At 64.8% G+C, this 55,651-nt stretch carries 59 protein-coding genes (2 of these 59 only partly in view); 39 read left to right on the forward strand and 20 right to left on the reverse strand.

What is annotated here, in order from left to right; translation table 11 throughout:
- The 5 genes from L8V00_RS01520 to L8V00_RS01540 form a co-directional block, all read left to right on the forward strand.
- Window positions 1–314, forward strand: the 3' portion of a protein-coding gene (locus L8V00_RS01520; protein ID WP_269944018.1) for an ATP-binding cassette domain-containing protein. The gene continues 472 nt to the left of window position 1, outside the view; 314 of the gene's 786 nt are visible here — the last part of the coding sequence; its start codon lies beyond the left edge, outside the window; its stop codon occupies window positions 312–314.
- A 49-nt stretch (window positions 315–363) separates the two neighbouring features.
- Window positions 364–1,206 carry a J domain-containing protein gene (locus L8V00_RS01525; RefSeq protein ID WP_269944019.1) on the forward strand — a complete coding sequence of 281 codons (843 nt, stop codon included), beginning with the start codon at window positions 364–366 and terminating at the stop codon, window positions 1,204–1,206.
- A gap of 14 nt (window positions 1,207–1,220) precedes the next feature.
- A complete protein-coding gene (locus L8V00_RS01530) occupies window positions 1,221–1,883 on the forward strand; it encodes a hypothetical protein (protein ID WP_035004397.1) in 663 nt (220 codons plus the stop codon).
- A 92-nt stretch (window positions 1,884–1,975) separates the two neighbouring features.
- Window positions 1,976–2,908 (forward strand): hypothetical protein, encoded by a 933-nt coding sequence (locus L8V00_RS01535; RefSeq protein WP_269944020.1) that lies wholly within the window; start codon window positions 1,976–1,978, stop codon window positions 2,906–2,908.
- A 94-nt stretch (window positions 2,909–3,002) separates the two neighbouring features.
- Window positions 3,003–3,638: a hypothetical protein gene (locus tag L8V00_RS01540; protein WP_035004395.1), complete on the forward strand. Its 636-nt coding sequence runs from the start codon at window positions 3,003–3,005 to the stop codon at window positions 3,636–3,638.
- A 3-nt stretch (window positions 3,639–3,641) separates the two neighbouring features.
- Here the strand turns inward: L8V00_RS01540 and L8V00_RS01545 are convergent, their stop codons facing one another.
- From L8V00_RS01545 to L8V00_RS01560, 4 genes are read right to left on the reverse strand one after another with little or no spacing between them, the layout of a single operon-like run.
- On the reverse strand, window positions 3,642–4,904 hold the full coding sequence (locus L8V00_RS01545) for a hypothetical protein (protein WP_269944021.1): 1,263 nt from the start codon (window positions 4,902–4,904) through the stop codon (window positions 3,642–3,644).
- A 39-nt stretch (window positions 4,905–4,943) separates the two neighbouring features.
- Window positions 4,944–5,114, reverse strand: coding sequence for a hypothetical protein (locus tag L8V00_RS01550; RefSeq protein WP_005291698.1), 171 nt, complete (start codon window positions 5,112–5,114; stop codon window positions 4,944–4,946).
- Between the two features lie 33 nt (window positions 5,115–5,147).
- Window positions 5,148–6,068 (reverse strand): C40 family peptidase, encoded by a 921-nt coding sequence (locus tag L8V00_RS01555; RefSeq protein WP_269944022.1) that lies wholly within the window; start codon window positions 6,066–6,068, stop codon window positions 5,148–5,150.
- Window position 6,069: 1 nt separating this feature from the next.
- Window positions 6,070–6,312 (reverse strand): hypothetical protein, encoded by a 243-nt coding sequence (locus L8V00_RS01560; protein WP_269944023.1) that lies wholly within the window; start codon window positions 6,310–6,312, stop codon window positions 6,070–6,072.
- Between the two features lie 158 nt (window positions 6,313–6,470).
- Between L8V00_RS01560 and upp the strand changes: the two genes are divergently transcribed.
- Window positions 6,471–7,109, forward strand: coding sequence for a uracil phosphoribosyltransferase (gene upp / locus L8V00_RS01565; RefSeq protein WP_070487854.1), 639 nt, complete (start codon window positions 6,471–6,473; stop codon window positions 7,107–7,109).
- Here the strand turns inward: upp and L8V00_RS01570 are convergent.
- Window positions 7,080–8,615 carry a phospho-sugar mutase gene (locus L8V00_RS01570; protein WP_269944024.1) on the reverse strand — a complete coding sequence of 512 codons (1,536 nt, stop codon included), beginning with the start codon at window positions 8,613–8,615 and terminating at the stop codon, window positions 7,080–7,082. The two genes, upp and L8V00_RS01570, sit on opposite strands and share 30 nt — an antisense overlap.
- On the reverse strand, window positions 8,612–9,424 hold the full coding sequence (locus L8V00_RS01575) for a purine-nucleoside phosphorylase (protein ID WP_269944025.1): 813 nt from the start codon (window positions 9,422–9,424) through the stop codon (window positions 8,612–8,614). The genes L8V00_RS01570 and L8V00_RS01575 overlap by 4 nt, the downstream gene beginning before the upstream one ends.
- 57 nt (window positions 9,425–9,481) lie before the next feature.
- Between L8V00_RS01575 and L8V00_RS01580 the strand changes: the two genes are divergently transcribed.
- Window positions 9,482–10,714: an amidohydrolase gene (locus tag L8V00_RS01580; RefSeq protein ID WP_034984844.1), complete on the forward strand. Its 1,233-nt coding sequence runs from the start codon at window positions 9,482–9,484 to the stop codon at window positions 10,712–10,714.
- Here L8V00_RS01580 and L8V00_RS01585 read toward each other — a convergent pair.
- From L8V00_RS01585 to L8V00_RS01605, 5 genes are read right to left on the reverse strand one after another with little or no spacing between them, the layout of a single operon-like run.
- Window positions 10,695–11,276 (reverse strand): DUF1707 SHOCT-like domain-containing protein, encoded by a 582-nt coding sequence (locus tag L8V00_RS01585; protein WP_269944026.1) that lies wholly within the window; start codon window positions 11,274–11,276, stop codon window positions 10,695–10,697. The genes L8V00_RS01580 and L8V00_RS01585 overlap by 20 nt on opposite strands.
- 24 nt (window positions 11,277–11,300) lie before the next feature.
- A complete protein-coding gene (glpK, locus tag L8V00_RS01590; protein ID WP_274707034.1) occupies window positions 11,301–12,851 on the reverse strand; it encodes a glycerol kinase GlpK in 1,551 nt (516 codons plus the stop codon).
- A 36-nt stretch (window positions 12,852–12,887) separates the two neighbouring features.
- The gene (locus L8V00_RS01595) at window positions 12,888–13,475 is read right to left on the reverse strand and encodes a hypothetical protein (protein ID WP_269944028.1); all 588 of its coding nucleotides are present in this window, start codon (window positions 13,473–13,475) and stop codon (window positions 12,888–12,890) included.
- A 22-nt stretch (window positions 13,476–13,497) separates the two neighbouring features.
- Window positions 13,498–15,291: an acetyl/propionyl/methylcrotonyl-CoA carboxylase subunit alpha gene (locus L8V00_RS01600; protein ID WP_269944029.1), complete on the reverse strand. Its 1,794-nt coding sequence runs from the start codon at window positions 15,289–15,291 to the stop codon at window positions 13,498–13,500.
- Between the two features lie 56 nt (window positions 15,292–15,347).
- The gene (locus tag L8V00_RS01605) at window positions 15,348–16,214 is read right to left on the reverse strand and encodes a sulfurtransferase (RefSeq protein WP_035004384.1); all 867 of its coding nucleotides are present in this window, start codon (window positions 16,212–16,214) and stop codon (window positions 15,348–15,350) included.
- A gap of 152 nt (window positions 16,215–16,366) precedes the next feature.
- On the opposite strand from L8V00_RS01605, the gene L8V00_RS01610 reads away from it, so the two are divergent.
- From L8V00_RS01610 to L8V00_RS01620, 3 genes are all read left to right on the forward strand, one after another.
- Window positions 16,367–17,431 (forward strand): Cj0069 family protein, encoded by a 1,065-nt coding sequence (locus L8V00_RS01610; RefSeq protein ID WP_269944030.1) that lies wholly within the window; start codon window positions 16,367–16,369, stop codon window positions 17,429–17,431.
- A 123-nt stretch (window positions 17,432–17,554) separates the two neighbouring features.
- Complete coding sequence (gene prpD / locus L8V00_RS01615; protein ID WP_049049807.1) at window positions 17,555–19,051, forward strand: 2-methylcitrate dehydratase PrpD; 1,497 nt, start codon at window positions 17,555–17,557, stop codon at window positions 19,049–19,051.
- 19 nt (window positions 19,052–19,070) lie between these two features.
- On the forward strand, window positions 19,071–20,303 hold the full coding sequence (locus L8V00_RS01620; RefSeq protein WP_070487845.1) for a bifunctional 2-methylcitrate synthase/citrate synthase: 1,233 nt from the start codon (window positions 19,071–19,073) through the stop codon (window positions 20,301–20,303).
- Here L8V00_RS01620 and L8V00_RS01625 read toward each other — a convergent pair.
- Genes L8V00_RS01625 through L8V00_RS01635 form a run of 3 tightly spaced genes read right to left on the reverse strand, consistent with a single transcriptional unit; the run spans window position 20,300 to window position 22,457 of the window.
- Entirely contained in the window at window positions 20,300–20,884 is a 585-nt protein-coding gene (locus L8V00_RS01625; protein WP_269944031.1) for a Maf family protein, read from the reverse strand. The two genes, L8V00_RS01620 and L8V00_RS01625, sit on opposite strands and share 4 nt — an antisense overlap.
- Window positions 20,885–20,887: 3 nt before the next feature.
- Window positions 20,888–21,082, reverse strand: a complete 195-nt coding sequence (locus L8V00_RS01630) for an acyl-CoA carboxylase subunit epsilon (protein WP_034984823.1) — start codon at window positions 21,080–21,082, stop codon at window positions 20,888–20,890.
- A 10-nt stretch (window positions 21,083–21,092) separates the two neighbouring features.
- Complete coding sequence (locus L8V00_RS01635; protein WP_269944032.1) at window positions 21,093–22,457, reverse strand: acyl-CoA carboxylase subunit beta; 1,365 nt, start codon at window positions 22,455–22,457, stop codon at window positions 21,093–21,095.
- An 85-nt stretch (window positions 22,458–22,542) separates the two neighbouring features.
- Here L8V00_RS01635 and L8V00_RS01640 point away from each other — a divergent pair, with 85 nt between their 5' ends.
- The 4 genes from L8V00_RS01640 to purE are packed head-to-tail and all read left to right on the forward strand — an operon-like array spanning window position 22,543 to window position 25,642.
- Complete coding sequence (locus tag L8V00_RS01640; RefSeq protein ID WP_269944033.1) at window positions 22,543–23,385, forward strand: biotin--[acetyl-CoA-carboxylase] ligase; 843 nt, start codon at window positions 22,543–22,545, stop codon at window positions 23,383–23,385.
- Window positions 23,382–23,885, forward strand: a complete 504-nt coding sequence (locus L8V00_RS01645; RefSeq protein WP_049049813.1) for a hypothetical protein — start codon at window positions 23,382–23,384, stop codon at window positions 23,883–23,885. Before L8V00_RS01640 ends, L8V00_RS01645 begins: the two co-directional genes overlap by 4 nt.
- A 5-nt stretch (window positions 23,886–23,890) precedes the next feature.
- Entirely contained in the window at window positions 23,891–25,126 is a 1,236-nt protein-coding gene (locus L8V00_RS01650; protein WP_269944034.1) for a 5-(carboxyamino)imidazole ribonucleotide synthase, read from the forward strand.
- Between the two features lie 3 nt (window positions 25,127–25,129).
- Complete coding sequence (gene purE, locus L8V00_RS01655) at window positions 25,130–25,642, forward strand: 5-(carboxyamino)imidazole ribonucleotide mutase (RefSeq protein WP_011274033.1); 513 nt, start codon at window positions 25,130–25,132, stop codon at window positions 25,640–25,642.
- Window positions 25,643–25,676: 34 nt separating this feature from the next.
- Here the strand turns inward: purE and L8V00_RS01660 are convergent, their stop codons facing one another.
- On the reverse strand, window positions 25,677–26,129 hold the full coding sequence (locus L8V00_RS01660) for a hypothetical protein (RefSeq protein WP_269944035.1): 453 nt from the start codon (window positions 26,127–26,129) through the stop codon (window positions 25,677–25,679).
- Between the two features lie 41 nt (window positions 26,130–26,170).
- Between L8V00_RS01660 and L8V00_RS01665 the strand changes: the two genes are divergently transcribed.
- The 8 genes from L8V00_RS01665 to L8V00_RS01700 all read left to right on the forward strand — a co-directional run bounded on the left by L8V00_RS01665 (window position 26,171) and on the right by L8V00_RS01700 (window position 33,643).
- Complete coding sequence (locus tag L8V00_RS01665; protein WP_269944036.1) at window positions 26,171–26,953, forward strand: SDR family oxidoreductase; 783 nt, start codon at window positions 26,171–26,173, stop codon at window positions 26,951–26,953.
- 15 nt (window positions 26,954–26,968) lie between these two features.
- Entirely contained in the window at window positions 26,969–28,180 is a 1,212-nt protein-coding gene (locus L8V00_RS01670) for a sensor histidine kinase (protein WP_269944037.1), read from the forward strand.
- Window positions 28,181–28,864 carry a response regulator gene (locus L8V00_RS01675; protein WP_035004353.1) on the forward strand — a complete coding sequence of 228 codons (684 nt, stop codon included), beginning with the start codon at window positions 28,181–28,183 and terminating at the stop codon, window positions 28,862–28,864.
- A gap of 167 nt (window positions 28,865–29,031) precedes the next feature.
- Window positions 29,032–30,192, forward strand: a complete 1,161-nt coding sequence (locus tag L8V00_RS01680) for an HNH endonuclease signature motif containing protein (protein WP_269944038.1) — start codon at window positions 29,032–29,034, stop codon at window positions 30,190–30,192.
- 59 nt (window positions 30,193–30,251) lie between these two features.
- Window positions 30,252–31,187: an ABC transporter ATP-binding protein gene (locus L8V00_RS01685; protein WP_269944039.1), complete on the forward strand. Its 936-nt coding sequence runs from the start codon at window positions 30,252–30,254 to the stop codon at window positions 31,185–31,187.
- A 28-nt stretch (window positions 31,188–31,215) separates the two neighbouring features.
- Window positions 31,216–31,956, forward strand: coding sequence for an ABC transporter permease (locus L8V00_RS01690; RefSeq protein ID WP_269944040.1), 741 nt, complete (start codon window positions 31,216–31,218; stop codon window positions 31,954–31,956).
- A gap of 20 nt (window positions 31,957–31,976) precedes the next feature.
- On the forward strand, window positions 31,977–32,909 hold the full coding sequence (locus L8V00_RS01695) for an ATP-binding cassette domain-containing protein (protein ID WP_269944041.1): 933 nt from the start codon (window positions 31,977–31,979) through the stop codon (window positions 32,907–32,909).
- The gene (locus L8V00_RS01700; protein ID WP_269944042.1) at window positions 32,909–33,643 is read left to right on the forward strand and encodes an ABC transporter permease; all 735 of its coding nucleotides are present in this window, start codon (window positions 32,909–32,911) and stop codon (window positions 33,641–33,643) included. Before L8V00_RS01695 ends, L8V00_RS01700 begins: the two co-directional genes overlap by 1 nt.
- Here the strand turns inward: L8V00_RS01700 and L8V00_RS01705 are convergent.
- Together L8V00_RS01705 and L8V00_RS01710 are read right to left on the reverse strand one after the other, a co-directional pair.
- Window positions 33,636–34,217 (reverse strand): TIGR03089 family protein, encoded by a 582-nt coding sequence (locus L8V00_RS01705; protein ID WP_049049821.1) that lies wholly within the window; start codon window positions 34,215–34,217, stop codon window positions 33,636–33,638. The two genes, L8V00_RS01700 and L8V00_RS01705, sit on opposite strands and share 8 nt — an antisense overlap.
- A complete protein-coding gene (locus L8V00_RS01710) occupies window positions 34,217–35,884 on the reverse strand; it encodes an LCP family protein (RefSeq protein WP_269944043.1) in 1,668 nt (555 codons plus the stop codon). The genes L8V00_RS01705 and L8V00_RS01710 overlap by 1 nt, the downstream gene beginning before the upstream one ends.
- Window positions 35,885–35,931: 47 nt before the next feature.
- On the opposite strand from L8V00_RS01710, the gene L8V00_RS01715 reads away from it, so the two are divergent.
- The 4 genes from L8V00_RS01715 (at window position 35,932) to L8V00_RS01730 (ending at window position 39,467) form a co-directional block, all read left to right on the forward strand.
- The gene (locus tag L8V00_RS01715) at window positions 35,932–36,756 is read left to right on the forward strand and encodes an SDR family oxidoreductase (RefSeq protein WP_070487827.1); all 825 of its coding nucleotides are present in this window, start codon (window positions 35,932–35,934) and stop codon (window positions 36,754–36,756) included.
- Window positions 36,757–36,767: 11 nt separating this feature from the next.
- Window positions 36,768–37,637 (forward strand): glycosyltransferase family 2 protein, encoded by an 870-nt coding sequence (locus L8V00_RS01720; protein WP_269944044.1) that lies wholly within the window; start codon window positions 36,768–36,770, stop codon window positions 37,635–37,637.
- Between the two features lie 75 nt (window positions 37,638–37,712).
- On the forward strand, window positions 37,713–38,795 hold the full coding sequence (manB, locus tag L8V00_RS01725; protein ID WP_035004335.1) for a mannose-1-phosphate guanylyltransferase: 1,083 nt from the start codon (window positions 37,713–37,715) through the stop codon (window positions 38,793–38,795).
- Between the two features lie 306 nt (window positions 38,796–39,101).
- On the forward strand, window positions 39,102–39,467 hold the full coding sequence (locus tag L8V00_RS01730; RefSeq protein ID WP_034971252.1) for a WhiB family transcriptional regulator: 366 nt from the start codon (window positions 39,102–39,104) through the stop codon (window positions 39,465–39,467).
- Here L8V00_RS01730 and L8V00_RS01735 read toward each other — a convergent pair whose 3' ends face one another.
- Complete coding sequence (locus tag L8V00_RS01735) at window positions 39,468–39,920, reverse strand: metallopeptidase family protein (protein WP_035004332.1); 453 nt, start codon at window positions 39,918–39,920, stop codon at window positions 39,468–39,470.
- Between the two features lie 82 nt (window positions 39,921–40,002).
- Here L8V00_RS01735 and L8V00_RS01740 point away from each other — a divergent pair, with 82 nt between their 5' ends.
- The 3 genes from L8V00_RS01740 to manA are packed head-to-tail and all read left to right on the forward strand — an operon-like array spanning window position 40,003 to window position 42,899.
- Entirely contained in the window at window positions 40,003–40,416 is a 414-nt protein-coding gene (locus tag L8V00_RS01740) for a DUF3499 domain-containing protein (protein ID WP_237746278.1), read from the forward strand.
- 14 nt (window positions 40,417–40,430) lie between these two features.
- The gene (locus tag L8V00_RS01745) at window positions 40,431–41,807 is read left to right on the forward strand and encodes a phosphomannomutase/phosphoglucomutase (protein ID WP_269944045.1); all 1,377 of its coding nucleotides are present in this window, start codon (window positions 40,431–40,433) and stop codon (window positions 41,805–41,807) included.
- A 9-nt stretch (window positions 41,808–41,816) separates the two neighbouring features.
- The gene (gene manA / locus L8V00_RS01750; protein ID WP_269944046.1) at window positions 41,817–42,899 is read left to right on the forward strand and encodes a mannose-6-phosphate isomerase, class I; all 1,083 of its coding nucleotides are present in this window, start codon (window positions 41,817–41,819) and stop codon (window positions 42,897–42,899) included.
- Here the strand turns inward: manA and L8V00_RS01755 are convergent.
- On the reverse strand, window positions 42,877–43,662 hold the full coding sequence (locus L8V00_RS01755) for a hypothetical protein (RefSeq protein ID WP_269944047.1): 786 nt from the start codon (window positions 43,660–43,662) through the stop codon (window positions 42,877–42,879). The two genes, manA and L8V00_RS01755, sit on opposite strands and share 23 nt — an antisense overlap.
- Before the next feature lie 140 nt (window positions 43,663–43,802).
- On the opposite strand from L8V00_RS01755, the gene L8V00_RS01760 reads away from it, so the two are divergent.
- The 9 genes from L8V00_RS01760 to secA all read left to right on the forward strand — a co-directional run bounded on the left by L8V00_RS01760 (window position 43,803) and on the right by secA (window position 54,838).
- Complete coding sequence (locus L8V00_RS01760) at window positions 43,803–44,183, forward strand: DUF4259 domain-containing protein (RefSeq protein WP_269944075.1); 381 nt, start codon at window positions 43,803–43,805, stop codon at window positions 44,181–44,183.
- Between the two features lie 68 nt (window positions 44,184–44,251).
- On the forward strand, window positions 44,252–45,691 hold the full coding sequence (ahcY, locus tag L8V00_RS01765; RefSeq protein WP_035004320.1) for an adenosylhomocysteinase: 1,440 nt from the start codon (window positions 44,252–44,254) through the stop codon (window positions 45,689–45,691).
- A gap of 2 nt (window positions 45,692–45,693) precedes the next feature.
- Entirely contained in the window at window positions 45,694–46,344 is a 651-nt protein-coding gene (locus tag L8V00_RS01770) for a dTMP kinase (RefSeq protein ID WP_269944048.1), read from the forward strand.
- Window positions 46,345–46,349: 5 nt separating this feature from the next.
- Window positions 46,350–47,027: an MtrAB system response regulator MtrA gene (mtrA, locus tag L8V00_RS01775; RefSeq protein WP_155271074.1), complete on the forward strand. Its 678-nt coding sequence runs from the start codon at window positions 46,350–46,352 to the stop codon at window positions 47,025–47,027.
- 99 nt (window positions 47,028–47,126) lie between these two features.
- The gene (mtrB, locus tag L8V00_RS01780) at window positions 47,127–48,782 is read left to right on the forward strand and encodes an MtrAB system histidine kinase MtrB (RefSeq protein ID WP_420840016.1); all 1,656 of its coding nucleotides are present in this window, start codon (window positions 47,127–47,129) and stop codon (window positions 48,780–48,782) included.
- Complete coding sequence (lpqB, locus tag L8V00_RS01785) at window positions 48,775–50,517, forward strand: MtrAB system accessory lipoprotein LpqB (RefSeq protein ID WP_269944049.1); 1,743 nt, start codon at window positions 48,775–48,777, stop codon at window positions 50,515–50,517. Before mtrB ends, lpqB begins: the two co-directional genes overlap by 8 nt.
- A gap of 11 nt (window positions 50,518–50,528) precedes the next feature.
- The gene (locus L8V00_RS01790; RefSeq protein WP_269944050.1) at window positions 50,529–51,206 is read left to right on the forward strand and encodes a ComF family protein; all 678 of its coding nucleotides are present in this window, start codon (window positions 50,529–50,531) and stop codon (window positions 51,204–51,206) included.
- Window positions 51,207–51,336: 130 nt separating this feature from the next.
- Window positions 51,337–52,041, forward strand: coding sequence for a ribosome hibernation-promoting factor, HPF/YfiA family (hpf, locus tag L8V00_RS01795; protein ID WP_034984735.1), 705 nt, complete (start codon window positions 51,337–51,339; stop codon window positions 52,039–52,041).
- 193 nt (window positions 52,042–52,234) lie between these two features.
- Window positions 52,235–54,838 carry a preprotein translocase subunit SecA gene (secA, locus tag L8V00_RS01800; RefSeq protein WP_269944051.1) on the forward strand — a complete coding sequence of 868 codons (2,604 nt, stop codon included), beginning with the start codon at window positions 52,235–52,237 and terminating at the stop codon, window positions 54,836–54,838.
- A 3-nt stretch (window positions 54,839–54,841) separates the two neighbouring features.
- Here secA and L8V00_RS01805 read toward each other — a convergent pair whose 3' ends face one another.
- Window positions 54,842–55,342 (reverse strand): Rv3235 family protein, encoded by a 501-nt coding sequence (locus tag L8V00_RS01805; protein WP_035004308.1) that lies wholly within the window; start codon window positions 55,340–55,342, stop codon window positions 54,842–54,844.
- Between the two features lie 135 nt (window positions 55,343–55,477).
- Between L8V00_RS01805 and L8V00_RS01810 the strand changes: the two genes are divergently transcribed.
- Window positions 55,478–55,651, forward strand: the 5' end (the start) of a protein-coding gene (locus L8V00_RS01810; RefSeq protein ID WP_035004304.1) for an HAD family hydrolase. It continues 237 nt past the right edge of the window; 174 of the gene's 411 nt are visible here — the first part of the coding sequence; the start codon lies at window positions 55,478–55,480; the stop codon falls past the right edge of the window.

The raw sequence follows: 55,651 nt of genomic DNA on the forward strand, positions 1-55,651 counted from the left end.
CCATTGCTCGGGCTGTGTACTTCGGTGCGCGAGTGATCATTCTGGACGAGCCAACCGCAGCGCTGGGCGTCAAGCAATCCGGCATGGTGCTGCGCTTCATCAAGTCCGCCGCCGAAAGCGGGGTAGGCGTGGTGCTGATTACGCACAACCCCCACCATGCGTACTTGGTGGGCAGCCACTTCGTGCTGCTGAACATGGGCGAGCAGACCCTGGACGCGGATTACTCCGAGGTCACTCTGGAGCAGCTGACGTTGGAAATGGCCGGCGGGGGCGAGTTGGATTCCCTCAACCACGAACTGCGGGATTTAAGTTAAGCTAAATGCCTGTATAACGACGTTTTAAGGATGGGAGCTGACCTAAGCCGTGGCGCATTACAACCTGTACGAGTCACTTGGGATCGACCGGAACACAAGCACTCAGGGCATCGCTGAGGACATCGATAAGCGTTTGAGCACGGGTAATGCTTCCAACCCGGGCGGGGAGGACGAGCTGCAGGTGGCTCGCAAGGTGATTGCGGATCCGACGAAGCGCGGCATGTACGATGCCCGCCTGGACGATCCGAATGCCCCCGAGATCGACATTGCCGCGCTGCGTGACCTGGGTGAGATGCAGGTGCCGGCGCAGGGGCAGGCACAGCCCCAGCAGTTCCAACAGTTCCAGCAGCCCGGTCAGCCGCAGCAACCACAGCAACAGCCGCAGCAGCCCAAGCAGCCGTCCAAGCTGAAGCGCGAGTTCGCCCGTTCCTCGAAGCTGGCGCTGACCGTGGCGGCTATTGTCCCCCTTCTCGCAGTCCTGGTGTTGTTTGGGGCCTACAAGGGTGTGAGCTGGTTCTTCGGAGACGAGCGAGAGGTGAAGAACCTTTCCCAGGAGTTCCTGGATCTGCGTAAGAAGGGCGAGACCCAGATGTGGATGGACGATCACGTCGGCAAGGAATTCATGTCCGATGCCTCGGATTACTTCGACCTGGACGACGGCGGATACGAGGGCATGAATAAGGAGTTTGACGCCCTGGCTCTCCAGCCCAGAGAAGTCACCAAGAGCAACGATTTCGCCCGGTTTGTCTTGACCGAGGAGAGCGTTGACCGCTACGAGGACTTCTACCTCGTCTCCGTGGAGGACAACAATGGCAAGTTGAAGGGCCTATTGTTCTTCGGCGTGGGCAATAGCGGCCCGAAGCTGCTGAACATGAATATTCTCGACCGCTAGGGTCGGAACATCACATGAGTAATAACAACTGGAATAACTGGAACCCCAACTATCCTGCGCAGCAGGCTCCGCAGCAGAATAAGACCTCTCCGTGGGTGTATTCCATCGTTGCAATCTCCGTGGTGGCGCTGCTGGTCGCGGGCGTGCTGACGGCCACGGCAGTTATGGGGAAAGACAGCGGCGACGGTGAGGAATCGCCGGTAGCGGCGGAGACGGTGGCGTCCAAAAAGAGCAGCGAGAGCCCCGCCACGACCACCGAGCGTGAAAAGACTAGCGAAGCGGAGCCAACCCCGGAGGACGAGCCAACCCCGGAGGAGCCGCGAGGCAGTGGATCTTCCAGCCCAGAATATAGGTTGAGCAGCTATGGCTGGGAGGGCAGCCCCGCGCACTGCAATGCTGACGACCAGTGGCTGTACGCGGCCTATGGCGACGGCGATTACGTAGTGGTGTGCAAGGTCGGGGAGCACGGTGACTATTACTACCGAAGCTATGTCGGTGGCCACTCGATCGAGAAGGACGTGGACATGTCCTACGCAGACCCGAGCCGCGGCAGCTACAGCGTGCCCGTCGGGGGCGGAACTCGCATCGAGATCAATCAGAAGGACCTAAAGGTCTACGAACACGGCGAGGTGGCCAGCAACGTGACGTTCGACCAATTCTTCGTTGTTGATCGATAATGCCATTTCGGTCGCCGATTCGGCAGCGGGCTGCAATAATTAGACGAATCCTAGATAGGAATTATTCGCAGAAAAGATTGAGAGCATTCGCCATGAGCAATCAGAACCCTTATGGCCAGCCGGGACCGAACCCAGGTGGCCAGAATCCGTACTCGCAGCAGCCGAACCAGCCGCAGCCGAACCAACAGAACCAGTTTGGCCAGCCGGGGCAGCCTGGCCAGCCGAACCAGCCGGGGCAGCCTGGCCAGCCGAACCAGCCGGGGCAGGCCGGTCAGGCAATGAAGCAGGGGCTGCAGTCGCTGGCGTGGAACCAGCTGGCTGCAGGCGTGGCTGGCATCGCAGCGCTGCTGGTGCTGTTCTTCAGCTTCTTCAAGTGGGTTGGTTTTACGACTACCCTCGGCGACGACAAGTACACCGCTGGCGTGAACGGCTGGGGCATGCTCTCGGTGAGTGACAATGCCGTTAAGCAGGAGTTCGCCGAGGATTTCGGTAACACCGGCCTGGGTGTGCTCTTCATGGTCTTGACTCTGGGCTTGCTGATCGCTGCGGCGGTCATGCTGTGGCTGAAGATCCAGCCGCGTGTGGCCGTTTACCTGGGCATTGCCGGTGGGGCGTTGCATCTGATCTGGGCCATCTGGGCAATCGTTGATTTCAACGGCCCCTACAAGGAGGCAAAGGACGAGCTGGAGGCAGCCAAGTCCTCCAGCAGTGGTTACGGGTTCGCATCTGACATCACCTTGGACGGCGGGCCGAAGTTCGCGGTCTTCCTGGCAATCATCATCGCTCTGGCGATCATCGCGCTCGGCGTGCTGGCGATTGTGAAGTTCGGCCCGCTGCTGAACGTTCCGGGTAACGGAAACAACGCTCCGAACCAGTTCGGCCAGCCGGGTCAGCCTCAGCAGTTCGGCCAGCCGAACCAGCAGGGTCAGTTCGGTCAGCCAGGACAGCCACAGAACCAGCCGAATCAGCAGGGTCAGTTCGGCCAGCCAGGTAATCAGAACCCGTTTAACCAGCCGGGGCAGTAAGAACCTTTCTACATCGCAAGAGAGCTCGTCATGGTAAGCCCAGACGAGCTCTTTTGTTAGTAGCTGCCCGTGAATGACCGGAAGTGATTGATCCATGAACAATCCCAATCCCTACGGCGCGATGGGTGGAAACCCTCAGTTTGGATACGGCTACCGTCCCGGCACATGGATGCTGCTCGTCTCCGGCGGCGCCACAGCTTTAGCCTTGCTTATGTTCACTGCGAGCTTTCTCGGATGGACGGAGCTGAGGTTTAATCACGATGAAGGGATTATGAGGCTAAATGTGAACGGCTGGGGCAGGGTTGTCGTCACAGGTGCTCCGGAAGGTGCTGACGTTGTTGATTCGAAGTTCAGCAGTGCCGGAGTCGGCGTACCAGCCAATGTCGCAGCCCTGTCGCTACTGATTGTGGGTGCCGTCATGTTGTGGCAGGCGGTGAAGCCGCGTGTGGCCTCTTCCATGTTCATCGGCGCGGGCCTGGTGGGTCTAGGCTGGGCGATCTGGTCGATCATGAAGATCCAGCGAGCATTGAAGGCCATGGAGAGGGAAGAGGGTGCTCGACTGCGGGAAGAAGGCCTGGTTTTCGAGGAGGTCTTCCAAGGGAGTGCAGAAATCGGCGTTTATTTTGCAATCGCCCTTTCGTTGGCGGCCGTCTCTCTTGGTGTATTTGCGCTTTTCAAATACAACAGCCAGGCGAAGATGCCCTGGGGCTGGCCAGGGCCAGCCATCTAATTTCTAGAAGCGGGTGAAGCGCTTAATCAGGCCTTCCTCCAGGGCCTTCCAGCCCTTCGCCTCCTCGTCGAAGGGGGCGGATGGCTGTGCGTCCGACGGGGAGCCCAGCATGTAAGCCAGGTAGTTCTGCAGCTTCGGGTAGCTCAGCAGGATCTTGTTCACGCCGTCGTCGCCCGCCCAGTCCGCGGCGTCCGCCAGCAGCTCGTAGGCGCGGCCCAGCTGGTCGGTATCCACGGCGTCGAGGGACTCCGAAATGTCGTCGTGCAGGCCAGCGAAGGAGTACTGGTTCGAGTCGTGCACCGTGACCTCCAGCTCGCCGGCGTTGGCGGCGCTGACCAGGTCGCCCCAAGTATCCAGCTCTTCGAGGTCGTGATCGTGGGCGTCAATAATCCAGCGCACGAGGGCACGAGAGTTCGGGAAGGTGTTGATCTCCCCGTGGCGGCCGAGGAAGCGCGGCTTGTCGCCGACGTAGCAGCGCAGAGTGTAGACGTACTGGCCGTTCAGGCTGATGCGGATCGGATCGATGCCGGCGTCGGCCCAGATGGTCTTGTCGTAGGGATCGACGTCCTCGCCGTCGGTGGTCTTGGCCGCAGCCGCCGCCTCGGCCTCCTTTTCCTTCTGGCGCTTTTCGCGGGCCTCCTGGGCCTCGTCGATGCGCTTCTGTGCGTCCTTCACCTTTTCTTCGTCGACCTCTGGCTCGGTTAGGTGCACTTCGACGTCGTCGAGCATGCCCTTCCACCGATCTAGCACGGTGCGGCCAACGCCAGACCACTCTTCCAGGCCGTTCTGCGACTGGTAGTGGTCCGGCCCGCGGCGCACATTATCCAGAATGGAGTAGGAGTGGAACCAGTTGTTCACGCTCTTCAGCCCCAGCACATTGCCCATGGAACGCAGCAGATCGAAACCGCGGGCGACCGCGGAGGTGGATTCATAGCCCGGGCGCTGAGCCAGTTTGCGAGGCACCTCGACCAGGCTGATCTTGCCGGTGCGGGTGGGCACCACATTTGTGACCAAGTCGGACTTGAACTGCGCCCACTTGGGGTGCTCGGCCAGCTCGTTGCGCCCGCCGTCCTCGAGGAAAGCCAGGAGCTTGGCGGGGGAGTCGAAGACGAAAAGATCGTCGTCATCGCCCAGGAACCCCTGCCAGCGCTCACCCTTGACCAGCCAGTTCGGGGCCCACAGGGTGTACCAGGTGCCGCTGGTGATCTCTAACTCCACGGCAACGATGCCGTTGCCGAATGTCCTCAAGCCATTTTCTGCTGCCATGGCTGGCATTCTACTAGGTCGGTCTGGCTACGTCGGTGTTTAGTCCTGCGTCTGGTCAGCCCGCCGGTTGCGCAGCTCCGCCGTGAGCACCGCGGGCACGGTTTCCGGCATTTCGCCCAGGAACTGCGCGGCCAGATACTCGCGCGGCGGGGGAGTGCTCACGATGCGCGCCAACCCGCTGCCGTGGGATCGTCCGTTGATGAGTGGCATGTTTTTCTCCTCTGTTTGCCGATGCCGATTCGCCTACGCCGCCGTCGGCCGGTAGAAGCCCTTGAACGGCATTCCGATATTGTCTTGCCTGATGGGGTTGATCTGCACTGGATCGCCGGCCTCGATCATGTTCCCGCCGTCGACGATCATCGCCACGTGCCCGTCCCATACCGCCAGGTCGCCCGCCTGCACTTCCGCGCGCGGGATCTGTGGCCCAACCGCCTGCGCGCTTGCCGTGCGCGGCAGGTCCACCCCGGCCTGCTGGTAGGCCCACTGCACCAGGCCGCTGCAATCCAGCCCCTTGCCCGGCACCGTCCCGCCCCACTGATACGGGGTGCCCAGGGCCGTCTTCGCCGCGGCTACCGCCTTGTGTGCCTGGTCCGTCGGTGCGCCCGGCGCGCTGTTGCTATCTTGTGACGCCGGCGCCGCAACCTCTGCCGTGTCCGGATTCCTGGCAGGCAACCGCTCGGGGATCTGTTCCTTCTTCACCTCGTGCACGTCCAGGGTCAACCCGCGCAGCTCCTCCTCTAGAGTGTGCATGCGATCTTCCGCCCGCCCGACGTGTCGCAACACCACCGGCATCGCCGCGCCGAGGCCATTAACCAAGCCCAGCGGGCCGGCCATGCCGCTGGTGGCCACCGCCTGGCCGACTTCCCGCACGCAGTCGTCGAAGATGACGCTCAAATCCCCGATTGCCCGCTCTACGGCCTGGGCGGCCTGCCCCGCCAACTTGTCCAGTGCGCCGCCTGCACCTAAGGCCTGGGAAACGACCTTGGCCACCGAGTCCAGGGAACCGTGGACGTTATCGCCCGCCCGTCCCTGCAGGGCGGAGGCCGCCAGATTCCCCAGATCCTGCAGGCCCCTTACCCCAGAGACGCTGGCGCTGAGGCCGGGACTAAAGGGCGAGGGGATCGCCGCGGCCAGTGGGGCCACGAGGCTCGCTATGTCCAGCACCTCAGACCTCCCTCAACCCGCTGAAGGCATGGGAGTACTCGCCCTCGTGCCCGTTTAGTCCGCGATGCACGCTCCCGAGCGCAAACGTGGCGTCATTAAAGTAGCTTTCCGCATCCCGCAACAACCCATCGTGGGCGTCCCGCGCCGTCGACAGCGCCCGCAGAAAATCCTTGAGCGCCGGCGGCGCCACCATACCCACGGCACCGTGCAGTGGCGCGACCTTTCCCTGTAGCGCCGTACTCACATCCTGCGTGCGCCCCTTTAGCCGCCCCACCAGTTCCGAATCGGCCGTTAACGCATCCCCTGAAAGCATGAAACCCTCCCCCAAAAACACTCTGCAGTTTCTTTAGACTCCGCCGCAGCCCGAAAGGTTCAATCGCGAATCAACTAGAGTGGGGAACCATGGAAATTCAGGTGGTTAATCATCCGCTCGTCGCCTCCCGGCTCAGCATCATGCGCGACAAGAACAGTGACAACGCACAGTTCCGCGCCGCTTTGTCCGACCTGGGGGCCATGCTGATCTACGAGGCCTCGGCGGACCTGGTGGTCGAACACTTCGAGCTCGAAACCCCCGTCGCCACCACCACGGGCACGCGGCTGGAAAAGCCCCCGATCATCGTGCCCGTCATCCGCGCCGGCCTGGGCATGATCGACCCGGCGCTGTCCATGATCCCCGACGCACAGGTCGGCTTCATCGGCATGGCCCGCGACGAAACCACCCACGAGCCCGTGCCCTACCTGGAGGCGCTGCCGGACGACCTCAGCGACCAGCCGGTGTTCCTGGTCGACCCGATGCTCGCCACCGGCGGCTCGCTGCTGCACGCCATCCGCCTGCTGGAGGATCGCGGCGCCAACGACATCACCTGCGTGTGCATGGTCTCCGCCCAGCCGGGCGTGGATGCGCTGGTGGAGGCCAACGTGAGCGTGCGCCGACTCTTCACCGCCACCATCGACCCCAGCCTGAACGAGGACGCGTACATCGTCCCCGGCCTGGGCGATGCCGGCGACCGCCTATACGGCCCCCGAAACATCGACCTTTAGGCGCTCCAGCAGCGCCTCCACGGCCTGTGCATCCGCCCCTGGCACCGCGCTGACCTCCAGGTAGAACTTCGCCTTCGGCTCGGTGCCGGACGCGCGGGCGACCACGCGCAGCCCCATGTCCCCGGAAGTGCCCACCAGCCGCACGCCGTCGGTGCGGTTGCCCGCGGAATCCTCGATCGGCCCGGCCTGCATGGCCGCACCCGCGAGCTCTGCCGGTGGGTTGTCCGCCCAGCGCGCGATCAGCTCCTGCGCTTGCTCCGCACTGTCGAAACGTGCGCTGACCTGCGCGGTCCTGAACACCCCATAGGTGGCCTCGATGTCGTCCAGCTCGGCAGCCAGATCCGTCTCGGCCGCCCACGCCGCCGCGATCAGCGCCGTCGCAATGCCATCCTTATCCGCCACGATGTGCGGCGCGGGCGCGGTGCCGATCGCCTCCTCGTAGGCAAAAGCCAGCTCACCCGGCCGACCGTCGGCAGCGCGCGCCAGGTTCTTAAAGCCAGTCAGCGTCTCCACGTAGTCCCAGCCCTCGGCGCGCGCCATGCGCCCCAGCAGCTGCGAACTGACCACCGTTGTCGCCACTACAGGCTTTTTCTTTGTGGACGCCCCCACGCCCGCCAGCACCCGGCGCGCCAGCAAGGGGCCGGCCTCGTCCCCGCGCAGCATGTGGTATTCGCCATCCGCGCGCTTCAACCCCAGCATGCAGCGGTCTGCATCCGGATCCAGGGCGATCAGCAGGTCCGCGTCGATGGCGCGGGCTTCCTCCAGCAGCGCGTCGGTGGCACCCGGCTCCTCCGGATTGGGGAAGTCCACCGTCGGGAAGGTCGGGTCCGGCCAGCGCTGCGAGGCCACCGCGTGCACGTTGCCGAAGCCGTTCTCGCGCAAGGCCCATTCCAGGGCGTTGCCGCCCACGCCGTGCATGGGGGTGTAGAGGATCTTCAGCTTCCGCCGCGGCGCCAGCTCCGCCTGGCGGCCGGTGGCCACCAGGGTGCCCAGCTCGGTGACGTAGCCGGAGACCACGGACAGGTCTACAGACTTCGCCTCGGAACGGGGGATCTTCGCCGCGTCGGTGGGCTGGGCGGCAATGTGCTCCTCGATCTGCCGGTCGGCGGGGGAGACCAGCTGTGCGCCGCCGTCCAGGTACAGCTTGTAGCCGTTGTCCTGCGCCGGGTTGTGCGAGGCGGTGATTTGCACGCCCACATCCATTTGCCGGGAGCGTACCAGCCACGCCAACACTGGGGTGGGGGAGGGCTCCGCGATGAGGGTCACGTCGAAGCCTGCACCCGCGAAAGTTTCCGCCGTGGCGCGGGCTAGGGCGTGGGAGGCGTAGCGGGCGTCATAGCCCACAGCCGCACGAAAAACCCCGTCGGCGCGCAAGGGGCGCTTCCGTTCCTTGAGCCACGCAGCCACACCGGCCGTGGCGCGGGTGGCGGTGCCGACGTTCATCTCGTCTGGCCCGGGACCGATCTTGGCGCGCAGGCCGGCGGTGCCGAACTTCAACTGGCTCATAGGTTGTTCACCAGCTCGCCGAGCAGCTTGCCCATGTCGTTGGCGGCTTCCTTGCCCGCCTGCAGAACCTCCTCGTGGTTCAGAGCCTCGCCGGTAACCCCCGCCGCCAGGTTCGTGACCAGCGAGATCCCCAGCACGTCCACGTCCGCCTCGCGCGCGGCGATCGTCTCGTAGACCGTGGACATGCCCACCAGGCCCGCGCCCAGGGTGCGCAGCATGTGGATCTCCGCCGGGGTTTCGTACTGCGGGCCGGGCATCATCGCGTACACGGCCTCGCGCATGCCGGGGCGCAGCTTCTGCACCTTGGCGCGCAGCTCGGGGCTGTAGGCATCCACCAGGTTCACAAAGTTCGCGCCCGTCAGGGGTGTCTTGGCGGTGAAGTTAATGTGATCGGCGATCAGCACCGGCTCGCCCACGGTCATGCCCTCGGTCAGGCCACCTGCGGCGTTGGTCAGCACGATCGTCTGCACGCCCGCGGCTGCTGCGGTGCGAACCGCATGGGCGGTGCGCCACAGCTCGTGGCCCTCGTAGGCGTGGGTGCGGCCCAGCAGCACCAGCACGTTACGTCCACCGATCTGCGCGCTGCGGACCGTGCCGCCGTGCCCCTGCGCGGTCGGCGCCAGGAAACCCGGCAGCTCCGACATTGGGAACTCCTGCAGGTCTTCCGCGCCTTCGCACAGCACATCGGCGGCGGGGCGCCACCCCGAGCCGAGTACTACGGCACAGTCGTAGGAATCGAGGCCGGTGCGCTCTTTCAGCGCCGCCGCAGCCTCTGCGGCCAATTCATAAGGATTTGGGGAAGCAGTCATGCCAACCAAGAATACCGCAGGCGCTAGACTAGACAGGTCAGTAAAAGTGAGAGGGACGTGAGTATTCAAGTGCAAGACGGCACACAGGAACGCGCGCAGGAAAGCAGCACCCATTCTGTCGCCCAGTTCGTGCAGAACTGGACGCGGGACAACGCACAGCGGGTCATCGACTGGCGCCGTCACCTGCACCGCAACCCCGAGCTGTCGCACATGGAGACGGAGACCACCCGCTTCCTGGCTGCCGAGCTCGAGCGCGCCGGGCTGCAACCTGTGGCTCTGCCCTCCACGGGCCTGATCGCCGACATTGGCCCCGTCGGCGCGCCCCGCATCGCCTTCCGCGGTGACATCGACGCGCTGCCGTTGCAGGAGGTCACAGGCCTCGATTACGCCTCCGAGGTGCCGGGGGTCATGCACGCCTGCGGTCACGACATCCACACCACGATCGTGCTGGGGCTGGCCGTCGCCCTCGCCGACTTTGTTGACGCCCACGGGGAGGATGCCCTGGGGGTTCAGGTTCGCTTTATCTTCCAGCCCGCCGAGGAAGTCATGGACGGCGGCGCGGTGGACGTCATCGAAGCCGGAGCGCTTCATGGCGTGTCCCGCATCTTTGCCGTCCACTGCGAGCCGAAGCTGCGCACCGGCGAGATCGGCGTGCGCACCGGTGCGATCACCTCCGCCAGCGACGTGGTGGAGATCATCCTGCGCGGCCACGGCGGCCACACCTCCCGTCCGCACCTGGCGGCGGATCTGGTGTACACCGCAGGCCTCATCGCCTCGCAGCTGCCGGGCCTGCTGTCCCGCACCGTAGACCCGCGCACCGGCACGGTGCTGACCTTCGGCGCGATCAACGGCGGCTCCACGTTCAACGCAATTCCGCAGGAGGTCCGCCTGCTCGGTACGTTCCGCACCGCGGAGGTTGGAGTGTGGCGTCGTGGCGAAGAAACCTTGCGAGAACTCCTAGAGCACCTGGTGGCACCCACCGGAGCAGAGCTCGAGCTGCGTTACACCAAGGGCGTGCCGCCGGTGATGAACGACGATGTTTCCACCGCCGCACTCGCGCAGGCCGTCAAGGACGTGGATCCGAACGCGCTGAAGGAGGCCCCGCAATCCACCGGCGGCGAGGACTTCAGCTGGTACCTGGAGCACGTGCCGGGCTCCATGGCGCGCCTGGGCGCGTGGACTGGCAAGGGGGAGAGGCCCGACCTGCACCAGCCGGACATCGTGTTCGACGAGCGCGCCTTGGGTATCGGCATCCGCCTGTTCGCCGGGGTTATTGACCAGTTCCGTTAAGGCGCTTCTGCGCGAACTTCATCGCGCTGCTGGTCAGCTGGTGGGTGCGCTGCTTGCGCTCGAATTTCCACTGCGCCTGCTGGGCGCGCTGCTGCATCTTCAGCTCCCGGAAGCGCTGGCGTTCCAACTGCTCCGGGCTGGGCTCGTACCAGGCTCTCGGGCCGACCTTCATGACGTAAAGCAGCACGAAAACCAGCGGGATTAGTCGCAGCAGGATGGCGGAGTTCGCCCACACGCCATTGAAGAGCATGGCCAGGGCGCTGCTGCCGATCACGGTGCTGAGCAGCAAGCCCAGACGCACGTTCCTGCCGCTGCGGTATTGGCGATCGACCTCGTGGGCGGAGTAGTAGGGAACGAGCTCGCGCGAAGCCTCCAGCGGTGGGAGGTCGGTGAATAACTGCGCGAGCTCGCGCTCGGAGCGGGACGTGGTGGCCTGCTGCACGCGCTCCTCGTACTCGGACATGGTGAGCCGACCGTCGGCGAAGTGCTCACCGAGCGCGCTGATAGCGTCGCTACGGTCGACATCGGAGATGCGGATTTCACGGCGGGACGGTTCGTTCATACCTCTAAAGGTAGCACCCGGAGCCTAATCCTCGGTCCAGTTGAACGTCCGCTCCACGGCGCGCTTCCACTTGTCGTAGGCGATCTTGCGCTCCTCCGGGTCGCCCTTGGGGAAGTAGGTCTTTTCCTCCTGCCAGAGGGAAACCAGCTCGTCGAGGTCCCGGTAGAAGCCCACGGCCAGGCCGGCGGCGTAGGCCGCTCCGAGGGCGGTGGTCTCCGAGACCTCCGGCACCGTCACTGGCACCTCCAGCTGGTCGGCCTGGAACTGCATCAGCAGCGAGTTGACCACCATGCCACCGTCGACGCGCAGGTTCTTCAGATCCACCTGCGAGTCCGCGTTCATGGCCTCAACGACCTCGCGGGTCTGGAAGGCCGTGGCCTCCAGCGCGGCGCGGGCAATATGCGCCTTCGTCACGTAGCGGGTCAGCCCCGCGATGATGCCGCGGGCCTCGGGGCGCCAGTGCGGCGCCAGCAGCCCGCTGAAGGCCGGCACGATGTAGCAACCGCCGTTATCGTCCACGCTGCGAGCCAGCGGCTCGATGTCGTCGGCGGTATCGAAGAACCCCAGGTTGTCGCGCAGCCACTGCACCAGGGAGCCGGTGACGGCGATGGAGCCCTCCAGCGCGTACACGGCGGGCTGGTTGCCAAGCCGGTAGGCGACGGTGGTGATCAGCCCGTGCTCGGACCACTGCGGCTCGGTGCCGGTGTTCATCAGCAGGAAGTTGCCAGTGCCGTAGGTGTTCTTCGCCTCGCCCTGGTTAAAGCACACCTGGCCGAAGGCTGCGGCCTGCTGGTCGCCCAGGATGCCCGCGATCGGCACCCCCTGCACCGGTCCGCTGCGGCGAACCTTCCCAACCACCTCGGAGGAGCTGACGATCTCCGGCAGCATGGATTCCGGCACGCCGAACAGCTCGCACAGCTCTGGATCCCACGTCTGCGTTCGTAGGTCCATCAGCATGGTGCGTGAGGCATTGGTGACGTCCGTGACATGTCGGGCATTGCCGCTGCGGCCCGCCTTGGACTTCTTGTGTGAGCGACGGGTGAGCTCCCAGATCAGCCACGAGTCGATAGTGCCGAAGGCCAGCTCCCCGCGCTCTGCCTTCTCGCGGGCGCCGTCGACGTTGTCCAGGATCCATTGGATCTTCGGCCCGGCGAAGTAGGTAGAGGCGTTCAGGCCGGTGCGCTCGAAGATCATGTCCTTTTGCTCTTCGCTCAAGGAGCTCACGATCTTGTCGGTGCGCGTGTCCTGCCACACGATGGCGTTGTAGATGGGCTTGCCGGTAGCGCGATCCCAGACGACGGTCGTTTCGCGCTGGTTGGTGATGCCCACCGCGGCGAACTCTTCTACCGGAATGTCGTGGGAGGCCGCAGCGTCCGCCATCACGCGGCGGGTGTTGCGCCGGATCTCCTCCGGGTCGTGCTCCACCCAGCCGGGGCGGGGGAAGATCTGCTGGTGCTCCATGTGGCTGGAGCTGATGATCTTGCCGTGCGCGTCAAAAATGATGCAGCGGGTAGATGTGGTCCCCTGGTCGAGCGCCAATACGTAGCCCCGCTTGGAGCTTTTCCACTTAGCCAAGGTCCCGGTCAGCTGGTTCGTAAGGTTTTCTACCACTCAGTCTTCTGTGTCCTCTGTGTCCTCTGCGTCCTCTGCGTCCGCTGCGCTATCGGCATCATCAGCGGCCCGCTTACGCTGGTTCGCAAACGCCGCCAGAATCAGAATCGCTACGCCCGCAGCGCCGCACAGCATCGTCACCCACCGCAGTGCCTGCAGGGTGCCGGAGGAGTACTTGGAGATGTAGATGTTGCCCTGGTCGCAGGTGTACTTGGCGCCCTCGATGTCCTCGGTGAACTTGATCGAGGTGTACACGCCCTTGTTCTTCGTCAAGGGCAGGGACACGTCGGAGATCTCCAGGTCATCCTGGCTGAACTTTAGATCCGCGGCCTCGATACGGTCGACGAGCTGCTTGCCCTCCTTATCGACCAGGGTGCACTCCTTCGCGGTCAGGGCGTCCTCGTCGGCCAGTAGGTAGTACTCCTTGCCGGCCTGTACGTCGTAGCCCTTGCCGAAGTCCTTCACACCCACCAGCGAAACGATAGCGGTGATTACGGCGACGATCAGCAGTCCAAGGCCGAGGAAGATCATGCCCTTCGGCGTCTTCCTTTCGAAGCTGTTAGCCTGCTCAGCGGTAGTTTCAGTCATGGGGGTGCGTTTCCTGTCTTGTCTATTCGTTCTCAGTAGAGCTGTCGTCCTTCAGCTCCATAAGTGCCTGATTCTTGGTGACGCCATCGCCGCCTCCGACGCTCAAGGACTGCACCACACCGGACTTGTGTGCCTTGACGGCGTTCTCCATCTTCATTGCCTCGAGCACCAGCAGCACGTCACCCTCGGCCACTTCGTCGCCTTCCGCGACCTCCACCTTGATCACGGTGCCCTGCATCGGGGCGGCCACCGTGTCGCCGGTGATGGCGATGTCCGCGGCATTCGCGCGGCGCTTCTTCGCGCGGCTTACCGAGCCGCGGCCCGCCAGGATCTCGCCCGGCACCAGCACCTCTACGCGGCGCCCGTCGACCTCCACGACCAGCTTCTCCTTCGGCAGCTCGCCCTCGGCAGCGGCCGCGAGTGGCTCCTCGTAGGCGGGCAGCTGGTTGTCCCATTCCTCTTCGATCCACCGGGTGTACACGCGGTAGTTGCCGTCTTCGGCGACGAAGGCCGGGTCGGTCAGCGCGGCCTGGTGGAAGGGGATCACGGTCGGGATGCCCTCGACCTCGTACTCTTCCAGCGCCCGCAGGGAACGTTGGATCGCCTCGGTACGGTCGGCGCCGGTGACGATGAGCTTGGCCAGCATGGAGTCGAACTGGCCGCCGACCACCGCGCCGGTTTCGATGCCGGAGTCCATGCGCACGCCGGGACCGGCGGGCTCGCGGTAGGTCTGGATGCGGCCCGGGGCCGGCATGAAGTTGTTCGTCGGGTCCTCGCCGTTGACGCGGAACTCGATGGAGTGGCCGACAATTTCCGGATCCTCGGTGCGGGATAGCTCTTCGCCGCGGGCGATGCGGAACTGCTCGCGCACCAGGTCCCAGCCGGTGACCTGCTCGGTGACGGGGTGCTCCACCTGCAGGCGGGTGTTGACCTCCAGGAAGCTGATCAGCCCGTCGGAGCCCACCAGGTACTCCACAGTGCCCGCGCCGTAGTAGCCGGCCTCGCGGCAGATGGCCTTGGCGGAGGAGTAGATGCGTTCGTTCTGCTCGTCGCTCAAGAACGGCGCGGGGGCCTCCTCGATGAGCTTCTGGAAGCGCCGCTGGGCGGAGCAATCGCGGGTGGAGGCGACGACGACGTTGCCGTGCTTATCGGCCACGACCTGCGCCTCGACGTGGCGGGCGCGGTCCAGGTAGCGCTCCACGAAGCACTCTCCACGGCCGAAGGCGGTGATGGCCTCGCGGGTTGCGGACTCAAAGAGATCCGGGATCTCGTCCATCGTGTAGGCGACCTTCATGCCGCGCCCACCACCGCCGAAGGCGGCCTTGATGGCGATCGGAAGTCCGTGGCGCTCTGCAAAGGCGGTGACCTCTGCGGCATCCGCGACGGGTTCCTTAGTGCCCGGAGTCATAGGGGCGTCAACACTAAGAGCAATGTTTCGCGCAGTGACCTTATCGCCGAGTTTGCGAATGGCCTCCGGCGGCGGGCCGATCCAGTTCAGCCCCGCATCCACGACCGCCTGGGCGAAGTCCGCGTTCTCCGACAGGAAGCCGTAGCCCGGGTGGATCGCGTCGGCGCCGGACTTGCGCGCGGCACCGATGATCTTCTCGATGTCCAGGTAGGTCTCCGCCGAGGTCTGGCCGCCGAGAGCCAGCGCTTCGTCGGCCATGCGTACGAAGGGTGCCTCTGCATCCGGGTCCGCGTACACGGCGACGGTAGCGATGCCCTCGTCGCGCGCAGCCCGGATGACGCGCACTGCGATCTCGCCACGGTTGGCGATCAGTACCTTCGTCAAGTCAGCGGCGGTGCTGGAAGTCACGGACAATCCTTTCGGGTTATTAGTTAGGGGTTAGTTAATGAGGCTACACTCCCCGGTTAGGCGCGTTCGATGGGCACGCGCATCATGTTTCCCCATTCGATCCACGAGCCATCGTAAACCCGCACATTTTCCCACCCCAAGAGGAAGCGCAGCACGAACCACTCGAGCGCGGCCCGGGCACCGTTGTTGCAATAAACAACGGTCTCACGGTGAGGGTCCAGCTCCAGCTCGGCATGGATGGCCTCGATGGCCTCGGCGGGGCGGAAGCGCGAGTTGGCCAGCAGTGAGGAGTCGGCGCGCAGGTTCTTGGCCCCCGGCACGTGCCCGTTGCGGCGGATAGGGTAGCCGGGCAGGGTTACTTCGCCGGTGTACTCCTCGGCATTGCGCAGGTCGATCACCTGGGTGCCGTCGAACTTCGTGCGCAGCTCGTCGACGAAGATGCGGTGGGTGTGGTCGTTTCGGTGGGAAGGAACTGAGTAGACGGGGCGCGGCGAAACCTCGTCGACGGCATAGGAAATCTCGCGTTCCTCTTGCATCCAGGCGTCTCGCCCGCCGTCCAGGATCCGCACATCCGGGTGGCCGAAAAGTTCGAAGACCCACAGCGCGTACACGGCCCACAGGTTGGCGTGGTCGCCGTAGAACACCACCGTGTCCTCCCGGGAGATGCCCAGGCGCCCCATGAGTTCCTCGAACTCCTTTGGTCCGATAAGGTCGCGCCACACCGGATCCGAGAGGTCTTCGTACCACTTCAGGCGCACGGCAGAGGGAATGTGACCAATATCGTATAAAAGCGAATCTGCGTCCACCTCGACGACCTTGAGGCCGGGAGTCCCCAGTTTTGCGCCGAGCCAAGCGTTCGTGACCAGCTTGTTTGGTTGTGCGTACTGCTTGAGCTGAGGGCTGGGGTCGAATTCGATTCCCATGAAACACCTGCCTTTCGATCGATTGAGAGTCTAGCGCCTTCTTGCCAGCCTTTCTCACACTGCCGCCCGGGCTGGCTCGCCATAGAATTAAAGGTGTTGGCTAAACGTGGCCACGCGCACTGCATTTTTTACTTCCAGAGCTAGGGGAAACCGTGCACAAGAGCATTGTTGTCTTTGAGGTTCAGGGCGGAAACGACAAGGGTGAGGACGGCCACCGCCGCGACACCATGCCCATCGTCGAGGCCATCCGCGAGAAGGGCTGGGGCGCCGAGGTTGTTTACTTCGACCCGGAGAAGGCCAGCGAGATCTACGAAGACGTTGCCGCTAAGTACGACGCTTACATCTCCCGCGTCAACCCGGGCCACATCCCCGGCGGCGAAAAGGGCTACTTCGACATGCTGACCAAGCTGACCGAGGAGGCCGGCCTGGTGGGCATGTCCACTCCGGCTGAGATGATGGCCTACGGCGCGAAGGATGCGCTGGTGAAGCTGAACGACACCGACCTGGTGCCGGACGACACCGCCGCCTACTACGACGTCGACTCCTTCCACAAGACTTTCCCCACCTCCCTGTCCTACGGTGAGCGCGTGCTGAAGCAGAACCGCGGCTCCACCGGCTCCGGCATCTGGCGCGTGCAGCTGGAGGACAAGCAGCTGGCCGAGTCCATCGAGCCGGGCACGGCTCTGCCCCTGGATACGAAGCTGAAGTGCACCGAGGCAGTCGACAACCACACGGAGGTCCGCGAGCTGGGCGAGTTCATGGACTTCTGCGACCAGTACATCGTCGGCGACAACGGCATGCTGGTGGACATGCGCTTCATGCCGCGCATCGTCGAGGGCGAGATCCGCATTCTGCTGGTCGGTCCGCACCCGGTGTTCGTGGTTCACAAGAAGCCGGCCGAGGGCGGCGATGCGTTCTCCGCAACCCTGTTCTCCGGTGCGAAGTACACCTACCAGAAGCCGGAGGAGTGGCAGGACCTGGTGGACATGTTCGCCGCTGCTCGCCCGGTCATCGCTGAGAAGCTGGGTGGCGACAACATCCCGCTGATCTGGACCGCCGACTTTATGCTGGCCGATGACGATGAGACCGGCGAGGACACCTACGTCCTGGGCGAGATCAACTGCTCCTGCGTGGGCTTCACCTCCGAGCTGGACATGGGCATCCAGCAGCTGGTTGCCGAGGAGGCCATCAAGCGCGTGGAGGCAAAGCACGCTTAAGCGCGTCAGCGCAACACTGACGTTTTGGCGTCAAAAAATATTTGTTTAACTACATAACCCGTCGCGGGGCGTTAGAGTGAGGCGCATCACAGCCTCAATTCCCGAAAGGATCTAACCCCCGCGATGATTAACCACGACGTTCGCGTCCACCCCTCTGCCGACGACTTTCCGCAGGAAGAACACCTCGCATGGAAGGTCGCGCAGGTCGCCGCCGACCCGGTCGAGGTGCCGCAAGACACCGCGGACATGGTGGTCAACCGCATTATCGACAACGCGGCCGTCGCTGCCGCTTCCATCCTGCGCCGCCCAGTAACTTCGGCGCGCACCCAGGCGTTGTGCCACACCGGGCCCAGCGCCGTTTTTGGTACTGACGCCACCGTCTCCCCCGAATGGGCCGCTTGGGCCAACGGCGTAGCGGTGCGAGAGCTGGATTTTCACGATACTTTCCTGGCTGCTGAGTACTCTCACCCCGGTGACAACATCCCGCCGATCCTGGCCGTAGCGCAGGCGCGCGGGCTGGGCGGGCGCGACCTGATCCGCGGCATCGCCACCGGCTACGAGATCCAGGTGGATCTGGTCAAGGGTATCTCCCTTCACAAGCACAAGATCGACCACGTCGCACACTTGGGGCCGTCCGCGGCCGCGGGAATCGGCACGCTGCTGCGGCTGGACCCGCAGGTGATCTACCAGGCTGTCGGACAGGCGCTGCACACCACGACGGCTACGCGTCAGTCCCGCAAGGGGCTCATCAGCTCCTGGAAGGCCCACGCACCTGCCTTCGCCGGGAAGATGGCGGTGGAGGCCGTGGACCGCGCCATGCGCGGCGAGGGCGCCCCGGCCCCGATCTGGGAGGGCGAGGACGGCGTGATCGCCTGGCTGCTGGACGGCCCGGACGCCCACTACGTCGTACCCCTGCCGGAGGCGGGGGAGCCCAAGCGGGCGATCCTGGATACCTACACCAAGGAGCACTCCGCGGAGTACCAGTCCCAGGCGCCAATCGACCTGGCCCGCCGCATGCGGGACAAGATCGGGGACCTAAGCCAGGTGGAAAGCATCGTGCTGCACACCAGCCACCACACCCACTATGTGATCGGCACCGGCTCGAACGATCCGCAGAAGTTCGATCCAAAGGCTTCGCGCGAGACGCTGGACCACTCCGTGATGTACATCTTCGCCGTCGCCCTCGAAGACGGCGAGTGGCACCACGAGCGCTCCTACGCCCCCGAGCGCGCCCAGCGCCCGGAGACCGTGGAGCTGTGGCACAAGATCTCCACTGTGGAGGATCCGGAGTGGACCCGCCGCTACCACTCCACCGACCCGGCCGAGAAGGCCTTCGGCTGCAAGGCAGTAGTCACCCTGCGCGACGGCACCGAGATCGTCGACGAGCTGGCCGTGGCCGACGCCCACCCGCTGGGCGCCCGCCCCTTCGGCCGCGCCGACTACATCAACAAGTTCCGCACCCTGGCCGAGGGCGTGGTGGACGAGGCGGAGCAGGATCGCTTCCTCGCCGTCGCCGAGGCCACCGCGGACCTGGCCCCAGGCGAGCTCGGCCAGCTGAACCTCGTGGTCAGCGACGACGTGCTGGCACGCGCACCACAGATCCCCGGCGGCATCTTCTAACCCGAAAGGACCACTCACCATGACTAAGCCGATCAAGGTTTCCAACGCACCCTTCGACCGCGGACGCACCAACTTCACCACGCCCCGCGCCCAGTCCAGCAAGACCTCCAACGTCACCGGCACCGACAAGAACATCAACAAGGGCCTCAACGGCGTGGTGGTGGACACGTCCGGTGTCTCGAAGGTGAACCCGGAGACCAACTCCCTGACCTACCGGGGCTACCCCGTTCAGGAGCTGGCCGAGCACTGCACCTTCGAGGACGTGGCCTACCTGCTCTGGAACGGCGAATTGCCGGACTTCCGCGAGCTGGAGCAGTTCCGCCAGCGCGAGCGCGCCCTGCGCCCCATCGACCGCAGCATGCTGGACCTCATCAACTCCCTGCCCAAGACCGCCCACCCCATGGACGTGCTGCGCACGGCGGTCAGTGTGTTCGGCACGGAGGACCTCAACGCGGACGATCGCAGCCCCGACGCGGTGCGCCGCACCGGGCTGACGCTGCTGGCCAAGCTGCCGACGATCATCGCCTACGACCTGCGCCGCCGCAAGAACCTGGATTACATCCCGCCGTCCCGCGACCGCGATATCGCCGAGAACTTCCTCTACATGTGCTTCGGCGACGAGGAGGGCAGCCCCGCCAACAACCGCGACGATGTCGAGGCCTTCGACCAGTCCCTCACCCTGTACGCGGAGCACGGCTTCAACGCCTCCACCTTCACCGGCCGCGTGATCAGCTCCACCATGAGCGACGTCTACTCCGCAGTCACCGGCGCCATCGGCGCCCTCAAGGGTCCGCTGCACGGTGGCGCGAACGAGGCCGTGATGCACAACTTCCTGGCCGTCGAGGACCCGGCAGCCGCCGAGCAGTGGGTGCTGGACCAGTGCGACGCGAAGAACAAGATCATGGGCTTCGGCCACCGCGTGTACAAGAAGGGCGATTCGCGCGTGCCCACCATGGAGGCCGCCATGCGCCGCACCGCCGCCAACCACGACGGCCAGCGCTGGGTGGAGATGTACGACAACATGCAGAAGGCCATGGACCAGCGCACCGGCATCCAGCCGAACCTGGATTTCCCGGCGGGCCCGACCTACTACATGCTGGGCATCGACATCCCGTTCTTCACCCCGATCTTCGTCATGGCCCGCGTCGTCGGCTGGACCGCCCACATCGTGGAGCAAAACGAGGACAACGCCCTGATCCGCCCGCTTTCCAGCTACGTCGGCCCCGAGCAGCGCTCCGTCAAGGCTGATTAGCCCCAGAGGTCGGAGAAGTCGTAGCCGAAGTGAGCAAGCCCCCGCCGCAGGGCGGGTAGCGATAGGCCAATCACGGCCGACGGGTGCCCGTCGATGCTCTCGATGAACCAGCCGCCGAGCGCTTCCAGGGTGAAGGCGCCGGCACATTTCAGCGGCTCGCCGGTGGCGGCGTACGCCTCGATCGCCCGATCGGAGACATCGGCGAACTGGATCTGCGTGGCCACGGCTTCCTCGTAGATCTGGCCCGTGGTGGCGTCAAAAAGCGCATGTCCGGTGACTAGCTCTGCGCGCTTCCCGCGCTGCTGGCGCCACCGCCGCACCGTCTCCTCGCGCGTGTGCGGCTTGCCCTGCAGCTCGCCGTCGATCAGCAGCATGCTGTCGCCGCCCAGCACCAACTCGCCGTCTACCGCCCGCGCCTTCGCAGTGGCCAGGTGCTGCACGTACTGCGCCGGGGTGGGGTTCACCAGCTCCGCGACGGCGGCCTCCTCGTCCACGCCGGGGGAGACCTTGCGCGGGAATACCCCGGCGGCGTTCAGCACCTTCTCGCGCGCCGGCGAGGTGCTGGCCAATGTCAGCTGCATGCCCTAGCCCCGCGGCATCCGCGGGTTGCGGAACGCGCCGGGGCTGCTGTGACGCAGCTCGCGGCCGTAGTGCCCGCGCGTATCCGGCTTCGCGTTGCGCAGCGCCTCGGCCTCTTTGGCCAGGTCGTCGACGATGAGCTGCAGCGCCCGGGTCTCTACCTCGTCCGGGTTGCCCTTGATCACCTGAAAGTCAGTCACGCGCTTCCTCCTAGAACGGCAGGTTGTCGTGCTTGCGCGGGTAGCCGTCCTCGGCCTTGCGCTCCACCAGGCGCAGGCCGTCGACGATGCGTGCGCGGGTCTCGCGCGGCGGGATCACCGCGTCCACCAGGCCTCGCTCCGCGGCGGAGTAAGGCTCCGCCTGGTAGCTGTCGTCCTGCGCGATCTGCGCGGTCGGCCATGCGTACACCAGGTCGGTGCCCAGGCGCTTCGCCCCCAGGGAAAGGTAGGCGTCGCCGAAGGCCTTGCGGGTGACCACGGCGATCTTGCCGACGCTCGCCGCTGCCGTCACTCCGATCAGCTTCGCGGTGCGGCGGAACAGCACGTCCGGTGCGTAGCCCGCCGAGTCCACGAAGGTCACCAGCGGCACGTTGAAAGCGTCGCAGAAGCGGATGAAGCGCGCTGCCTTCTCGGCCGCCGCGTCGTCGATCATTCCTGCTTGTTGTTCGGGCTGGTTCGCGATGACGCCCACACTCCGGCCGCCCACGCGCGCCAGTGCCGTGATCAGGTTCGGCGCGTGGAACTTCTGGAGTTCCAGCACGGTGCCCGCGTCCACCACGCGGTCCAGCACCTTGTGCATGTCGTAGGCCTGCGCGTCCGAGTCGGGGATCAGGCTGTCCAGCTCGTCTGTTTCCGCCTCGGCGTCCGCCTCCTCCCCGGGCAGGGGGAGTGCCCGGTTGTTGCTGGGAAGGTAGCCCAGGATGTCCGCGACGAGTCCCAGTGCGGAGGCGTCGTCCTCGGCGACGATGTGGGCGGTGCCGTCTGTGGCGTCATCTACCAGTTCGCCGGCACCCTTGACCGCAACGACGACGTCGGACAGAACCACCGAGTGCACCAGCGCGCCACTGGTGGGGCCGGCGACCAGGGCGATCTGCGGAACCACGCCGGACAGCTTCGTCTGCAGGTTGTGGATGCGAGAGAAGAACTCCAGGGCCGCGATGCCCTCGTTCGGGCGGGCGCCGGCGCCCTCGTAGATGCCGATCAGCGGGGTGCCGGACTTCACGGCCAGCTCCATGACCTTCAGGATCTTCTCGCCCGCGGTCTCGCCGATCTGGCCGTCGAAGAGGGTGGCGTCCTGCGAGAACACGCACACCGGGCGGCTGTCGACGGTGCCGTAACCGGCGACGATGCCGTCGGTGGCGGGGCGGAACTTGTCGGCCTTGAAGGCGGTGGAGCGGTGGCGGGCCAGCGCGTCGGTCTCCACGAAGCTACCGGCATCCAGCAGTGCGTCCACGCGGCGACGAGCGCGCGGGATTTCGTCCCCCTGCGGCTTGTGGGTCTCCGCCAGTCGATCGCGGAGGTCGGCGATCTTCCCGGCGGTTGTCGAAGTGTCGGTGGTAGAGCTCATGGTCGCCATAATACGGTGTAAAAACTTCAGCGCCGTGATTGGTGGGGCTAGAGTGTCTGAGGGAAGGCATGTGAAGAGAAAGGACAGTACTCCCATGCGCACGCCGCTAGACCCCCGCCGCCTGGCCGAGCGCCTGGCTCCGCTGGGCTACCGCCACGTCGAAGTGCTGGAAACCACCGGTTCCACCAGCACCGACCTGGCCGACCGCGTGCGCTGCGGGGAGGACCTGCCCGACATGTCCCTGCTCATGGCCGAGGAGCAGACCGCCGGGCGGGGCCGCAAGGGCCGCTCCTTCGAGGCCCCGGCCCGCAGCCAGCTGATCTGTTCCGTGCTGTTGCGTCTGCCGGACGTGCCTGTGGATCGCATTAGCCTGCTGCCGCTGCTCACGGGCCTGTCGATCGTGGAGGGCATCCGCGCCTCCGCGGACATCCCCATCCAGCTGAAGTGGCCCAACGACTGCGTGCTGGACGGCCGCAAGCTGGTGGGCATCCTGGTGGAGGCCGTGCACCTGGACCCGCACCCGGCGATCATCCTGGGCTTCGGCATCAATTACGACCTGCAGACCGACGAGCTGCCCGTCGCCCACGCCAGCTCCATCGACCTGGAATGCGCCCGCTTGGGACTGCCCTGCCCAAGCCGCGAGGACGTTGCGGTGGCCGTGTTCGCGGAGCTGGCGGCGAATCTGGAAAGGTGGCGTCGACTAGGAGGGGCGGCCCAGACCGTACTGCCGCGCTACCGCCAGGCTTCCGCGACCATCGGCACCTCCGTGCGCGCTTTCCTGCCCGGCGACGAGGTCGTGGAGGGCGCGGCCACCGACATCGACGACGACGGCGAGCTGCTGGTCCGCACCAGCGAGGGCACGCGCGTGATCCGCGCCGGGGAGATCGTGCACCTGCGCGCCGACGGCACGGGCGACTACGGAGGGCGCTACGCATGAGCAAAATCACCTTCGACCCCGGCGAGCAGGTCTTAGCGGAGCTGAGCCCCGCGCGCCGCTCCATGTTCTTCCCGGTGCTGCGCCTGATGCTGTGGACGGGCTTGTTCTGGATGGGCATCGGCGCTCTGGATCAGTACTTGGCCACCAATGCTTTGGACGCCCCCACCGTGGAAGCCTTCCTCTGGCTCCGCCGGGGCCTGCTGGTTGCGTGGCTGTGGGTCTGCTGGAGGCGCTGCGTGCGCCACCTGATCTTCCGCGCGCGCTCCCGCATGCTGCTGACCGACAGGCGGCTGATCACCGCGACCGGCCACCTGCGCAGCCGGATCGGGCAGATCCCGCTGGCCAACGTGGTGGATTGCCGCTCCCACCGGGGAGACGTGGCGGTGTATGTGGCGGGCGCCCGGGTGCCGTTGGTGCTGCATTCGGTTCCCTATACCCGCAAGTTCGAGCGGCTGCTGAAGAGCCAGCTTAGGCGTGTCGGGCCGGGGAACTATAGTTAGAAGGCGTGAGTGAGAACAACGGGAAAAACACAGCCGACTGGTCATTAGCCCGCGAGACCGCGCACGCGCCGGGCGCGCCGCTGGTGACGATCATCGGTGACGGGCAGCTGGCGCGCATGACACAGCAAGCAGCAATCGAGCTGGGCCTTAGCTGCCGCGTGCTGGCCGGGGCTCCGGATTCCTCGGCCGCGCAGGTGACCGCCGACGTGGTGCTGGGGGACTACGCGCTGGAGGAGCACGTCCGCGAGGTCTCCCGCGACTCCGACGCGGTGACCTTCGACCACGAGCACGTGCCCAACCGATTCCTGGATGCTCTCATCGACGAGGGCGTGAACGTGCAGCCGCAGCCGTCTGCGCTGATCCACGCGCAGGACAAGCTGGTGATGCGCAAGAAGCTGCGCGAGCTGGGCGCCCCGGTGCCGGCGTTTGCCGCCATCGAGTCCGCCGACGACATCGCCGGGTTCTTCGAGGCCGTGGATGGCCAGGTGTGCTTGAAGGCCCGCCGCGGCGGCTACGACGGCAAGGGCGTGTGGTTCCCCGCCACGGTGGACGAGGCCCGCGAGCTGGTGGAGAAGCTGCTGGACAAGGAGATCCCCCTGATGGCGGAAAAGAAGGTCGCGCTGGTGCGCGAACTGTCCGCCATGGTGGCCCGCACCCCGTCCGGCGAGGTGCAGGCGTGGCCGGCAGTGGAATCCCTGCAGGAGGACGGAATCTGCGTGGAGGCCGTGGCGCCCGCCCCTAACTCCACGCCTGAAATCCTGGCCGCCGCCGAGCAGCTGTCCCGTGACATCGCCACGGAGTTGGGCGTCACGGGTGTGCTGGCCGTGGAGTTGTTCGAGACCACCGACGAGAACGGCCAGCCGGAGATCATCGTCAACGAGCTGGCGATGCGCCCGCACAACACCGGCCACTGGACCCAGGATGGTTGCATCACCAGCCAGTTCGAGCAGCACGTCCGCGCCGTACTGGACCGCCCGCTGGGCTCCACGGAGCCGACCGCGCCGGTGGTAGTGATGGCAAACGTGCTGGGAGCTGCCGAGGATCCGGCGATGCCGATGCACGAGCGCATGGATGCGGTGTGGCGTCGTTTCCCGAACGCAAAGATCCACATGTACGGCAAGGATTGGCGCCCGCGCCGCAAGATCGGCCACGTCAATATGCTGGGGGAGGATCCGACGCGCACGCGCGAGCAGGCGCGCCTGGCCGCGAAGTTCCTGGAAACCGCCGAATGGGAGGACTAACCGATGACTGAGAACGCACGCACCCCGCTGGTCGGCCTGGTGATGGGCTCCGACTCCGACTGGCCCACCGTCGAGCCGGCAGCCGAGGTGCTGGCCGAGTTCGGCATCCCCTTCGAGGTTGGCGTGGTCTCCGCGCACCGCACCCCGGAGCGCATGCTCGACTACGCCCGCACCGCCCACACCCGCGGTGTGAAGGTGATCATCGCCTGCGCCGGCGGTGCCGCCCACCTGCCCGGCATGGTTGCTGCGGCCACCCCGCTGCCGGTGATCGGCATTCCGCGTGCCCTGGGCAATCTGGATGGCCTGGATTCCCTGCTCTCCATCGTGCAGATGCCCGGCGGCGTGCCGACCGCCACCGTCTCCATCGACGGCGCGAAGAACGCCGGACTGCTGGCCGTGCGCACCCTCGCGGTGGCTGACGAGGCCCTGATGGACAAGATGGTCGAGTATCAGGAGAACATGCGCGACGCGGTGCTGGAGAAGGATCGTGCTCTGCAGCAGAAGCTGATGGGGTGAAGCGTTCTAACTGGGTAGGGGGCGTCGGGGCTGCCTACTCGTCTACTTTGTGGAGAACGAGGATTACTCCTTGAGGCCTGTCGGTAGCAGAAAAACTATCTTGCAAAGTTCTTATAAAACCATCTTCGCAGAGGATTAAACTATCTGGTTTCGTGTCGTCTAGTTTCGCGGCCTGAACTCGGTATTTATCCCCTAAATGCGTCAGGGTTACATCATCTATATGGTCGATACTGCCAATTTTGTGAAGTCGAGTTCCTTTCTCGACGCTTATCTCTTGAATATTTGTGGAATAGGATGATCTATCCTTGCTTCCTTGGTAGAGGTCGACAATTCCGGGAAGAAAATCAACTTCATAGTCCCCGTCGGGCGTGATTATTCTCAGGAAGCTGACGGTAAGGACCTGCCCTGTGTCTGGATTGGATACAACATCTCCATCATTCGGGCGACTTAATGGGTTCCCGGATGGGTCGATGATTAAATAGGCCATAATTTACCTCCTGTACTCTGGCTACTGTAATAGTTAGGAGTATGAAATCAATACTCGTTACCGGCGCAGCCCAAGGCTTCGGCCGCGCAATCGCTGAGTCCTTCGCCGAGGTCGGCTGGACCGTCGGCGCCTACGACCTCGACGGAGACAAGGTCCGCGGCTGGGCCCAACATCCGAACATTATCCCCGGCACCCTCGACGTCACCGACCCCGACCAGTGGTCCGCCACTGTTACCGACTTCGCCGCCCGCACCGGGGGAATCAATGCACTCATCAACAACGCGGGCGTTCTCTACGGCGGCGACTTCATCGACCGCGGGAGCTTCCAGCAGGATTCCGCCCTCGTCGACGTCAACGTCAAGGGCGTGGTCTACGGCTGTCGCGCGGCCTTCGAACACCTCAAAGCGGCCGGCGACGGCGTGGTCGTCAACGTCTGCAGCGCCTCCTCCATCTACGGCACCCCGGATATGGCCACCTACTCCGCCACCAAGTTCGCCGTCCGCGGCATCTCCGAGGCGCTGGATTTCGAGTGGGATAAGCACAACATTCGAGTCCGCACCGTCTTGCCCCTGTACTCCCGGACCGCGCTCATCGCCGATGTGGAAACGGCGGGCATGCGGCGGCTGGGGGCGTCCACAACCCCACAAGACGTGGCCGCAGAAGTAGTAAGGGCCGTGACCGCGCCGCGCCGCAGCCCCACGAAGGTGCATTTCCCGGTCGGTTGGAAGACGAAGCTGCTGGAGGCAACCAGCCACTTCTCGCCGCCGTTCCTCACCCGTTTCGTTAATGGCCTGCTCGTTTACGGCGATAGGGTGCGCCTGTAACTAGACTCTTCATACATGTCTTATGAAGCAGTTCCTCGTCCGGTGTGGTGGCGAGATGCCTCCTGGTGGGTGTTCGTATCCATCGCGGGCTTCCTATACCTCTTCCTCGGTGTGGGCGCGGCTCTCGGCAGCGGGATCGAGAACTCCACGTGGCAGGTCGTGCTGGCCGTCACGGGGCTGGTCATCAGCTTTATCGGCCTGCTTCTGCAGCGTTTCCGGCCCGAGCCAGGCGTGGCAGTCACGGCGCTCGGTCTGTTTATTTTCGCTGCGTCGGCGCTGCTGGTGTGGCCGCTTGGATACTGGGTCGTGGCCTATGAGGCTTATTTCATCTCCGCGAAGCTGACGCTGCGCCGGAAGCTGTGGCTGACGTTGCTGCTGCTCGGATCTTTCTTCGCGATGGCGTGGGGGACTTTCTACAACGCGGGCACGACTGGCGATTTGGCGTGGGCCGGCGTGGACTTTCGAACCGCCGAGTTCTGGCTGTTCTGGGGCCTAATTATCCTGCTCACCGCCGTGACCGTCGCCCTGATGTGGCTGACGGGCCGCTATTCGCTGCGCCGCGACCAGGCAGTCGAGGCGCTGGCCGCTCGCGCCGAGCTGGCCACCGTCAGCGAGCGCAACCGTATCGCCCGCGAGCTGCACGACATCGTCGCGCATTCCCTCACCGTCGTCATCGCGCAGGCCGATGGCGGGCGCTACGCAGGGCGCAAGGATCCGGACAAGGCCATCGAAGCCCTCGACACGATCGCCGCGCGCGGTCGCTCGGCCCTGACCCAGATGCGGGAGCTGCTCTCTGTTCTTCACGATGACGCCCCCTCGCCGCGTTCTACCACCGTCACCCCTGGGGTGGCCGGCGTGCCCGACCTGGTGGCGGATGCAAAGCGCAACGGGGTGCAGGTGGAGCTGCACGTCACGGGCGAGCCGCGCCAGTTGGACGAGGTCCGCGACCTCAGTGTGTACCGCATCGTGCAGGAATCCCTGACCAACGTGCTGAAGCACGCGGGTTCTGTGCCCGCCCAGGTGCGGCTGGAGTGGGAGCCTGCCCGGGTGACAATTAGCGTGGATAACGCGCCGGGCGATGAGCAGATAGAGGGCTCCGGCCGCGGCCTGACCGGCATCCGCCAGCGCGTGGCGATCCACGGCGGCGAGGCCAAGTGGGGTGCTTCCGCGGTGTACCCCGGCGGGTGGAACGTGACCGCGACGGTGCCTTTTGCGAAGGAGGATTAAGTGATTAGCGTAGGTTTGGCCGACGATCAGCAGCTGGTGCGTGCCGGCTTTGGATTGGTGTTGGATTCGCAGGATGACATCACCGTCCGGTGGCAGGCTGCCGATGGCCAAGAGGCCTGCGAGCTGGCCGAATCGCAGCCCGTGGACATCATCCTCATGGACGTGCAGATGCCGAACATGGATGGCATCGAGGCGACCCGCCGGGTGGTTTCCGGTGATTCCGGGGCGCGCGTGATCGTGCTGACTACCTTCGATAACGACAACTACGTCCTCGGTGCAGTGGAGGCCGGGGCCAGCGGCTTTCTGCTCAAGGACACCGACCCCGAGGACCTCATCTCCGCCGTCCGCACCGTCGGTGATTCGGCGGCCGTGATCAGCCCGAAGGCCACCGCGCGCCTGCTGCGCAGCATCCGCATGGAGCAAACCCCGCAGCGCCGCGAGCCCGTGGAGCTGGATCTTCCCGATCCGCTGACCCCGCGCGAGCTGGAGATTCTGAAGCTCATCGCGCTGGGCTTCAGCAACCAGGAGATCGCCGACAAGCTCTACATTTCGCTGCCCACCGTGAAGACGCACGTCGGCCGGGTGCTCACGAAGACCCAGTCGCGCGATCGGGTGCATGCGGTGCTGTTTGCCTTCAAGTATCGCCTCGTCAATTCCGAGGATTTACTCGAACAGACTTTCTAAAAGCTCTACTTTAGCTTTACGGACATTCTTGCTGTTGAGGCTGGTGGCGTCAATAAAAAAGAAAAAGGTTTGGTGGGGGTATTGACTTAGTTTGATGGTGTGTTCTATTCTTTAGTTAGGAAGTTTGGCGGGGTACCACAACCTCGCCGCTGGATTAGGGGAACTCCATGACTACCTCACCACCATCGTTTCGAATAGCCAGTTCGCAGGACCCGCTGACCGTCGCGGCGCGGCAGCTCAATCAACAACAATTCCAACTGATAATGGCATGCGCCCCGGACGGGGAGGATCTGGTGCCCGATTTTTGCACTCGCCTCGCCGTGCGTCTGGGTGTTTCCGCCGGGGTCGCGGAGGCCTGGGCCGAGGCCGCTTTCGTGTTGCGCGACTTTCCGCGGCTCGTCGAGCTGTTTGACCAGGGGTGTTACAGCGCCCGCCACGTGCTGCGGGTGGCGCAGGATCTTTTCGCCGTGGCGCCGGACGATCGCTCGGCCGTCGAGGAAAAGGTACTTTGCGAATTGACGCCTTCACGTCCCGACCAGCACGTGTTCTCACCGCGGACTATCCACAACCGCATCTCGAAGATTTTGCGGGAGGTCGATCGGAACGTCGTACCTAAGGATGAGGCACCCGCGGCCGAGCCAAGCTTCAATGTGGATTGCCGCGACCCGGAGTACACCACCTTCACGCTGCGGGTTCCGCGGATGGAGGGCATTGAGATCGACAAGATCGTGCGCGCCACCGCCAAAAAGTACGAGTGCTCGCAGCCGGAGGCGATGCTGCGGCTGATCACCGACAAGGCCGAGGTTTCGGTGACTCTGAACCTGTACCACGACCCGGCGAACGACGGTGCGGTGCTGGGGGAGGACCACTGGCTGAATCGCTCCGCTTCCAAGACCTGGCTGCAGCGGGTGACGCACCTGTCTGCGCCGGGCTACGCGGAGTGCGAGGGCTATGCGCCGACGGAGGGCATCAAGGCAGCCGTCGCTGGGCGCGACCTGCACTGTCGCTTCCCGGGCTGCGAGGTTCCCGCCTACAAGTGCCAATACGACCACGTAAGGCGATACGGCAGCGGACCGACGTCCACGGCGAACCTGCACTTACTCTGCTCAAAGCATCACAACCTCAAGACCGCCGGCAGCTGGGACGTCGCCCTGCACCCCGACGGGCACGAGGTCTGGACCTCCCACGGCGACGGGCACAGTGTGATCACCGAGGCCGAGGGGCCGCTGGGGCGGGAGACCTTCGCCCAGCGCAACGTCCGCAAAACCAAGGCGCTGGCCGAGTATCACCAGGCGATCGAAGATCAGGAGGGCGGGCCGTCATACTGAGGTAGGACACGCAAGATCAACCCCTCGTCCGATGTGGGAACACCACCCCGGGCGGCAGCATGGGAACCATGATCATCGTGGAAAACCTCACCAAGAGGTACGGCAAGAAAACAGTAGTCAACGACCTTTCATTCACTGTCCCGGACGGGCAGGTGACCGGCTTCCTCGGGCCCAACGGCGCGGGCAAGTCCACCACCATGCGCTGCATGCTCGGCCTCGATAAGCCGAGCGCCGGCAAGGTGACCTTCAGCGGCAAGGGGTACGCCGGCGATTTCGCAGGCCTGGATAACAAGTCCAGCATCGCCGGCGCGGTCCTGGACGCCGCCTGGTTCACCCCTGCCCGCAGCGGCCGCAACCACCTGCGCGTCATCGCGAAGGGTGCGGGCATCTCCGACAAGCGCGTGGACGAATGCCTCGACATGGTGGGCCTCACCAGCGCGGGCAAGAAGAAGGTCGGCGGCTACTCCCTGGGCATGAAGCAGCGCCTCGGCCTGGCCGCCGCCCTCCTTGGCAACCCGCAGCACCTGATCCTCGACGAGCCGGTCAACGGCCTCGACCCGGAGGGTGTGTCCTGGATGCGCCGCATCATCCGTCAACTCGCCGACGACGGCCGCGGCCTGTTGGTTAGCTCCCACCTGCTCAGCGAGATGCAGCAAACCGCCGACCGGCTGGTACTGATCGGCCAGGGCAAGCTCATCGGCGAGCAAACCCTAGACGAGTTCCTCGCCGGCGGCGCCCATGTGGAAGTCGAGTGCAAGGAAGCGGTCCTGCTGGCAGACAGCCTGCGCAGCCGCGGCTTCCAGGTCGATCTGGACCGGGAGCGGACGCTGCGTGTGGGCGTCAACAACATTCCAGAGCACGAGGTACGCGCGACGATCGCGGCAACGGCGCTGGAGGAAAAGTTCGCGGTGACCAAGCTCGCGACGACCGCAGACAACCTGGAACAGCGCTTCCTCGCCGCTACCGCCGGCCAACAGGAATACCGCAGCAACTAGCCCCCACCGCACAGAAAAGAGACAAACCATGCTCAAAGCAATCTCCTCCGAAGTTACGAAGCTGCTAAGCCTCCGCAGCACCTGGATCTACGTGATCCTGTTCACGGGTTCGATCTACGGCCCGACGACGCTCTACATGCTTTTCAATGACTCCCCGCGATTGGATGGCGGCTGGCCCGACCTGCTTTTCGGCGGAATGATCTTCCTAATGATCGCCATTATTTTCGGCGCCTCGACGACCGGCGGCGACATCAGCAACCACATGACGGCCCACGCTTTCCTTACTCAGAAGCACCGGAGTTCCTGGCTGCTGGCCCGCGCGCTGGTGGCGGCGGTGTTCGTGGAGCTGAACTACATCCTCGGCGTGGCGCTCAGCTGGGCGGTGTTCAATGTATTCCCGGCTGGGCACTTCACCGGCGAAGATCAGCTGCTGCTGTGGGGATACGCGGTGGGCGCCCCCGCCTTCGCCGTGATGGCCGTCGGCATCGCCGCGCTGCTGCGCAATCGAGTGGGTGCCATCGCGCTGCCGCTGGTGTGGATGCTGGTGGTCGAGGGGCTGCTGTACAGCGCTGGCGACAGCATCCCCTTCCTGAAGACCCTGTACCACCTGTCCCCGGGCAGCCGCGTGCAGGACATGCAGACCTGGATCTACGCCCCGGACCACACCGACATGGTCAGCCCCGGCTTCGGCTTCGCTGTGATGGTCGTCTGGATGGTCGCCCTGCTGGCGCTGGGCCTGTACAGCAACAAGACCCGAGACGTGAAATAAGTTTCAGTTACACTGGCATCATGATCGCAGTAAAAGAATTAACCAAAAAGTATGGCTCCACGGAGGTTCTCCATGGACTCACTTTTTCTGTCCCCGACGGGCAGGTCACAGGCTTCTTGGGGCCGAACGGTTCCGGCAAATCCTCAACGATGCGCTGCATCCTGGGGCTGGACACGATAGGCAAGGGCGAGGTCACCTTCGACGGCCAGCCCCTAAGCGCCTACCGCGCCCAGCGCCCGCACATCGCCGGCGCGCTGCTGGAACCCACCTGGTACATGCCCGGCCACTCCGCCCGGGCGCACATCCGCTCCATCGCGCAGGCGGCCGGGATCTCGCAGGCCCGCGCTGACGAGTGCCTGGAGCTGGTGGGCCTGGCCGGGGTGCAGAAGCGCAAGATCAAGAAGTTCTCCCTCGGCATGAAGCAGCGCCTGGGCCTGGCCGTGGCACTGTTGGGCGACCCGAAGCACCTAATCCTCGACGAGCCGGTCAACGGCCTCGACCCGGAGGGCGTGCACTGGATGCGCGAGCTCATCCGCCGCAGCGCCTCCGAAGGCCGCGCCGTGCTGGTCAGCTCCCACCTGCTGCACGAGATGGAGCTCACCGCCGACCGCCTGGTTGTCATCGGCAAGGGCTCCCTCATCGGCGAATACACGATGGACGAGTTCCTGCGCACGGGCGCCCAGCCCACCATCCGGATGCGCGTGGCCGATCCCGATTCTTTTGTGGACGCCACCTCGCGCTTGGATGGCATCAACCTCACACGGCGCCCCGACGGATCCCTGGAGTTCGCCTCCGAGGCTCCCGACCTGGACCGGCGCCTCGGCGAACTGGCGCGCGATACTGGCGCGGTGGTGCTGGAGATGACACCGCAGCGCGCGGGCCTGGAGCAGAAGTTCCTGGACGCGACCGGGCAGGCAGTGGAGTACAGGACTCAAGACAGGAGGGGTCAGTAATGCTAGGAATCATCCGCAGTGAATGGACGCGCTCGCGCGTCATGTGGGGCACCTGGATCATGCTGGGCTTCGTCCTGCTGTTCTACATCGGCGCCAACGCGCTGACCCTGAGCTACTACCGGTCCGAATACGGGATGAACGAGCCGGAGGTGGGCCTGACGGAGCTGGGCGTGGGTCTCATGCCGGCGTACCTGCTGATCCTGTCGCTGTCGGCCGTGCGGGTCAGCGGCACGCGCGGGCACAACCTGCACGCGCAGTCCTTCCTGGTGATCCCCGCCCGCTGGCAGCAGCTGTTCGCGCAGATGTTCGTCAACGCAGCCCTGGCGATGGTGACCATGGCCGTGGCGGTGGGAGTCTCTTTGGCGATGATGGCGACCCTGCCGCAGGAGATCAACACCGACCAGCTGCCGCTGCTGGGCTACACGATCCTGTTCGCCGGGCTGATCAGCCTGATGGCCTCGGCGATCGGCGTGTTGATTCCCTCTACGGCCGGTGCGGTGGCGCTGCCACTGGTGTGGGCGACCGCGGTGGAGCTGATCTCCCAGCAGCTCAGCCAATGGATCGCCGACAACATCGCGCCCTACCTGCCGTTCAACAACATCTGGATGATCCTGGGCGGCAGCGTCTCTATCGGCGCGCACGAAACCCCCGTCAGCGTGGCCATCGTCTGCGCCTGGACGGTGGTGCTGGTGGCCTGGGCCTTCTTTGTCCACCAGCGCAAGGACGTTAAATAGTCGCGTTTTCCGCCGCTGCGATCTCGGCCGTAGGCTCGGTGGCCATCACCACCGAGCCGCCGTCGCGCAGCGGCTTTAGTGTATCCAGCATCGACTGGGTATCGGTCCACGCGGGCACCAGCACCCGCGGGCCTTCCGGGGCGGGGGCGGCAGCCGGGCCGGGGTAGTCATCCGGCTGCACGCGCAGCTCGGGGGAGAAGTCGTTCACTCCGAAGGGCAGCTCGCCGCCGGACTCCTCCACGCCGCGGCCGAAAGGATCGTCGGAGAGCACGAAAACCTCACCCGAGTGGGCCTCCGCCAGAGCTAAGTCATCGGTAAAAAGCACGTCGCAAGAGTCGGCGTCAACAATAGAAACACCAGTCCGCCAGCAACCCAGAACGATCATGAGCGGCTGCCAACCCGGGGCGCAGGCGATCCCGACCGATGCCGGGGCGAGCGAATCCAGCAGGTGGGCGGCCTTCGATTGCCAGTTGTGCAGGGTCTGGGCGGACAGCTCCATGCGGCCGGCGGGGGTGTAGGTGGTCAGGCGCGGGCTGGCCGGGTCCTGGGCTACGAGCGGGGCGATAATATCCATTAGTTCACGCACATCGGACCGTCGCCGCCGGCGTCGATCGGATCCTTATGGTCGGTGCCCTCGCCGGAGCCCGGCGTGCCGACGGAGGCGGGCTTGTCAGAGTGAGTGCCGGTCTGGGCTGCGGAGGCGTCCTCGTCCGGGATGCCGTCGCCGTCGAGGTCCTTGATGCCCTCGGTGAGCGTGCCGACGTTCGGGTCATCCGGCTTGGTCAGCGGGGCCGACTGCTCCAGGACGCCCGGGCCGGCGTAGGTGCCGGACAGAGTGACGGAGAGCTCGTGCTCGTCCAGGGAGGAATCCTCCACCACCGTCAGCCCGCCCAACTGCTTCGCCAGGGCGCGGGCCGCCGGATCGTCGGGGTTCTTGGCGTTGACCTGGGACTCCGAAATGCCGGTCTCGGCGTGGTTGCCGACCTTGCCCGGCTTGTAGCCGTAGTCCTTAGCCAGGTCCGACACCCTGGCGGCGAGACCGGGCGCCTCGGAGGCGTTGAAGACGTTGACCTTGTAGTCCTTAGCCTTGTAGTCGGTGATGTCGGCGGGCTTGTCGGAGGAAGTGCTCTCCTCGCCCGGCTTGTCGCCCAGCAGATCCTCAAAGAACTCGTGAACCTGGTCGTTATCCACAGTCACGACGGATTCGCCGTAGTCGCCCGTGCCGTCGATGCTGGTCACGGGGATGGTCTGGAAGCTTACGTCGCCGCCGGCCATGTTCTGCATCTGCGTGGCCAAGCCCATGACGTCCCAGCCGCTGTCCAGCACCACGGAGCGCTGCACCGCGTCGTTGAGTTTGGACATGCTGCCTGGGTCCGTCAGCGTCTTGGAGGAAAGCACCTTGTTGGCCAGGCTGGCCATGTAGGCCTGCTGGCGGGTGATGCGGTCCAGGTCGCCGCGCGGCAGCTCGTGGCGCTGGCGGACGAAGCTCAGTGCGTCCTGGCCGTTGAGGGTCTGGCGGCCCTTCTTGAACTTTGCGCCGGACAGCGGCTCGTCGACCTTGTTCTTCAGGCACACGTCCACGCCACCAACCGCGTCGGTGAGCAGCACGAAGCCCAGCAGGCCGACCTCAGCGTAGTGGTCGACGTTGATGCCAGTGAGGTCCGCCACCGAGCTGATGAGCGCCTGGCGACCGGCTTCGGTGGACTTCTGGTCGATGTCGGACTCGCTGTAGTCGCTGTCCTTCGCCAGCTCCTGCGACTTCTCGAACTTGGCGGTGCCGTACACGCCGTTGAGCTTCATGTTGCCGTTGTCAGGGGTGCTGACGTACGTGTCGCGGGGCAGCGAGACCGCGGTCGCCGAGGAGCCATCGTTCGGGATGCGAATGAGGATCATCGTGTCCGTGTTCGTGGCTTCTTCCTCGCCCGCACGGAGCATGTCGATCTCCTTCTGGGACAGCGGGTTGCCCTTCGCATCCGTACGGGAATCCACGCCCACCAGCAGAATGTCGGTCGCCCCGTCCGGCTGATTGCCGAGGTTCAGGTTGTCCGCCTGGGCCAGCCCACCGTTCAGGTTGCCGACCGCCATGTAGCCGATACCCATCACGACCAGCGCGAGTGCCGAGACCGCAGCCAGCACCCCGCGCGACCAGCCGGGGCCGATCTGCTTGGCTTCTACGCCACCGGGGGCTGCCTGGATACGCCGTGAATGGCGACTTCTCTGATGCCCTGTCTGCTCTGTCATTATTCACACTTTAGCGGCAAAGATGCCGCTGGTGTAGTACTGATTTTATGAGTGTTTTGGTTTTCGGAGCCTCCGGTCAGGTAGGCCGGGCCCTGCTGCGCCTCCGCCCCGACTTTGTGCCGGTAGGGCGCGCGCACGCGGACCTCGCCGTTGCGGGATCTGTGGATTCTTTCTTATTGACGCCGCCGTCTGACGTTGAAGCCATCGTCAACCTCGCTGCATTCACAGCCGTGGACGATGCCGAGAAGCCTGAAAACGCGGGTGTGGTGCATCAGGTAAACGCGGTAGCCCCGGGGAGGTTAGCCTCCTGGGCCGAGGTGCACGGGGTGCCGATGTGGCACGTCTCCACCGACTACGTGTTCTCCGGAGACCTGCCGGTGGGCTGCGAAAACCCGGTCGACGGCCAGCCCGGCCCGTTGAACGCCTACGGGCGCAGCAAGCTGGAGGGGGAGCGGCGGGTGCTGAACCTCGGCGGGCACGTGGTCCGCACGGGCTGGGTTTACGACGCGACTGGGCGCAACTTCGCCACCACCATGGCGCGCTTGGCGCGGGCGGGCGTGAATCCCTCGGTAGTGGACGACCAATTCGGCCGGCCCACCCACGCCGACGTGCTGGCGGCGGAGCTGGCGGCGATGGTGGATGGGCGGCAGTCTCCGGCGATCAGCCACGTGACCGGTTCCGGGCCGCTGACCACATGGTGCGGTTTCGCCCGCGAGATCTTCGCCACACTGGGGTGCGATCCGGCGCGAGTAAAGGCCATTCCGAGCAGCGAGTATCCCACTCCCGCGCGCCGGCCCCGCAACAGTGCCCTGCAGATTCCGGCGACCGGCCTGCCCGCGTGGCGGGATAGTTTGCGGGCTGCCCTGGGGTAACCTCAACGGCCATGACAGAGGCACCCATCGCGATTATCACCGTGACCTATTCACCGGGGGAGTACCTAAACAAGTTCCTGGACTCGGTGCCAACTAACGCGCGGGTCGTCATGGTGGACAACGGTTCTACGGACGGAGCTCCCGAAGCGGCCGCAGAGGCCGGGCGCGCGGAGCTGCTCTACAGCGGGGGCAACGTCGGCTACGGGGCCGGCATGAACCTCGGCGCCCGCCACCTGCGTGCGGCCCGCGAAGCCGGAGAGATCAACCCGGACTACCTGGTGATCTCCAACCCGGACGTCGTGTTTAGCGAAGACGCGATCGAGAAACTATTGGAGGCGGCGCGGCGTCACCCTCATGCAGGAGCGCTGGGCCCCCGCATCGTAGAGGCAGACGGCAGCGCCTACCCATCCGCCCGCGCGGTGCCGCAACTCGGCTCCGGCATCGGGCATGCGCTGCTGGGCAAGATCTGGCCGACCAATCCCTGGACCAAGCGCTACCTGGACGACGAAGACATGGACAGCGAGCGGACCGCAGGCTGGCTGAGTGGCTCCTGCCTGCTGCTGCGCTGGGATGCCTTCGAGGCCCTGGGCGGGTTCGATGAGCGGTACTTCATGTACATGGAAGACGTGGACCTGGGCGACCGGCTGGGGCGCGCGGGGTGGCTGAATGTTTTCGTTCCGAGCGCGGAGATCCGGCACGCCAAGGGGCACGTGGCGGGCAAGCACCCGGACGTTGTGCTGAAGGCCCACCACGACAGCGCCTACCGATTCCAGGCGGATCGGCTGCCGGGGTGGCGCTACCTTCCGGTGCGCATGGTGCTGAAGGCCGGGCTGAAGATCCGCGAGAAGATTGCAATTGCGGCAGCGCACGGCGTGGGTTGAACGCCGCGGCAAAAACAGTGACTAGTGTGTGAAAACCAATAGCAAAAAGCAGTAAGGAACAGAAAGGCCAAAGAAGTGGTAGATCTCGCAGCCACGACCGACGCAGTGATCCTGGTCGGAGGCAAGGGCACCCGACTGCGCCCCCTGACTAACTCCATCCCGAAGCCGATGCTGCCGGTGGCCGGTGCACCATTCCTGGAGCACCTGCTGGCTCGCATCAAGGCCGCCGGGATGACGCACGTGGTGCTCGGCACCTCGTTCAAGGCTGAGGTCTTCGAAGAGCACTTCGGCGACGGCAGCCACCTGGGCCTGGAAATCGAGTACGTGGTGGAGGAGGAGCCGCTGGGCACCGGCGGCGGTATCCGCAACGTGCTGGACCACCTGCGCTACGACCGCGCGATGGTTTTCAACGGCGACGTGCTGGGCGGGACGGATCTGAATGCCGTGTTGAAGACCCACGTGGAGCAGGAGGCCGACGTGACGCTGCACCTGCTGCGCGTCTCCGACCCCCGCGCCTTCGGCTGCGTGCCGACGGACGCCGAAGGCCGCGTGAGCGCGTTCCTGGAGAAGACGGAGGACCCGCCGACGGACCAGATCAACGCCGGCAGCTACGTGTTCAACCGCTCCGTGATCGAGAAGATCCCCGCCGGCCGCCCGGTGAGCGTGGAGCGCGAGATCTTCCCGGCCCTGCTGGAATCCGGAGCCCGCGTGTTCGGCCACGTGGACCAGTCTTACTGGCGCGACATGGGTACGCCGGCGGACTTCGTGCGCGGGTCCTCGGACCTGGTGCGCGGCATCGCCCCCTCACCGTTGCTCGATGGACGCCACGGGGAGAGCCTGGTGGACGAGTCCAGCGCCATCGCCGGCGGGGCACTGCTGCTGGGCGGCACCGTGATCGGCCGCGGCGTGGAGATCGGCGGCGGGGCGCGCGTGGAGGAATCCGTGGTCTTCGATGGCGTGCAGATCGAGGCGGGCGCGACCGTGGAGCGCTGCGTGATTGCCGCGGGCGTGCGCATCGGTGCGCGGGCGCACCTGGTGGACTGCGTGATCGGTGAGGGTGCCGTCATCGGTGCCCGCTGCGAGCTGCGCGATGGCCTGCGCGTGTGGCCGGGAGTGAGTTTGCCGGACGGTGGCGTGCGCTTTTCCTCCGACATCTAGCGTTTTTCGCCGTCCGAGGAAAAATTTAGACAAATTTCACTACATCTAGTGTGTCCTGAACTAAAGGTTCAGGAAAATGTCCATATGTTGTGGTTTTAGGTAGCGTTCCGTGCATACGTTGTGGTTGCGTTAGAGCCTATTTTCTCAGGAGGCTGTGGCTGTAGGGGCGCTAGTGACTGATGTGAATGAAGTGGCTTGAGGGAATTTCCCAAAGCTTGACGCGGTGTAATTACCAGTGTGTAATCTTCAGTAGACCAACAAAGTCAGGCATCAGATACATCAGATACATCAGATGAGGAGACCTCCGTGGACAAGTCAGTAGACACCGCCCTTCGTGGCCACTTTGCTGACGGTTCCTCGGCGGTAGAGCAGGAGGCGAACGTGGACAATGAAGCTCGCCAGAAGAACCTCTTCGATCTGACGCAGGACTTCGATCTGCTTTTCGATGCAGTAGAGCAGGACTGGCAAGAGCAGGCGCTGTGCGCGCAAACCGACCCGGAGGCGTTCTTTCCGGAGAAGGGTGGCTCCACCCGCGAGGCCAAGCGCATCTGCCAGGCCTGCGGCGTGCGCGACGAGTGCCTGGAATATGCATTGGAGCACGACGAGCGCTTCGGTATCTGGGGCGGGCTCTCCGAGCGCGAGCGTCGCCGCCTGAAGAAGCGTATTGGCTAACTAAAGCCGGGGGTCGATCTGAGTGGGGGAGACGTTCAGATAGCAGGCCACAAGGCGCACAATGATCATCCGCAGGATGTCCTGCAGCTCCCGCGCGGAAGTCGCGCGGGATTCCACTGGACGGCGGAAAATAATGATGCGCGGCCGGGTAGGGGCGCCAGTGTTGTCCACGCCGGCGGTGACCAGTCGGCCCAGCGGAACCTGACCATCGGCGACCACATCCTCCGGCCACTGCCGGTAACCCGCGCTCAGCCGCATGCGCGGCACGACGTCGACGGCGACGTCGAGGCTGGAAAGTTCGGCGTCAAAACGTTCCAAAATAGGTTCGAACGCATCCAAGACCGCATCGTCGAAGCGCTCCGAACGCGACTTATTCCGCGGCACCTCCGGCAGCAAGATGCCCCGGATGCCCCTGCCGCGGGGGTCCTGCCTCATGCGCGCGTCCTGCTTCATAGGAACACATCTTAACCGCGCTGCGGCGACATGCCACGAGGGCACGCTCGAAAGCCAGGGTAAAAGGGCTACACTAATGCGCGTGACTTTTATCCGACAATGCTCTCGCCCCGGCTGCGGCAAGCCTGCCGTCGCCACGCTGGAGTTCAACTATGCAGAGCAGCTGGCCATCGTGGGGCCGCTGAGCGTTAGCGGAAACCCTCACCGGTGGGACCTGTGCGAAAGCCACGCCCGCCGCACCACCGTTCCGCAGGGCTGGACGTTGGAGTTTGCCGACGAACCCGCGGCCGCCGAAGCTGACGAAGAAGACTTGATGGCGCTGGCCGAGGCCGTGCAGCAGGCCGCCGAGCACGAGAAGCAGGAGCAGGCGCAACCCGCCCCCCGGCTCTACCGGCGCTCGGAGATCCCCGAAGCCACGCCGCACCATCCATCCATGAAGAACCTGCCCCGGTCCACGCCGCGCCGCCACCTGCGCGCGGTCCGCGACCAGCACTAGCGAAAGGAAACCCCATGGCTACCCATTCCCCCAAAGACGTAGCAGCGGCCATCAAGGCCTATGACGTCCGTGGAGTTGTCGGCGAGGGCGCCGGATTCCTCAACGAGGAGTTCGTGCGCGACGTGGCTGCCTCCTTCGCCCGCCTGATGCGCGAAGAGGGCGCGGAGACGATCGTCATCGGCCACGATATGCGCGACAGCTCTCCGAGCCTGGCCGCCGCCTTCGCGGAAGGCGTGAACGCGCAGGGGCTGGACACCATCACCCTGGGGCTCACCAGTACCGACGAGCTGTACTACGCCAGCGGCGTGAAGGAATGCCCGGGTGCCATGTTCACCGCCTCCCACAACCCGGCGAAGTACAACGGCATCAAGCTCTGCCGCGCCGGCGCACGTCCGGTGGGGCAGGATTCCGGCCTGGACCGCATCTCCTCCGAGCTGGTCGAGGGCATCCCCGCCTATGACGGCGAGCCCGGCACCAACACCACCGAGGACGTGCTGGAAGGCTACGCCGACTACCTGAACAACCTGGTGCCGCTGAACATCCGCCCCCTGAAGGTCGCGGTGGACGCGGGCAACGGCATGGGTGGGCTTACCGTTCCCGCCGCGCTGAAGCAGGACTCGCTGGAGATCTTCGACCTCTACTTCGAGCTCGACGGCAACTTCCCGAACCACGAGGCCAACCCGCTGGACCCGAAGAACCTGGTGGACCTGCAGAAGTTCACCGTGGACAAGGGTGCGGACCTCGGCATCGCCTTCGACGGCGACGCGGACCGCTGCTTCATCGTGGACGAGCTGGGCGAGGCCGTTTCCCCCTCCACCATCTGCGCCATGATCGCCGAGCGCTACCTGGACGAGCAGCCGGGCGCGACGATCATCCACAACCTGATCACCTCCAAGTCCGTACGCGAACTGGTGGAGGCCAAGGGCGGCAAGCCGGTGCGCACCCGCGTGGGCCACTCCTTCATCAAGGCGCAGATGGCCAAGGAAGGCGCTGTCTTCGGCGGCGAGCACTCCGCGCACTACTACTTCAGCGACTTCTTCAACGCGGACTCCGGCATGCTGGCCGCCCTGCACGTGCTGGCGACCCTCGGCGGGCAGGACAAGCCGCTGTCCGAACTGAAGCGCGCCTATGAGACCTACCGCGCCTCCGGGGAGATCAACTCCGAGGTTGCCGACCAGGCAGGACGCACCGAGGCCGTGGTGGAGGCCTTCGCCGACCGCACTGCATCCGTCGACCGGCTGGACGGCGTGACCATCGAGCTGCAGGACGGTTCGTGGCTGAACGTGCGGGCGTCAAACACCGAACCGCTGCTGCGCCTCAACGTCGAGGCGCGCGACGACGAGGGAGTACAGGCCATCGTCGACGAAGCTCTCGCCGTGATCCGGGCTTAGGAGGCACATATGCGCCGCATCGAAGGTGCTGTCCAGAACTACGCCTGGGGGTCGCACGAAGCGCTGGCGAAGCTGCAGGGGCGGCCTACCCCGACCGAGCAGCCCGAGGCCGAGCTGTGGTTCGGCGCGCACCCAGGTGCTCCCGGGGTGCTGCTGGACCTGATTACCGCCGATCCCGAAGGACAACTGGGGCAGGGGCGCAAGGCCCTTCCGTTTCTGCTGAAGCTGCTGGCCGCCGAGCGCGCACTGAGCATTCAAGTGCATCCGACGAAGGCGCAGGCCGAGGCAGGATTCGCCGCCGACGAGGCTGCCGGGATCGCCCGCGACGCCTTCGAGCGCAACTACAAGGACGACAACCACAAGCCCGAGCTGCTGGTCGCCCTGGGTGAGTTCGAGGCGATGGCGGGCTTCCGGCCGGTCGCCCGCACTGCCGAGCTGCTGGATCGGCTGGCCCTGCCCGAACTGGATTTCCTGCGAGGCGATCTGCGCGGTGCGGTCGAGTGCGCGCTGCACATGCCGCCGGGGGATCTTCCGGAGATTATTGACGCCCTCACGCGGCGCTGCCGGGAGCTCGTGGCCAACGCGGACGATTGGGTGGGCGAGGTGGCGGACCTGGTTCTGCGCCTGGAGCAGCAGTACCCGAACGACCGGGGCGTGCTGTTTGCGCTGCTGCTCAACCGTGTGGTTCTGCAGGAAGGCGAAGCACTGTACCTGGACGCGGGACAGCTGCACGCCTATGTGCGCGGCACGGGCGTGGAGATCATGGCGAACTCGGACAACGTGCTGCGCTGCGGGCTGACTCCGAAGCACATCGACGTCGAGGAGCTGCTGAGCGTGGTGCGCTGGGAGGCGCTCGCGGATCCGCGCCTGCAGGCCGATGCGGATGGGGTGTATCACACCCCGGCGGAGGAATTCAGCCTGCGCAGAGTGGACGGGGATGCAGAGGTCGCCGGGCCGGCAATCGTGTTGGCCGTCGGGGGAGCCACGGAGTGCGGGGAGCTGCACCTGGATAGCGGCTCCGCCGCGTGGGTGCCCGCAGGCGAGGAGGTGCGCGTGAGCGGGAAGGCCTTTATCGCCCGTCCCGGGGCTTAGGCTTCGGGCCTGCCGTGGTGTCGGTGGGGCCGTCTGAGGCCTCGCCGTTGTTAGGTTCCTTTGGTTCCTCGGCCTCGTCAGTCCCGCGCTGCGGCTCGGCGGTCTTAGTCGAGTCGGAAGGCTCCAGAGGGAAGCCATCCGTCGGGAATGGGATCTCGGCGCTGCCGTCCGTGGCCTTGCCGGTCTCGGTGACGGGGCCGGGCTTAGTTGTGCCGGGCTGTTCCGCCTGCGACGCGCCCGGCCGAGCCGACGAGACCTGTGGAGCCTGCTGGGTCGACGGGGGCTGGGTCGGAACCTGTGGCTGCTGTGCCTGCCCGGGGGACTCCAGGCCTTCCGCGACGATGGTCTCGGATGGCTGCGAGCCGTTGTTCTGCTGGCCGTTCCAGGCGTTGGGTGGCAGGTAGGGATCCTGGCCCAGCGGGGCGACATTGCTGAAGTTCGACCCGTTCCCGGACTGCGGGGCGCGCGTGGAGTAGGCAGGCGGATCCGGCTGCGCGGTCGGCTCGTCGGAAACCACATCGTGATCCTGGGAAGCCGCGCCTGTGCTGATGGCGACAGTCGACTCCTCTGTCGTATTGCGCTTCGGGGAGGTGGCCTCCGAACCCGACTGCCAGGTCCAGACGCCGATGACTCCGGCCAGGACTAAGCCGACGATGGCGATGCCGCTGATGGCGCGGGGAACCGGGGAGTGTTGCTCACCGGTCTCGTAGATGACGGCGGTGCCCTTTTCTTCTTCGGCGCCGCGTTGTTCTTCTTCGGCCATCTGGCTCACCTCCTTTTCGGCAAAAGTCACAATTTGGTTAAGGCACAACAGAGCCTAGCAGGGATACACGGCTTTGACCACAGTTATTGGGCGTGTAAACGCGCTACAGTCGGTAATTGAGCGACAGAAAGGGCAGCACCATGAGCAACTGGGACGAATTCATCTTCTCGCAGGAAGACAACGTGGACTTCCTGGACGAATTGGCCGACCTGGATGGCCCCGAGGTAGCTGGGGCTCTCGTGGACGCCGTGAACCTCGCCCTGCGCGAAGAACAATCCGGTTCGGTGGACTACTCCATCGGCCTGTGTGCGGCCACGGTCGCAGCCATCTGGGGCGGCGCGCCCTTCAGCACGGCAACGGTGGCTGACGAACACCCCTTTATCCGCGCCCACATCGGCGAATGCCCAACCAACCTGCAGGAAGTTGCGCTGCAGCTGCTCGACGGGGAGATGGAGCGGCGCGAGGGCGAGGAAGACCTGGAAGCCGAGGGGCTGGAAACCTTCGTCGAGGCGCTGAGCTAGTAGACTGTCTGAAGAAAAATAGCCCTATAGCTATATACCTGTACATTTACCGAGGAGTCACCCCACCCATGGAGTTTAAAGTCAAGGATCTCTCGCTGGCAGAGGCCGGCCGCCACCAGATCCGCCTGGCGGAATACGAGATGCCCGGGCTGATGCAGCTGCGTAGCGAATACGCAGAAGAGCAGCCCCTGAAGGGCGCCCGCATCGCCGGCTCCATCCACATGACCGTACAGACCGCCGTGCTCATCGAAACCCTGGTGGCCCTTGGTGCAGAGGTGCGCTGGGCATCCTGCAACATCTTCTCCACCCAGGACGAGGCCGCCGCGGCCATCGTCGTCGGCGATGGCACCCCGGAGGCTCCGGCCGGCGTGCCGGTGTTCGCCTGGAAGGGTGAGACCCTGGACGAGTACTGGTGGTGCCTGAAGCAGATCTTCACCTGGGGTGAAGGCGTGGAGGCCAACATGATCCTCGACGACGGCGGCGACGCGACAATGGCCGTCATCAAGGGCATGGAGTTCGAAAACGCCGGCCTGGTCCCCGACGCGGAAGAGCAGGATTCGGACGAGTACAAGGCCTTCCTCGGAATGCTGCGTGAGACCTTGGCGGAGGACGGTAAGTTCTGGAGCCGGGCGTCAGAAAACATCAAGGGAGTGACCGAAGAAACGACGACGGGCGTGCACCGCCTGTACCACTTCGCGGAGCAGGGTCTGCTGCCCTTCCCAGCGATGAACGTCAACGATGCGGTGACGAAGTCCAAGTTCGACAACCGCTACGGCACCCGCCACTCCCTGATCGACGGCATCAACCGCGCCACCGACATGCTGATCGGCGGCAAGTCGGTGCTGCTGTGTGGCTACGGCGACGTCGGCAAGGGCTGCGCCGAAGCGCTGGCGGGCCAGGGCGCGATCGTAAAGGTCACCGAGGTAGACCCGATTAACGCCCTGCAGGCGCTCATGGACGGCTTCGAGGTCGTGCAGGTTGAGGACTTTATTAGTGACGCCGACATCGTCATCACCGCAACGGGCAACCTAGGAATCATCACGTTTGAGCACATGCAGATGATGAAGAACCATGCGGTGCTCGGAAACATCGGCCACTTCGACAACGAGATCGACATGGCCAGCCTGCTGCACCGCGAGGACGTCAGCCGCGTGACCATCAAGCCGCAGGTAGACGAGTTCACCTTCCCGGATGCCAACGGCGACCCGGTTTCCATCGTGGTGCTGAGCGAGGGGCGCCTGCTGAACCTGGGCAACGCCACCGGCCACCCGTCGTTCGTGATGTCCAACTCCTTCGCTGACCAGACGATCGCGCAGATCGAGCTGTACACGAAGTCCGACCAGTACGGCAACGACGTCTACCGCCTGCCGAAGATCCTGGACGAGATGGTTGCGCGCATCCACGTCGAGGCGCTCGGCGGAAAGCTGACGACGCTGACCAAGGAACAGGCTGAGTACATCGGCGTGGACGTTGCCGGCCCGTTCAAGCCGGAGCACTACCGCTACTAGACATGATCGTTAGCTTTGAAGGGGTCGACGGTGCGGGAAAGAACACCCTGGTCACGGCCGTAGAAAAAGAGTTGGTGGAGCGCGAGGTGCCGGTCGCGCGCATCGCGTTTCCGCGATACGAGGAATCCCACCCAGCGATGCTGGCGCGAGAGGCGCTGCACGAGAACCTGGGCGACCTGATCGATTCCGTGCACGGCATGGCCACCCTGTTCGCCCTCGACCGCGCCGAGATCGGGGCGGAACTGGCGGACTTCGACGCAGATGGCTACGTGATTCTGATCGACCGCTACACCGCCTCTAACGTGGCTTACTCCGCCGCGCGCGTCAACGGCGACGTGGCCGAGGTCGGCCAGTGGGTTAACCAACTGGAGCAGGAGAAGCTAGGAATCCCGGCACCCGACCTGCAGATCCTGGTGGACGTCGAGGCGGAGGTGGCCGGGCAGCGCGCCGAGTCGCGCGAGTCCCAGGACCAGTCGCGGGCACGAGATGCTTACGAACGGGACAGCAGCCTGCAGGAACGCACCGTCCGTGCCTACCGGGCGCTGGCGGAGCAGCAGTGGCTGAGCCCATGGGTGACGGTCGACAGCACCGGAGATGACTATGAGGCCCGCGCGGCAAAGGTCGCGGACCTGCTGGAAGAAATGAGAGGATGACAACCGTGGAAACGAAGATTCTGGTGGTCGACGACGACCCGGCAATTGCGGAAATGCTCACCATTGTTTTGCAGGGTGAGGGCTTTCGCACCGTGGTCGTGGGCGATGGCGTAGAGGCCGTGAAGGCCGCGGAAGAACACAACCCGGATCTCATCCTGCTGGACGTCATGCTGCCCGGCATGAACGGCATTGACGTGTGCAAGGCGATCCGCGAAACCTCCACGGTGCCGATCGTCATGCTGACGGCGCGTACCGACACCGTGGACGTGGTGCTGGGGCTGGAATCCGGTGCCGACGACTACGTGCACAAGCCGTTTAAGCCGAAGGAGCTGGTGGCGCGCGTGCGGGCTCGACTGCGCCGCACCCCCGAGGAGGCACCTGCGGAGACGATCGAGGTGGCGGACCTGAAGATCGACGTGCCCGGCCACCAAGTGATCCGGGATGGTCAGGAGATCGCGCTGACTCCGATCGAGTTTGACCTGCTGGTCACGCTGGCTTCCCGCCCGCGCCAGGTGTTTTCCCGCGAGGAGTTGCTGGAGCAGGTGTGGGGCTACCGCAAGTCCAGCGACACCCGCCTGGTGAACGTCCACATCCAGCGCCTGCGCTCGAAGGTGGAGAAGGACCCGGATGATCCGAAGATCATCCAGACCGTCCGCGGGATCGGCTACAAGACCGGCGAATAGGTTCTCGTGGAGCAGGAACAAGCGAGGGAACAAGCGAGGGCCAAGAAACGCAAGCCAGCCCGCCAAACACAACCAAAGGCCCCGGGTTTCCCGCAGAAAGTGCAGGGGAAGACGCTAGCTGCGGGTGCGACGTTTTGGTCCGTGCTGCGCGACTTCTTCCGCCGGCCGCGGGATACCTGGCTGCGGCTCATTAACTCGATCCGATTGCGCTGGCAACAGTCCATCCAGCTGCGAGTCATCGGTAGCGTGGTGGCCTCCAGTACTTTCGCATTCCTGCTCATTGGTTTCCTGCTGGTCGGTTTCCTGAGCCAGCAGCTGCTGGCCACCAAGTTCTCCGAGGCCGTGGACAGCATGGATCGGGCACGCACGGCAGTGGAAGAGCAGATCAGCGCCACCGACTCTTCCAACCCGGTGTCCGTGCGTCTGACTTCCGCAAGGGCGGTGCTGACGAACCGCTCGCCAGGGGTGGAGCAATCAAGCGCCCCGGTGTACGACTCGGTGCTTATCGCCAACAATGCCAGCGAGACGGAAACGCGGATTCCCAATCACATCGATATCCCTGAAAATCTGCGCGAGTTTGTGCGCCAGGGGCAGGTGGCCTACCAGTATGCCCGCGTAGAAGGGGAAAACGGTAGCTACAAGGCGCTCATCATCGGCAGTCCCGTGTACTCCGACATTCCTGGTCTCGAGCTGTACCTGCTGGTTCCGTTGACCTCTGAAGAGGCCACGTTGAACCTCATGCGCGGCCTGCTTATGGCCGGCGGGATCGTCCTGATCATTCTGCTGTTGGTGATTGGTTGGGTGTTCTCCCAGCAGATTACCGGCCCAGTCCGTGCGGCCTCGAAGATCGCCGAGAAGCTGGCGGCAGGCCACTTGCACGAGAGGATGGTCGTCGACGGCCAAGATGAGGTCGCTAGGCTCGCCTATAGCTTCAACGACATGGCGGAAAAGCTCTCTACCCAGATTCGCAACCTGGAGGAGTTCGGCTCGTTGCAACGCCAGTTCACGTCCGACGTCTCCCACGAGTTGCGCACCCCTCTGACGACGGTGCGCATGGCGGCGGACATGATCGAGGACAACGCCGACGAACTCGACCCGCTGACCGCCCGTGCAGCTCACCTGATGACGAAGGAACTCGACCGCTTCGAGACCCTCCTGGGCGACCTGCTGGAGATTTCTCGACACGACGCGGGCGTGGCGAACCTATCCGCCGAGAAGGTTGACGTGCGTGGCGTGGTGCGCTCCGCCCTGCAGCAGGTGCGGGCCATCGCAGAGGAGGTCGGCACCGAGTTCAATGTTGATCTGCCGGAAGATCCCGTGGTTGTGGCTGTGGACTCGCGCCGCGTGGAACGCATCCTGCGCAACCTACTGGCCAACGCTGTCGACCACTCGGAAGGCAATCCGATCGAGGTGAAGATGGCCGTCGGCGAGGACTCGCTGGCAGTCGCCGTCACCGACCACGGAGTGGGGCTGAAGCCGGGCGAGGAGGAGATGGTTTTCAACCGCTTCTGGCGCTCCGACCCTTCGCGCGAGCGTCGCACGGGCGGCACCGGCTTGGGCCTGGCCATCGCCAAGGAGGATGCCAACCTGCACGGCGGCCGCCTCGAGGCCATCGGCGAGCCCGGCGTGGGCGCTTGTTTCCGGCTGACCCTCCCACTGGAGCAGGGCCGCACCGTAAAGACCTCGCCGCTGCCTTTGGCGGTGGAGGCTGAGGGCGTCACTACCCAAGAACAAGAAGGGGGCGATGATGAGTAACAAGACCACAAAGGTCACAAAGGTCAAAAAGGTACTGTCCGCGGTGGCCGGACTGGGGCTGCTGGCCGGTTGCTCGACGCTGCCGGACGATACGAACCCCGAGGCGATCTCCAGCTACGCTCCGGCCCCCAGCGGGCAAGAGGCACCGACCCCGACTGATGGGCAGCCCTCCGACCTGCTGCTGCGCGATTTCTTCACCGCCAGCGCCCATCCGCTGCGTAACCACCAGGCGGCAAAGAGGTTCCTCACCGGCAGCATGCAGGGGCGGTGGCAATCCGATGCGCCGACGATGGTGCTAGACAGGATCGACATTGCCTCCGACGGCCCGGGCGATGATTCGAAGATCACCTACCGCGTGCGCGGCAACATCGTCGGCACACTCGGCGTGGGCGGCGTGTTCGACCCGCAGTACAGCGCGTTCGAGACCAGCTACGAGATGCAAAGCGTCGACGGCCAGTGGCGCATCAGCAACCTGCCGAACGTCGTGGTGCTGGACCGACAGGACTTCGTGGGCACCTACCGCGCGCGCAACATCTACTTCCCGGACCTCAACGGCCGGGCGCTCGTGCCCGATCGCCGGTGGATCTACACCGGACAGCAGTCCACCGCCGCCTCCCTGGTCTCGTTGTTGGTTGCGGGTCCGCAGGATCGTTTAAAGAAGGCGGTGCGAAATCTTATTCCTGAGGACGCCACCGCCCAGGTCGCCAACGACGACGAGGGAGACCCCGCCGTACACTTCACCGGCCTGCAGGAACTATCGCCAGACGCGCGCCGGCTGCTGGCGGCGCAGGTGGTGTGGACGCTGGCGGGATCCGAAGTCCGTGGACCCTATGAGCTCACGGCGGATGGCACGCCCATGAGCGATGAGATGCATGGCAAGTGGCTGGTGCAGGATCTTTCGCAATACGACCCGAACGTGCAGGTGCAGGCGCCGCTGCGAGCAGTCTCCGGCGGCGACATCTATCAGCAGGACGGGACGCGGGCGCAGAAACTGGAGGGATGGCTTTCCCAACAGTATGTCGAGTCCGTGGCGCTAAGCCCGCGGGACGAAATCTACGCGGCCGTGACCGGGCGGGGCGATGCACCACGCCAACTGATGATCGGGGCGAAGGGAGACCAGCCGGTGAGCTCCGTGCAGGCGGATTCGCTGACGCGCCCGACCTGGGGGCTGGATGCCACGTCGGCCTACGTGGTGGCCGATGGCGAGCGGATCACGGAGATCACTCGCAACCCGGAGACCGGCGCGGTGGGGGAGCGGCAGGTGGACAGCTCCACAATGAGAATGGTCGACGGGAACGAGAAGCGCATCAGCGTTTTCCGCGTATCGCACGACGGCGCCCGCGCTGTGATGATCGTGAACGGACGCGTCTACGTGGTGACGCTGGAGACGACCGACGATGGCACGAAGCGGCTGGGTGCGCCGGTGGAGATCGGCCACGCCGTGGGGGATACCGCGGTCAGCGCCGACTGGTCCGATGACGGGTCCGTGCTGGTGGGCACGCGCGCCAACGACGCCCCGGTGTGGGACATCGAGGTTGACGGGTCTTACTCGCAGCAGATCACGGGCCGCAACCTTTCTGCCCCGGTGGTGTCGGTGGCCACGGACGGCAGCAAGATCTACGTCACTGACGCAAATGCGTTGATGCAGTTCGACGTTACCTCCGAGGAGTCGCGGTTCTGGCGCGAAGTGCCGACCATGCAGGGAAAGCGGGCAACGCCGGTGCTGGCCGACTAGGCTGAGTGCCCGTGGGGATTAAGGGGGATCTCGGTGCGCTCGCGGGGCTGGTGTGGCGTGCGGACTGCGTGTGCTGCGGGGCGGTGACCGGCGGGCAGCTGTGCGAGGCCTGCGGGCTCCAGCTGATGCAGCGTTGGCAGCGCTGGCAGCCGCGGGTGGCGGCAGTGCCGGTTTTCGTCGCCGGGGTGTACGGCGGCGCGCGGCGGATGCTTATTCTCAGCGCCAAGGAGCGACTGCGGCCGGCGGCCATAGACGTCGCCGGCAGGGTGTTGGCCGCCGGGATTCTGCACGTCAGCGGCTTAGGATTGGTGCCGGATCCGCGTTTGGGGAGGGTGGTTCTGGTGCCCGCCCCCACCCGGAAATCGGCAGCGCGGAAGCGCGGTGGGGACATCGTTACCCGCTTCTGCCACGCCGCCGCAGCGCTGTATCCCGGAGTGGAGGTCCACCCGGTGGCGTGGCTGAGCGAGGCGAGTGTGGATTCGGTGGGGCTGGACCGTCACCAGCGTCGCGAGAACGTGGCCAGCAGTATCCTGTTTGACTCGGCGGCGGTCGGGCGATTGCGCGGGGTGGGGGAGGTCGTGATCGTGGATGACGTGTGCACTACCGGCGCCACAACAGCGCAGTTTGCGCTGGCTCTGACGGCGCGGGGAGTACGGCCTCGATTGGCGCTGGTATTGGCTGGCGCGTAGATCACATCAATAAGGGGTATATGCACAAGTGCAGCAACGGCGATAGGTAGACTAGGAATTGGAACGATCGCCGTTGGAAGGTGGGTAATCCGGCCCGATTCTGGCGGTGAATGACTTTGGAGGTTGAGCAATGTCGACCGGCAAAAACTCGTCCGACTTTGGCAACGAGGAACTTGCTGCACCCGAGGCAGGCGTAGAGATCACTGGGCGCAACGTTGAGGTGCCGGAGCACTTCGCAGACCGCGTCAAGGGCAAGCTCGCGAAGATCGAGCGCCTGGACCCGACCCTCACGTTCTTCCACGTGGAGCTGCAGCACGAGCCCAACCCGCGCCGTGGTGACCAGCAGGATCGCCTTCAGATCACCGCAACCGGCAAGGGTCACATCGCTCGCGCAGAGGCTAAGGAAGATTCCTTCTACGCTGCCCTCGAGGTCGCCGTTGGCCGCATGGAGCGCTCCCTGCGCAAGGTGAAGGCGCGTCGCAAGATCGCCCGTTCCGGCCACCGCGCTCCGATGTCCATGGGCGAGGCAGCTGCCAGCCTGGTGGAAGAGGCACAGCCGAAGGCGGAGACCAAGCCGGAGGAGGTCGGCCCGTACGACGTTGATCCCTACGAGGATCAGTTCAAGCCCGGCCAGATCGTGCGCAAGAAGGTGCACAAGGCCGCTCCGATCAGCGTTGACCAGGCGCTGAGCGAGATGGAGCTCGTGGGTCACGACTTCTTCCTGTTTATCAACGAGGAGACCGGCCAGCCGTCCGTGGTGTACCGTCGCCACGCTTTCGACTACGGCCTGATCACCCTGGAGGAGAAGGCAGCGGAAAAGGACGCAGAGAAGTAACCCCTTTCTCTAATCCGTCTTCAACCCATCAGCCGGCCCCACGACTAACCCGTGGGGGCCGGCTTTTTATGTCTGGATTATGCCCGGACTTGCCGGGTGTAGTTGCCCCCGGCCTTGGGGGTGGGGGTAGGATTATCCGAAGCCGACAAGTTAGCTAACCAGTTTTAGAAATCGAGCAAAGGACAGCATCAGCGTGCTAGGACTTTCGAAAATCCTCCGTATGGGCGAAGGCCGTGCGGTCAAGCGTCTCGCGAAAATCGCCGACCAGGTGATGGACCTCGATGAGGAATACACCAAACTCACCGACGAGGAGCTGCAGGCCAAGACCGACGAGCTGAAGAAGCGAGTTCAGGAAGACGGCGAGAGCCTGGACGACATCCTGCTCGAGGCTTTCGCCACCGCGCGTGAGGCCTCCTGGCGCGTGCTCGGCCAGAAGCACTACAAGGTGCAGATCATGGGTGGCGCTGGCCTTCACTTCGGCTACGTCTCCGAGATGAAGACCGGTGAGGGTAAGACCCTGACCTGTGTGCTGCCCGCATACCTTAACGCGCTGTCCGGCAAGGGCGTGCACGTCGTTACCGTGAACGACTACCTGGCTAAGCGTGACGCCGAGTGGATGGGCCGCGTGCACCGCTTCCTGGGGCTCAGCACCGACGTGATCCTGAGCGGCAAAAACCCCGCCGAGCGCCGTGAGGCCTACAACGCCGACATCACCTACGGTACGAACAACGAGTTCGGCTTCGACTACCTGCGCGATAACATGGCGCACTCCCTGAACGACCTGGTGCAGCGCGGCCACAACTACGCCATCGTGGATGAGGTCGACTCGATCCTCATCGACGAGGCCCGTACCCCGCTGATCATCTCTGGTCCGGTCGAGGGCTCCAGCAAGTGGTTCACCGCCTTTGCGGCAATCGCCCCGAAGCTGACCCGTGACATCCACTACGAAGTGGACGAGCGGAAGAAGACCGTGGGCGTCAAGGAAGAGGGTGTGGAGTTCGTCGAGGACCAGCTGGGCATCGAAAACCTCTACGCTCCGGAGCACTCGCAGCTGGTGAGCTACCTGAACAACTCCATCAAGGCGAAGGAGCTGTTCACCCGCGACAAGGACTACATCGTCCGTAACGGCGAGGTAGTCATCGTCGACGAGTTCACCGGTCGCATCCTGGACGGCCGTCGTTACAACGAGGGCATCCACCAGGCGATCGAGGCGAAGGAACACGTCGAGATCAAGAACGAGAACCAGACGCTGGCCACCGTCACCCTGCAGAACTACTTCCGCCTGTACGACAAGCTGGCCGGCATGACCGGTACGGCGGAGACCGAGGCCGCCGAGCTGAAGTCCACCTACAAGCTGGACGTCGCCGCGATCCCGACGAACAAGGAAAACAAGCGTAAGGACCACGTCGACCTGATCTACAAGACGCAGGAGGCGAAGTTCGAGGCCGTGGCCGAGGACATCGCCGAGCGCGTAGAGACCGGCCAGCCGGTGCTGGTGGGTACCACCTCGGTGGAGCGTTCCGAGTACCTGTCCAAGCTGCTGCAGCGCCGCGGCATCAAGCACAATGTGCTGAACGCGAAGTACCACGAGAAGGAAGCGGAGATTGTCGCCCAGGCAGGTCGTCTGGGAGCCGTCACCGTGGCGACCAACATGGCCGGCCGTGGTACCGACATCGTGCTGGGTGGTAACCCGGACATCATCGCCGACATCAACCTGCGCGAGCGCGGCCTGGATCCGGTGGAGACCCCGGAGGAATACGAAGAGGCCTGGGACGACGAGATCGAGAAGGTCCGAGAGGAGTCCAAGGAAGAAGCGGAGAAGGTCCGCGAGGTCGGTGGCCTGTACGTGCTGGGCACGGAGCGTCACGAATCCCGCCGCATCGACAACCAGCTGCGTGGCCGTTCCGCACGTCAGGGCGACCCGGGCGAGACCCGCTTCTACCTGTCCATGCGCGACGACCTGATGGTGCGCTTCGTCGGCCAGACGATGGAGGCGATGATGACTCGCCTGAACATCCCGGACGACGAGGCTATCGACTCGAAGATGGTCACCAACGCCATCAAGGGCGCACAGTCCCAGGTGGAGTCCGCCAACTTCGAGATGCGCAAGAACGTGCTCAAGTACGACGAAGTCATGAACGAGCAGCGCAAGGTGATCTACGGCGAGCGCCGCCAGATCCTCGAGGGTGAGGATGTGGAAAAGCAGATCCGCAACATGCTGAAGGACACCATCGAGGCATACGTCGACGGCGCGACCGCCGAGGGCTATGTCGAGGACTGGGATCTGGATACCCTGTGGAACGCCCTGGATTCCCTCTACGGCCCGACCTTTACCCACGAGGAACTGGTGGAAGGCGACGATTACGGCCGCCCGGGCGAGCTGAGCTCTTCTCAGCTGCTGGAGGCGCTGCTCGACGACGCGAACCGCGAGTACGACGAGCTGGAGGAGAAGGTCACGGAGATCGCCGGCGAGGAGCAGATGCGCGGCATGGAGCGCGCGGCTTTGCTGAACGTCGTGGATCAGAAGTGGCGCGAGCACCTCTACGAGATGGACTACCTGAAGGAAGGCATCGGCCTGCGTGCGATGGCGCAGCGCGATCCCCTGGTGGAGTACCAGCGCGAGGGCGGCGACATGTTCAACCGCATGAAGGACGGCATCAAGGAAGAGACCGTCCGCCAGCTGTTCCTGGTGCGTAACCAGCTGAAGCAGGCCGGCCAGGTGCACGTCGAGGACCCGGCGGCCGGTAACGAGGGCGTGGCCGTGGACCGCGCCACGCAGACCACCATGGGTGGTTAAGAACTAGATCAAGCTGAGGCTATCGATCGCCCAGACCTTGACCCCGCGCCGCGCGGAGCTGTGCAGCTGATGCAGCTCCGCACGGCGCTTTTGCGTGTGCTGTGACATGCTGCCCGCAATTGCCCGCACTCGCTCGCCCATCTGCACAGACGCGCAGAAGCGAACACAATCGCCCGCGCTGGGCTGGATGTGCAGGCTTATTATTGACGCCCCCTTCTCCACCCGCCCGCTCGTCGGCTCCGGCCGCACGTGCCGGCGGACGCGCAGTTGCTCTAGCACCCGCTCGCCGAAGGGCGCGCGGCGCAAATGATCGATCGGACGGCGCCCCTCCAAAGCCTCCAGCCACATTTTTACGATCTGCGCGATGCGTTGGGGCGGTGGGGTGTTGGCGTCACGAAAAGAATCCGTGACCTCCTCCTCAGTGACCTGCACCGCGACGGCCGGGGTGGGTGGGCGCAGGAACACGAAGTCCGGAAGTGGGCGCGTGGAAGTTGAAGTGGTCACGAAAGAAAACCCCCTGTTGTTCATGCCATTGATGCCGTACGGCGCGTTCCCCCGAAGGCGCCATACGGGCATAACTATAGCGAAGTGCGCGCCCTGCGGGGCGCCGGAGGGCGAAAAGATGGCAGAATGTAGGGCATGCGTGGACTAGTAGTTGATTATTGCGGAGTGTTGGACGGCGCCGAGGAAGACCGCAGGCGGTGGCGCAAGCTCCTGTCGGCAGCGCGAGCGGAGGGCATTGCCACGGCGATTCTTTCCAACGATCCGGGCGGGGCGGGCGCGGCCCCCATCCGTACGTGGTTGGAGGGCGGC

The organism is Corynebacterium evansiae (assembly GCF_027570065.1).
In the GTDB taxonomy this organism is placed as follows: Bacteria; Actinomycetota; Actinomycetes; order Mycobacteriales; family Mycobacteriaceae; genus Corynebacterium; species Corynebacterium evansiae.

Excerpts from the sequence above, each read along its gene's own strand:
- L8V00_RS01535 (WP_269944020.1), top strand. The coding sequence starts at position 1,976 with ATGAGCAATCAGAACCCTTATGGCCAGCCGGGACCGAACCCAGGTGGC.
- manA (WP_269944046.1), top strand. The coding sequence starts at position 41,817 with ATGCGCCGCATCGAAGGTGCTGTCCAGAACTACGCCTGGGGGTCGCAC.
- L8V00_RS01640 (WP_269944033.1), top strand. The coding sequence starts at position 22,543 with ATGCGCACGCCGCTAGACCCCCGCCGCCTGGCCGAGCGCCTGGCTCCG.
- upp (WP_070487854.1), top strand. The coding sequence starts at position 6,471 with ATGGAAATTCAGGTGGTTAATCATCCGCTCGTCGCCTCCCGGCTCAGC.
- L8V00_RS01745 (WP_269944045.1), top strand. The coding sequence starts at position 40,431 with ATGGCTACCCATTCCCCCAAAGACGTAGCAGCGGCCATCAAGGCCTAT.
- L8V00_RS01575 (WP_269944025.1), bottom strand. The coding sequence starts at position 9,424 with ATGACTGCTTCCCCAAATCCTTATGAATTGGCCGCAGAGGCTGCGGCG.
- L8V00_RS01670 (WP_269944037.1), top strand. The coding sequence starts at position 26,969 with ATGTCTTATGAAGCAGTTCCTCGTCCGGTGTGGTGGCGAGATGCCTCC.
- L8V00_RS01760 (WP_269944075.1), top strand. The coding sequence starts at position 43,803 with ATGAGCAACTGGGACGAATTCATCTTCTCGCAGGAAGACAACGTGGAC.
- L8V00_RS01770 (WP_269944048.1), top strand. The coding sequence starts at position 45,694 with ATGATCGTTAGCTTTGAAGGGGTCGACGGTGCGGGAAAGAACACCCTG.
- L8V00_RS01705 (WP_049049821.1), bottom strand. The coding sequence starts at position 34,217 with ATGGATATTATCGCCCCGCTCGTAGCCCAGGACCCGGCCAGCCCGCGC.
- hpf (WP_034984735.1), top strand. The coding sequence starts at position 51,337 with ATGTCGACCGGCAAAAACTCGTCCGACTTTGGCAACGAGGAACTTGCT.
- L8V00_RS01545 (WP_269944021.1), bottom strand. The coding sequence starts at position 4,904 with ATGGCAGCAGAAAATGGCTTGAGGACATTCGGCAACGGCATCGTTGCC.
- L8V00_RS01695 (WP_269944041.1), top strand. The coding sequence starts at position 31,977 with ATGATCGCAGTAAAAGAATTAACCAAAAAGTATGGCTCCACGGAGGTT.
- L8V00_RS01665 (WP_269944036.1), top strand. The coding sequence starts at position 26,171 with ATGAAATCAATACTCGTTACCGGCGCAGCCCAAGGCTTCGGCCGCGCA.
- L8V00_RS01685 (WP_269944039.1), top strand. The coding sequence starts at position 30,252 with ATGGGAACCATGATCATCGTGGAAAACCTCACCAAGAGGTACGGCAAG.
- L8V00_RS01720 (WP_269944044.1), top strand. The coding sequence starts at position 36,768 with ATGACAGAGGCACCCATCGCGATTATCACCGTGACCTATTCACCGGGG.
- purE (WP_011274033.1), top strand. The coding sequence starts at position 25,130 with ATGACTGAGAACGCACGCACCCCGCTGGTCGGCCTGGTGATGGGCTCC.
- L8V00_RS01715 (WP_070487827.1), top strand. The coding sequence starts at position 35,932 with ATGAGTGTTTTGGTTTTCGGAGCCTCCGGTCAGGTAGGCCGGGCCCTG.
- prpD (WP_049049807.1), top strand. The coding sequence starts at position 17,555 with ATGATTAACCACGACGTTCGCGTCCACCCCTCTGCCGACGACTTTCCG.
- L8V00_RS01690 (WP_269944040.1), top strand. The coding sequence starts at position 31,216 with ATGCTCAAAGCAATCTCCTCCGAAGTTACGAAGCTGCTAAGCCTCCGC.
- ahcY (WP_035004320.1), top strand. The coding sequence starts at position 44,252 with ATGGAGTTTAAAGTCAAGGATCTCTCGCTGGCAGAGGCCGGCCGCCAC.
- L8V00_RS01595 (WP_269944028.1), bottom strand. The coding sequence starts at position 13,475 with ATGACTGAAACTACCGCTGAGCAGGCTAACAGCTTCGAAAGGAAGACG.
- lpqB (WP_269944049.1), top strand. The coding sequence starts at position 48,775 with ATGAGTAACAAGACCACAAAGGTCACAAAGGTCAAAAAGGTACTGTCC.
- L8V00_RS01530 (WP_035004397.1), top strand. The coding sequence starts at position 1,221 with ATGAGTAATAACAACTGGAATAACTGGAACCCCAACTATCCTGCGCAG.
- L8V00_RS01660 (WP_269944035.1), bottom strand. The coding sequence starts at position 26,129 with ATGGCCTATTTAATCATCGACCCATCCGGGAACCCATTAAGTCGCCCG.
- L8V00_RS01550 (WP_005291698.1), bottom strand. The coding sequence starts at position 5,114 with ATGCCACTCATCAACGGACGATCCCACGGCAGCGGGTTGGCGCGCATC.
- L8V00_RS01620 (WP_070487845.1), top strand. The coding sequence starts at position 19,071 with ATGACTAAGCCGATCAAGGTTTCCAACGCACCCTTCGACCGCGGACGC.
- L8V00_RS01710 (WP_269944043.1), bottom strand. The coding sequence starts at position 35,884 with ATGACAGAGCAGACAGGGCATCAGAGAAGTCGCCATTCACGGCGTATC.
- L8V00_RS01735 (WP_035004332.1), bottom strand. The coding sequence starts at position 39,920 with ATGAAGCAGGACGCGCGCATGAGGCAGGACCCCCGCGGCAGGGGCATC.
- L8V00_RS01680 (WP_269944038.1), top strand. The coding sequence starts at position 29,032 with ATGACTACCTCACCACCATCGTTTCGAATAGCCAGTTCGCAGGACCCG.
- L8V00_RS01605 (WP_035004384.1), bottom strand. The coding sequence starts at position 16,214 with ATGGGAATCGAATTCGACCCCAGCCCTCAGCTCAAGCAGTACGCACAA.
- L8V00_RS01570 (WP_269944024.1), bottom strand. The coding sequence starts at position 8,615 with ATGAGCCAGTTGAAGTTCGGCACCGCCGGCCTGCGCGCCAAGATCGGT.
- L8V00_RS01585 (WP_269944026.1), bottom strand. The coding sequence starts at position 11,276 with ATGAACGAACCGTCCCGCCGTGAAATCCGCATCTCCGATGTCGACCGT.
- L8V00_RS01700 (WP_269944042.1), top strand. The coding sequence starts at position 32,909 with ATGCTAGGAATCATCCGCAGTGAATGGACGCGCTCGCGCGTCATGTGG.
- L8V00_RS01625 (WP_269944031.1), bottom strand. The coding sequence starts at position 20,884 with ATGCAGCTGACATTGGCCAGCACCTCGCCGGCGCGCGAGAAGGTGCTG.
- L8V00_RS01635 (WP_269944032.1), bottom strand. The coding sequence starts at position 22,457 with ATGGCGACCATGAGCTCTACCACCGACACTTCGACAACCGCCGGGAAG.
- L8V00_RS01540 (WP_035004395.1), top strand. The coding sequence starts at position 3,003 with ATGAACAATCCCAATCCCTACGGCGCGATGGGTGGAAACCCTCAGTTT.
- L8V00_RS01755 (WP_269944047.1), bottom strand. The coding sequence starts at position 43,662 with ATGGCCGAAGAAGAACAACGCGGCGCCGAAGAAGAAAAGGGCACCGCC.
- L8V00_RS01645 (WP_049049813.1), top strand. The coding sequence starts at position 23,382 with ATGAGCAAAATCACCTTCGACCCCGGCGAGCAGGTCTTAGCGGAGCTG.